General features: G+C 51.0%; 55 protein-coding genes, 1 other RNA gene and 1 pseudogene (2 of these 57 cut by a window edge). 25 read left to right on the top strand and 32 right to left on the bottom strand.

The annotated features are described in order from the left end of the window. The 6 genes from BSPA111_RS18750 to BSPA111_RS18725 all read left to right on the top strand — a co-directional run. Window positions 1–87: the 3' portion of a YqjD family protein gene (locus tag BSPA111_RS18750; RefSeq protein ID WP_064540411.1), read on the top strand. Its footprint begins 219 nt before the window's first position; 87 of the gene's 306 nt are visible here — the last part of the coding sequence; the start codon falls outside the window, past its left edge; the stop codon is at window positions 85–87. 2 nt (window positions 88–89) lie between these two features. Then, window positions 90–482: a phage holin family protein gene (locus BSPA111_RS18745; protein ID WP_183272651.1), complete on the top strand. Its 393-nt coding sequence runs from the start codon at window positions 90–92 to the stop codon at window positions 480–482. Continuing rightward, window positions 482–775 (top strand): YqjK-like family protein, encoded by a 294-nt coding sequence (locus BSPA111_RS18740; RefSeq protein WP_373925644.1) that lies wholly within the window; start codon window positions 482–484, stop codon window positions 773–775. Before BSPA111_RS18745 ends, BSPA111_RS18740 begins: the two co-directional genes overlap by 1 nt. A 334-nt stretch (window positions 776–1,109) precedes the next feature. Then, window positions 1,110–1,502, top strand: a complete 393-nt coding sequence (locus BSPA111_RS18735) for a DoxX family protein (protein WP_183272649.1) — start codon at window positions 1,110–1,112, stop codon at window positions 1,500–1,502. Window positions 1,503–1,582: 80 nt separating this feature from the next. Further along, on the top strand, window positions 1,583–2,575 hold the full coding sequence (locus BSPA111_RS18730; protein ID WP_183272648.1) for a glutathione S-transferase family protein: 993 nt from the start codon (window positions 1,583–1,585) through the stop codon (window positions 2,573–2,575). A 105-nt stretch (window positions 2,576–2,680) separates the two neighbouring features. Continuing rightward, window positions 2,681–3,064, top strand: a complete 384-nt coding sequence (locus tag BSPA111_RS18725) for a DUF805 domain-containing protein (RefSeq protein ID WP_183272647.1) — start codon at window positions 2,681–2,683, stop codon at window positions 3,062–3,064. 114 nt (window positions 3,065–3,178) lie between these two features. Here the strand turns inward: BSPA111_RS18725 and BSPA111_RS18720 are convergent, their stop codons facing one another. Beyond that, window positions 3,179–4,069, bottom strand: a complete 891-nt coding sequence (locus tag BSPA111_RS18720) for a LysR family transcriptional regulator (RefSeq protein ID WP_183272646.1) — start codon at window positions 4,067–4,069, stop codon at window positions 3,179–3,181. Between the two features lie 106 nt (window positions 4,070–4,175). Between BSPA111_RS18720 and BSPA111_RS18715 the strand changes: the two genes are divergently transcribed. Continuing rightward, window positions 4,176–4,877: a pirin family protein gene (locus BSPA111_RS18715; RefSeq protein ID WP_183272645.1), complete on the top strand. Its 702-nt coding sequence runs from the start codon at window positions 4,176–4,178 to the stop codon at window positions 4,875–4,877. A gap of 3 nt (window positions 4,878–4,880) precedes the next feature. Next, on the top strand, window positions 4,881–5,093 hold the full coding sequence (locus BSPA111_RS18710; protein ID WP_183272704.1) for a hypothetical protein: 213 nt from the start codon (window positions 4,881–4,883) through the stop codon (window positions 5,091–5,093). Between the two features lie 12 nt (window positions 5,094–5,105). Here the strand turns inward: BSPA111_RS18710 and BSPA111_RS18705 are convergent, their stop codons facing one another. The 8 genes from BSPA111_RS18705 to BSPA111_RS18670 form a co-directional block, all read right to left on the bottom strand. Beyond that, window positions 5,106–6,413 (bottom strand): serine dehydratase subunit alpha family protein, encoded by a 1,308-nt coding sequence (locus tag BSPA111_RS18705; RefSeq protein WP_183272644.1) that lies wholly within the window; start codon window positions 6,411–6,413, stop codon window positions 5,106–5,108. A gap of 45 nt (window positions 6,414–6,458) precedes the next feature. Next, window positions 6,459–7,781: an amino acid permease gene (locus BSPA111_RS18700; protein ID WP_183272643.1), complete on the bottom strand. Its 1,323-nt coding sequence runs from the start codon at window positions 7,779–7,781 to the stop codon at window positions 6,459–6,461. 510 nt (window positions 7,782–8,291) lie between these two features. After that, complete coding sequence (locus BSPA111_RS18695) at window positions 8,292–9,389, bottom strand: AAA family ATPase (protein WP_183272642.1); 1,098 nt, start codon at window positions 9,387–9,389, stop codon at window positions 8,292–8,294. A gap of 303 nt (window positions 9,390–9,692) precedes the next feature. Continuing rightward, an RNA gene (gene rnpB, locus BSPA111_RS18690) (RNase P RNA component class A) lies at window positions 9,693–10,071 on the bottom strand. Between the two features lie 41 nt (window positions 10,072–10,112). After that, window positions 10,113–11,258: a glycerate 2-kinase gene (garK, locus tag BSPA111_RS18685; protein WP_183272641.1), complete on the bottom strand. Its 1,146-nt coding sequence runs from the start codon at window positions 11,256–11,258 to the stop codon at window positions 10,113–10,115. A 58-nt stretch (window positions 11,259–11,316) separates the two neighbouring features. After that, window positions 11,317–12,207, bottom strand: a complete 891-nt coding sequence (gene garR / locus BSPA111_RS18680) for a 2-hydroxy-3-oxopropionate reductase (RefSeq protein ID WP_183272640.1) — start codon at window positions 12,205–12,207, stop codon at window positions 11,317–11,319. Window positions 12,208–12,241: 34 nt separating this feature from the next. Then, complete coding sequence (gene garL, locus BSPA111_RS18675; protein WP_183272639.1) at window positions 12,242–13,012, bottom strand: 2-dehydro-3-deoxyglucarate aldolase; 771 nt, start codon at window positions 13,010–13,012, stop codon at window positions 12,242–12,244. 26 nt (window positions 13,013–13,038) lie between these two features. Beyond that, window positions 13,039–14,370: an MFS transporter gene (locus tag BSPA111_RS18670; protein ID WP_183272638.1), complete on the bottom strand. Its 1,332-nt coding sequence runs from the start codon at window positions 14,368–14,370 to the stop codon at window positions 13,039–13,041. A gap of 533 nt (window positions 14,371–14,903) precedes the next feature. Here BSPA111_RS18670 and garD point away from each other — a divergent pair. Next, on the top strand, window positions 14,904–16,475 hold the full coding sequence (garD, locus tag BSPA111_RS18665; RefSeq protein ID WP_183272637.1) for a galactarate dehydratase: 1,572 nt from the start codon (window positions 14,904–14,906) through the stop codon (window positions 16,473–16,475). Between the two features lie 148 nt (window positions 16,476–16,623). Here the strand turns inward: garD and BSPA111_RS18660 are convergent, their stop codons facing one another. Next, complete coding sequence (locus tag BSPA111_RS18660; RefSeq protein WP_183272636.1) at window positions 16,624–17,553, bottom strand: LysR family transcriptional regulator; 930 nt, start codon at window positions 17,551–17,553, stop codon at window positions 16,624–16,626. A 259-nt stretch (window positions 17,554–17,812) separates the two neighbouring features. On the opposite strand from BSPA111_RS18660, the gene BSPA111_RS18655 reads away from it, so the two are divergent. Next, window positions 17,813–19,207 (top strand): MFS transporter, encoded by a 1,395-nt coding sequence (locus BSPA111_RS18655; RefSeq protein ID WP_183272635.1) that lies wholly within the window; start codon window positions 17,813–17,815, stop codon window positions 19,205–19,207. Between the two features lie 15 nt (window positions 19,208–19,222). On the opposite strand, the pseudogene BSPA111_RS18650 reads toward BSPA111_RS18655, so the two are convergent. Further along, window positions 19,223–20,147: pseudogene (locus tag BSPA111_RS18650) on the bottom strand (Fic family protein). Between the two features lie 29 nt (window positions 20,148–20,176). Continuing rightward, window positions 20,177–20,986: a DeoR family transcriptional regulator gene (locus BSPA111_RS18645; protein ID WP_183272634.1), complete on the bottom strand. Its 810-nt coding sequence runs from the start codon at window positions 20,984–20,986 to the stop codon at window positions 20,177–20,179. A gap of 240 nt (window positions 20,987–21,226) precedes the next feature. Between BSPA111_RS18645 and kbaZ the strand changes: the two genes are divergently transcribed. The 9 genes from kbaZ to BSPA111_RS18600 all read left to right on the top strand — a co-directional run bounded on the left by kbaZ (window position 21,227) and on the right by BSPA111_RS18600 (window position 30,606). Further along, the gene (gene kbaZ / locus BSPA111_RS18640; RefSeq protein WP_183272633.1) at window positions 21,227–22,519 is read left to right on the top strand and encodes a tagatose-bisphosphate aldolase subunit KbaZ; all 1,293 of its coding nucleotides are present in this window, start codon (window positions 21,227–21,229) and stop codon (window positions 22,517–22,519) included. 25 nt (window positions 22,520–22,544) lie between these two features. Continuing rightward, the gene (agaV, locus tag BSPA111_RS18635) at window positions 22,545–23,018 is read left to right on the top strand and encodes a PTS N-acetylgalactosamine transporter subunit IIB (RefSeq protein ID WP_183272632.1); all 474 of its coding nucleotides are present in this window, start codon (window positions 22,545–22,547) and stop codon (window positions 23,016–23,018) included. 10 nt (window positions 23,019–23,028) lie between these two features. Continuing rightward, window positions 23,029–23,811, top strand: a complete 783-nt coding sequence (gene agaW, locus BSPA111_RS18630) for a PTS N-acetylgalactosamine transporter subunit IIC (protein ID WP_183272631.1) — start codon at window positions 23,029–23,031, stop codon at window positions 23,809–23,811. Next, the gene (gene agaE, locus BSPA111_RS18625) at window positions 23,801–24,676 is read left to right on the top strand and encodes a PTS N-acetylgalactosamine transporter subunit IID (protein ID WP_183272630.1); all 876 of its coding nucleotides are present in this window, start codon (window positions 23,801–23,803) and stop codon (window positions 24,674–24,676) included. Before agaW ends, agaE begins: the two co-directional genes overlap by 11 nt. Before the next feature lie 29 nt (window positions 24,677–24,705). Next, entirely contained in the window at window positions 24,706–25,140 is a 435-nt protein-coding gene (gene agaF, locus BSPA111_RS18620) for a PTS galactosamine/N-acetylgalactosamine transporter subunit IIA (RefSeq protein ID WP_183272629.1), read from the top strand. Further along, window positions 25,137–26,270: an N-acetylglucosamine-6-phosphate deacetylase gene (nagA, locus tag BSPA111_RS18615; RefSeq protein ID WP_183272628.1), complete on the top strand. Its 1,134-nt coding sequence runs from the start codon at window positions 25,137–25,139 to the stop codon at window positions 26,268–26,270. The genes agaF and nagA overlap by 4 nt, the downstream gene beginning before the upstream one ends. A 302-nt stretch (window positions 26,271–26,572) precedes the next feature. Further along, window positions 26,573–27,727, top strand: a complete 1,155-nt coding sequence (locus BSPA111_RS18610) for an SIS domain-containing protein (RefSeq protein WP_183272627.1) — start codon at window positions 26,573–26,575, stop codon at window positions 27,725–27,727. Window positions 27,728–27,739: 12 nt separating this feature from the next. After that, on the top strand, window positions 27,740–28,618 hold the full coding sequence (gene kbaY / locus BSPA111_RS18605) for a tagatose-bisphosphate aldolase subunit KbaY (protein WP_183272626.1): 879 nt from the start codon (window positions 27,740–27,742) through the stop codon (window positions 28,616–28,618). 89 nt (window positions 28,619–28,707) lie between these two features. Beyond that, on the top strand, window positions 28,708–30,606 hold the full coding sequence (locus BSPA111_RS18600; protein ID WP_183272625.1) for an enterotoxin: 1,899 nt from the start codon (window positions 28,708–28,710) through the stop codon (window positions 30,604–30,606). 48 nt (window positions 30,607–30,654) lie between these two features. Here the strand turns inward: BSPA111_RS18600 and BSPA111_RS18595 are convergent, their stop codons facing one another. Together BSPA111_RS18595 and rsmI are read right to left on the bottom strand one after the other, a co-directional pair. Further along, window positions 30,655–31,299: a hypothetical protein gene (locus BSPA111_RS18595; protein ID WP_183272624.1), complete on the bottom strand. Its 645-nt coding sequence runs from the start codon at window positions 31,297–31,299 to the stop codon at window positions 30,655–30,657. A 112-nt stretch (window positions 31,300–31,411) separates the two neighbouring features. Continuing rightward, window positions 31,412–32,278: a 16S rRNA (cytidine(1402)-2'-O)-methyltransferase gene (rsmI, locus tag BSPA111_RS18590; protein ID WP_183272623.1), complete on the bottom strand. Its 867-nt coding sequence runs from the start codon at window positions 32,276–32,278 to the stop codon at window positions 31,412–31,414. A 62-nt stretch (window positions 32,279–32,340) separates the two neighbouring features. Here rsmI and BSPA111_RS18585 point away from each other — a divergent pair, with 62 nt between their 5' ends. The 4 genes from BSPA111_RS18585 to dolP are packed head-to-tail and all read left to right on the top strand — an operon-like array spanning window position 32,341 to window position 35,964. Further along, window positions 32,341–34,416: a penicillin-binding protein activator gene (locus tag BSPA111_RS18585; RefSeq protein ID WP_183272622.1), complete on the top strand. Its 2,076-nt coding sequence runs from the start codon at window positions 32,341–32,343 to the stop codon at window positions 34,414–34,416. Further along, complete coding sequence (locus tag BSPA111_RS18580) at window positions 34,374–34,769, top strand: YraN family protein (protein WP_183272621.1); 396 nt, start codon at window positions 34,374–34,376, stop codon at window positions 34,767–34,769. Before BSPA111_RS18585 ends, BSPA111_RS18580 begins: the two co-directional genes overlap by 43 nt. 19 nt (window positions 34,770–34,788) lie before the next feature. Beyond that, the gene (gene diaA / locus BSPA111_RS18575) at window positions 34,789–35,379 is read left to right on the top strand and encodes a DnaA initiator-associating protein DiaA (protein ID WP_183272620.1); all 591 of its coding nucleotides are present in this window, start codon (window positions 34,789–34,791) and stop codon (window positions 35,377–35,379) included. Window positions 35,380–35,388: 9 nt separating this feature from the next. After that, entirely contained in the window at window positions 35,389–35,964 is a 576-nt protein-coding gene (gene dolP, locus BSPA111_RS18570) for a division/outer membrane stress-associated lipid-binding lipoprotein (protein WP_183272619.1), read from the top strand. A gap of 191 nt (window positions 35,965–36,155) precedes the next feature. On the opposite strand, the gene BSPA111_RS18565 is transcribed toward dolP, so the two are convergent. From BSPA111_RS18565 to BSPA111_RS18520, 10 genes are all read right to left on the bottom strand, one after another. Then, window positions 36,156–38,066 (bottom strand): transcription antiterminator, encoded by a 1,911-nt coding sequence (locus tag BSPA111_RS18565; RefSeq protein ID WP_183272618.1) that lies wholly within the window; start codon window positions 38,064–38,066, stop codon window positions 36,156–36,158. 48 nt (window positions 38,067–38,114) lie between these two features. After that, window positions 38,115–39,233, bottom strand: coding sequence for a lactonase family protein (locus BSPA111_RS18560; protein WP_183272617.1), 1,119 nt, complete (start codon window positions 39,231–39,233; stop codon window positions 38,115–38,117). A gap of 81 nt (window positions 39,234–39,314) precedes the next feature. After that, the gene (locus tag BSPA111_RS18555; protein WP_183272616.1) at window positions 39,315–40,055 is read right to left on the bottom strand and encodes a KDGP aldolase family protein; all 741 of its coding nucleotides are present in this window, start codon (window positions 40,053–40,055) and stop codon (window positions 39,315–39,317) included. Next, window positions 40,052–41,170: a DgaE family pyridoxal phosphate-dependent ammonia lyase gene (locus tag BSPA111_RS18550; protein ID WP_183272615.1), complete on the bottom strand. Its 1,119-nt coding sequence runs from the start codon at window positions 41,168–41,170 to the stop codon at window positions 40,052–40,054. The genes BSPA111_RS18555 and BSPA111_RS18550 overlap by 4 nt, the downstream gene beginning before the upstream one ends. Next, window positions 41,154–42,287 carry an amidohydrolase/deacetylase family metallohydrolase gene (locus BSPA111_RS18545; RefSeq protein WP_183272614.1) on the bottom strand — a complete coding sequence of 378 codons (1,134 nt, stop codon included), beginning with the start codon at window positions 42,285–42,287 and terminating at the stop codon, window positions 41,154–41,156. Before BSPA111_RS18545 ends, BSPA111_RS18550 begins: the two co-directional genes overlap by 17 nt. A 13-nt stretch (window positions 42,288–42,300) precedes the next feature. Then, on the bottom strand, window positions 42,301–42,942 hold the full coding sequence (locus BSPA111_RS18540; RefSeq protein WP_183272613.1) for a DUF4310 family protein: 642 nt from the start codon (window positions 42,940–42,942) through the stop codon (window positions 42,301–42,303). 13 nt (window positions 42,943–42,955) lie between these two features. Further along, a complete protein-coding gene (locus tag BSPA111_RS18535) occupies window positions 42,956–43,732 on the bottom strand; it encodes a DUF4311 domain-containing protein (protein WP_183272612.1) in 777 nt (258 codons plus the stop codon). A gap of 156 nt (window positions 43,733–43,888) precedes the next feature. Further along, a complete protein-coding gene (locus tag BSPA111_RS18530; protein WP_183272611.1) occupies window positions 43,889–44,185 on the bottom strand; it encodes a DUF4312 family protein in 297 nt (98 codons plus the stop codon). Between the two features lie 2 nt (window positions 44,186–44,187). After that, on the bottom strand, window positions 44,188–44,550 hold the full coding sequence (locus BSPA111_RS18525; protein ID WP_183272610.1) for an SFCGS family glycine-rich protein: 363 nt from the start codon (window positions 44,548–44,550) through the stop codon (window positions 44,188–44,190). Between the two features lie 17 nt (window positions 44,551–44,567). Then, a complete protein-coding gene (locus tag BSPA111_RS18520; RefSeq protein WP_183272609.1) occupies window positions 44,568–44,885 on the bottom strand; it encodes a glycine dehydrogenase in 318 nt (105 codons plus the stop codon). Window positions 44,886–45,939: 1,054 nt separating this feature from the next. Between BSPA111_RS18520 and BSPA111_RS18515 the strand changes: the two genes are divergently transcribed. After that, complete coding sequence (locus BSPA111_RS18515) at window positions 45,940–49,260, top strand: autotransporter outer membrane beta-barrel domain-containing protein (protein ID WP_183272608.1); 3,321 nt, start codon at window positions 45,940–45,942, stop codon at window positions 49,258–49,260. A gap of 72 nt (window positions 49,261–49,332) precedes the next feature. On the opposite strand, the gene BSPA111_RS18510 is transcribed toward BSPA111_RS18515, so the two are convergent. From BSPA111_RS18510 to BSPA111_RS18500, 3 genes are read right to left on the bottom strand one after another with little or no spacing between them, the layout of a single operon-like run. Further along, window positions 49,333–50,640, bottom strand: a complete 1,308-nt coding sequence (locus tag BSPA111_RS18510) for a TRAP transporter large permease (protein WP_183272607.1) — start codon at window positions 50,638–50,640, stop codon at window positions 49,333–49,335. A 12-nt stretch (window positions 50,641–50,652) separates the two neighbouring features. Further along, window positions 50,653–51,195 carry a TRAP transporter small permease gene (locus tag BSPA111_RS18505; protein ID WP_183272606.1) on the bottom strand — a complete coding sequence of 181 codons (543 nt, stop codon included), beginning with the start codon at window positions 51,193–51,195 and terminating at the stop codon, window positions 50,653–50,655. 47 nt (window positions 51,196–51,242) lie between these two features. Beyond that, window positions 51,243–52,256: a TRAP transporter substrate-binding protein gene (locus BSPA111_RS18500; RefSeq protein WP_221200571.1), complete on the bottom strand. Its 1,014-nt coding sequence runs from the start codon at window positions 52,254–52,256 to the stop codon at window positions 51,243–51,245. A 273-nt stretch (window positions 52,257–52,529) separates the two neighbouring features. On the opposite strand from BSPA111_RS18500, the gene BSPA111_RS18495 reads away from it, so the two are divergent. Next, window positions 52,530–53,468, top strand: coding sequence for a LysR family transcriptional regulator (locus BSPA111_RS18495; protein ID WP_183272605.1), 939 nt, complete (start codon window positions 52,530–52,532; stop codon window positions 53,466–53,468). Here BSPA111_RS18495 and mdcH read toward each other — a convergent pair. From mdcH to BSPA111_RS18470, 5 genes are all read right to left on the bottom strand, one after another. Then, window positions 53,452–54,360, bottom strand: a complete 909-nt coding sequence (gene mdcH, locus BSPA111_RS18490) for a malonate decarboxylase subunit epsilon (protein ID WP_183272604.1) — start codon at window positions 54,358–54,360, stop codon at window positions 53,452–53,454. The two genes, BSPA111_RS18495 and mdcH, sit on opposite strands and share 17 nt — an antisense overlap. Window positions 54,361–54,362: 2 nt before the next feature. After that, complete coding sequence (locus BSPA111_RS18485) at window positions 54,363–54,977, bottom strand: malonate decarboxylase holo-ACP synthase (RefSeq protein ID WP_183272603.1); 615 nt, start codon at window positions 54,975–54,977, stop codon at window positions 54,363–54,365. A 3-nt stretch (window positions 54,978–54,980) separates the two neighbouring features. After that, complete coding sequence (locus BSPA111_RS18480; protein ID WP_183272602.1) at window positions 54,981–55,940, bottom strand: AEC family transporter; 960 nt, start codon at window positions 55,938–55,940, stop codon at window positions 54,981–54,983. Between the two features lie 133 nt (window positions 55,941–56,073). Further along, the gene (gene mdcE, locus BSPA111_RS18475; protein ID WP_183272601.1) at window positions 56,074–56,874 is read right to left on the bottom strand and encodes a biotin-independent malonate decarboxylase subunit gamma; all 801 of its coding nucleotides are present in this window, start codon (window positions 56,872–56,874) and stop codon (window positions 56,074–56,076) included. Continuing rightward, window positions 56,871–57,304: the 3' portion of a biotin-independent malonate decarboxylase subunit beta gene (locus BSPA111_RS18470; RefSeq protein WP_183272600.1), read on the bottom strand. 400 nt of this gene lie beyond the right edge of the window; 434 of the gene's 834 nt are visible here — the last part of the coding sequence; its start codon lies beyond the right edge, outside the window — the gene reads right to left on this strand; it ends in the stop codon at window positions 56,871–56,873. Before BSPA111_RS18470 ends, mdcE begins: the two co-directional genes overlap by 4 nt.

Genomic DNA, 57,304 nt, shown 5'->3' with positions numbered 1-57,304 from the left:
GATTATGTCCGTGAAAATCCATGGACCGGCGTGGGCATTGGTGCGGCGATTGGCGTCGTGCTCGGTGTTTTGCTGACTCGTCGTTAATTATGCCTGAATCCCATCAAACACAAGGGCCGGGTAAAAGCGTCCTCGGTATAGGCCAACGCCTCGTCACTATCATTGTTGGGATGGTGGAAACGCGCTTACGCCTTGCGGTGGTTGAGCTTGAAGAGGAGAAAGCTCATCTTGTTCAGCTGCTGCTAATGCTCGGGTTAACCATGCTGTTTGCAGCATTCGGGTTAATGAGCCTGGTGGTGCTGGTTTTCTGGGCCGTCGAACCGCAGTACCGTCTGAATGCCATGATCGCAACGACTGTCGTTTTACTGGCACTGGCGTTGATCGGCGGCATCTGGACGCTGCGTAAATCTCGCCAGTCCACGCTGCTTCGTCATACACGACGCGAGCTGGAAAATGACCGTGCATTGCTGGAAGATGACTAATCATGAGCAAACGTGAACTTGATAAGCGCAAAGCACTTCTACTCAGCCAGATTCAGCAACAACGGCTGGATTTAAGCGCGGGAAGGCGTAACTGGCTTGAGGCGACCGATGCTTATGACCGCGGCTGGAACACGTTATTAAGCTTGCGTAGTTATGCTTTAATCGCCAGCAGCGTTATGGCTATCTGGACGGTGCGCCACCCAAGTTTTCTGATGCGTTGGGCCAGACGCGGATTTGGTGCCTGGAGCGCATGGCGCCTGATCCGCAATACAATTCAGCAGCAATACCACTAAATCTTCGCGCCGCCTTTTTAGGCGGCATTATTTTTTGTATACAAGCCAATACCCTATGGATTTCGAGCTGCATCGCGGCGGCAAGAGAGCGCATCCCGATGAGCTTACATAAGTAAGTGATTCGGGTAAGTTCTCGCAGCCAACAAAGAGGCAGTTTGAAAGACATGGGTATTCAGTATTATTGAAGAACATCGACAATAATCCTTGCTAACAATCCTTTAACGTCACGTCTATTATCCTCCACATCAACCGCAATCAACGGTAACTACCGGAAATTGCAAAGACAAACATCGCTGGGCTGATAGCACCCACAAGAGATTCGCTGGAGAGTAAAATGAAAAAATTAGATGATGCAGGTGTACTGTTAGCTCGTGTCCTGATGCCGATTCTGTTCATCGTTGCAGGCTGGGGCAAAATTAATGGTTACGCTGGCACTCAACAATATATGGAAGCGATGGGTGTCCCAGGTTTCTTGCTGCCACTGACTATTCTGCTTGAGTTCGGCGGCGGTCTGGCAATTCTGTTCGGCTTCTTCACTCGTACCACAGCGATTATTACTGCGGTGTTTACCATTCTGACTGCGTTCCTGTTCCACGGTAACTTTGCTGAAGGCATGAACTCCACCATGTTTATGAAAAACTTCACCATCGCCGGTGGTTACCTGTTACTGGCAATCTTCGGGCCGGGCGCATACAGCATCGACCGTCTGCTGAAGAAAAACTGGTAAGGCTCTATACTGAATTGAATAAAAGCGAAGGTTAATCCCTTCGCTTTTTTGTTTTTAAGGTCGATGAAGAGGAAAGAAACATGGGACAGCTCATTGATGGCGTCTGGCACGATGTCTGGTACGACACCAAATCAACCGGTGGCAGCTTCAAACGTTCTGAATCAGCGTTTCGCAACTGGTTGACTGCCGATGGTGAACCCGGCCCGAACGGTAAAGGTGGCTTCGCCGCGGAGAAAGATCGTTACCATCTCTATGTTTCCCTCGCCTGTCCGTGGGCGCATCGCACCTTAATCATGCGAGCCTTAAAAGGCCTCGAGTCTTTTATCACGGTTTCGGTGGTAAACCCGCTGATGTTGCAGGATGGCTGGACGTTCGATGACGATTTCCCGAACGCGACCGGCGATGGCTTATACCAACACGAATATCTCTATCAGCTCTATCTGCAAGCCGACCCAAACTACACTGGCCGCGTCACCGTTCCGGTTTTATGGGATAAGAAAACCCAGACTATCGTCAGTAACGAATCTGCGGAAATCATTCGTATGCTCAATACCGCGTTCGATGCAAAAGGGGCTCGCGCTGGAGATTATTATCCCCCGCCGTTACGCAATAAGATTGATGAGCTGAATACCTGGATTTACGACACGATTAATAACGGCGTGTATAAGGCCGGTTTCGCCACCTCGCAAGAAGCTTATGATGAAGCGGTGACGAAAGTGTTTGAATCGCTGGCTCGCGTTGAGCAAATCCTGGGTCAGCACCGCTACTTAACCGGCGATCAATTTACTGAAGCTGATATTCGCCTGTGGACAACCCTGGTACGTTTCGACCCGGTCTATGTCACTCACTTTAAATGCGATAAACACCGCATTAGTGATTACCTGAATGTGTACGGGTTCTTGCGGGATATCTACCAAATGCCAGGCATTGCAGCAACCGTCGATTTCGCCCATATACGCAATCACTATTACCGTAGCCATAAAACCATTAACCCGACGGGTATTATCTCGATTGGACCTGCCCAAGATTTAAAGGAGCCACACGGTCGCGATGAGCGATTTAACAAAGGTTGATAAAATTCATTCACACTATGATTTACGTAAAATCCTTTCATGGCTATTCTTGAAATAGATCACTTAGAGATCAAGTGATTGATGACTACTCAAGGCGGGCTACAAATGGATTGGTATTTCAAAGTATTAAGAAATTACGTTGGCTTTAGTGGGCGTGCACGCCGCAAAGAATACTGGATGTTCATCCTTGTAAACCTTGTTCTGACAGGGGTATTAAGCATTCTGGATAAGATGCTAGGCCTACGAATCGCGGGGGATGAGGGTGCGCTCACCACCATTTACGGTGTGCTCATCATCTTGCCTTACTGGGCTGTGCAGTTCCGGCGCTTGCACGATACCGATCGTTCAGCCTGGTGGCTTTTACTGCTGTTAATTCCCGTAGTCGGTTGGCTGATTATTCTGGTGTTTAACTGCCAGAACGGCACGCCGGGTGAAAACAAGTTTGGGCGTGATCCAAAAGAAATGGATGCACGACTGGTCAGCGAGTAACAGTGGGGGGCGTGATTCGCCTCCCCAGATATTTATACCCTAAATAATTCAAGTTGCATCGCAGCGGCAAGAGAACGCCGCCAGCAAAGAGACAGCTTGAAGTATGAGGGGTATTTATTTCAATAATTTAGGTATCTCACGCAGGCACCAGGCTTTCGCCTCGCCCATGCTATCGCGTCGCCACGCCATAATAATGTCAATTTCGTTGGTGTACTCAGGGCTCACGACGCGTAAACGCCCTTCGGCAATATCCTGCTCAACAAAGGGGTAAGGCATTGTTGCCACACCAAGCCCTGCCAACAGTGCCTGACGCTTATCTTCCATACTACTCACCGTCAGACGCGGCTGTTTCTCCAGTAATCGCACCGTCAACACAGGGCGTTCACGTGCAGTATCCGCCACTGCAATTCCACGATACTTAACGCGAGTCACTTCCGAAAGCGGTTCCGGTTCGTTATGAATCGGGTGGTCAGGTGCCGCAACATAAACGCTCATCACTTTGTAGAGTTTGCGCGAGTTGATTTCCGAAGATGAACGGAAGTGCAGATCGGGGGCAATGACAATATCAGCTTGCCCCTGCTCCAGACGCTCCCAGGAACCCGCCAATACTTCGGTAATAATCGACAACTGGGTATCTGCTTTATCCGCAAGTTTCTCCACCAGGGGATACAATTTAGTCGCCGGCACCAGTGCTTCAGTCACGATAGTCAGATGTGTTTCCCAACCCCGAGCCAGCGCTTCGGCATCGGTAGTCAGTTTGTCAGCCGCTTCGAGCAAAACACGCCCACGTTCCAGCAACATACGCCCGACATTAGTAAATTTAGTGCGATGGCCAGAACGGTCAAACAACACAACATCCAATTCTTCTTCAAGCTTCTGCATGGTGTAACTCAGTGCCGACGGCACACGCCCCAGCTCATCAGCAGCAGCGGCGAAACTCCCACGCCTGTCAATTGCGTCCATTACCCGCAATGCTTCCAGCGTCAATGCTCTCTCTTTAGCCATGGGGTTCTCATTCAGGAAATTTGAACATACCCAGCAGATTAACTGGCTAACAATGCAGCGTCCAGAGTTTTACCATGGGCCTAGTGTAAAAAGAGGTCAAGAAATTATGATTACGCCAAGAACTGCCAAACAATGCGGAAAAGCGGACTATGGATGGCTCCAGGCCCGCTATACATTTTCATTCGGTCACTATTTCGACCCGAAATTGCTGGGCTATGCTTCGTTGCGCGTACTCAACCAAGAAGTACTGGCGCCTGGTGCGTCATTCCAGCCGCGTACCTATCCAAAGGTCGATATTCTTAATTTGATTCTGGAAGGCGAAGCGGAATACCGCGACAGCGAAGGTAACCACGTTCAGGCTAAATCGGGTGAAGCCCTGCTGCTTTCCACCCAACCGGGGCTTAGCTATAGCGAGCATAATCTCAGTAAAGAAAATTCACTGACACGCATGCAGCTGTGGCTCGATGCGTGCCCGGAACGTGAAAATGCGCTGGTGCAAAAAATCACGTTGGCAAACCAACCGCAGCAATTGCTGGCCTCGCCTGATGGTAGCCAGGAGAGCCTGCAATTACGTCAGCAAGTGTGGATTCACCAGATTGAACTCGAGAAAGGCCAGCAGTTAAGTTTCCAGTTACATGGCCCACGTGCGTATTTGCAGTCAATTCATGGCACGGTTCATGCGGTTACTTCTACCGAAGAAAAAGAAGGGCTTACCTGTGGTGACGGCGCTTTTATTCGTGATGAGGCTAACATTACGCTGGTTGCAGATACACCATTGCGCGCATTGCTGATAGATTTACCGGTCTGACCAGTGCCAACGTTAGACCAACAGGAGTTATCAGTGAGCAAAAAACTGGCTACCCGGAAGAGTACAAAAAAAGCAACGCCATCGCCTGTGGCAGCGGTTGCCATTGTAACGGCAACCGCTAAATCAGAGCTCAGCTACGACGAAATGTTGAACGAGCTGGAAGCCATTGTTATCGACGCGGATGCACGGTTAGCGGAAGAAGAAGCCACTTTGTAGCATCCCGTTTTATCAGCCGACTTTACTCGCCATGATCGAAATAATCTGACGATCTGTGTGCTGCATTGACTGGCTTGCCAGTGCACACAGATTGCGGATCGACTGCTCCACATCATTCGCGACAATCCCTTCATTACCCGTGACGGAGCTATTGTCCAGCGCCATCAGAACCGATTTCCAGGCCGAAGCCGCGCTGGTCGAAACTTTCATTGCACAACTATTTGATGCGCCATCGCAAATCATCCCGCTGACATCACCAATCATGTTGCTTATCGCCATTGAGATACTCTGATAACTTCCATTAATTAACCAGGTTATCCCTGCCGCTGCACCCATCGCTGCCGTGGTTGCCGCGCACAATGCAGACAACGACGGTAGCTGATGGTGAATGTAGATGGCTGTGAGATGGGAAAGCATCAGTGCTCGTGCCAACTGCTCGCTATCGCAACCCAGGTGCTCAGCCACCACGACAACAGGCATCGTCGCCGTAATACCCTGATTACCCGAACCTGAATTGCTCATTGCAGGAAGGCATGCGCCCCCCATTCGCGCATCAGACGCTGCCGCAGTACGGATCATAATGTCAGTTAACAGATCCTTAGCCATTAGGCCTCGATCTTGCTGGCGCTGGAGTGTCGAACCAATATGCAAACCATATTGCGCCCGCAGTCCTTCGCGCGACAGTTCACCGTTGAGCAACGCCGCATCAAGGATAAAACCGATATCTTCAAAGGGAACGGCCTGAGCAAATTCAACAAGTTGCGCCAGGGTAAATCGCTCCATATGGCATGCTTGTGCATTCTCCGCAGGATGCGCTGCTTCTTTCGCATCGAACAACACCACTCCATCCTTTTCGATACGAGTCACCCTCGTGTGCGCACCAGAAATAACCACGCTGGCTGACGCTTCTTCGGTGTAAACAGTGACACTGGTATAGAGAATTTCTTCACAAGGTTCCTGAATCGTCACCTTCACTTTGCCACTTGCCAGCAGCAATTTTCCGGCGGCAATTGCCTCTACCGGCGCGCCTTTGAGAACTTCTAAACCGGCATGCGGATCGCCGCCCAACGCCCCCACCGCTGCGGCAATGGGCAAGCCCACCATTCCCGTTCCCGGCACGGTGACGCCCATACCATTTTTCATCAGATTCGGTGAAACTCTGGCCTCAATTCGTGTCACTCTCCCAGCCAAATGTGAGGCTGCCAGTGCGCTTGCCAACGCCAGTGAAACAGGTTCAGTACACCCTACCGCTGGCTTCACATTTTGTTTTACCGCGCGGATTAACTCAGCCCACGCGGGATTCATTTCTGAATTTGCCATTTTTTTAGCCTTAATTCCTGGAACTACAATTCAAAGACCTGCTTATCAGGAGAAAGCAAGGAATGGAGAAATACACAGCAGCAATCCGGTAATAATGATAATCACCAGCGAAGTTCCTTTGTATTTATGCAATGCGGGAACTTTATAAACCAGCCACGCCGGGATTAAACAACCGACCATACCGAATATTGGGCTGCAAATAGATGTAAAGCTTAAGACGGGTGCATTAAGGACAATTGCACTCCATGCCAACAAAATGGCGAACACCATAATTCCGCGCTGCACCCATTTCTGGTTTATTTTTTCTTCTGGCATTCTGCGACGTAAAATATTAATCACGATACCTTGAGTCGCTTCACGGAAACCAAGATATACACCAAAGAACGCCGTCATTACAGCAAAGATATTTAGCATTACGCTGACGACTGTGACCCACGCACCCGAGGCTCCATCAATGAACTGGGCAGCAATGGCGAGGGCAGATATATTCTGCTCATAGGCTTTTACCGCTTCGTCATGTCCCATCGCCAGTGTGAAGGACACGGCATAAAAGAACACCGTTACGAAAAGGATACCGAACGCGATATTCATGGCGCGCAGTGCTTTAAAACGCGCAACTTCCCGTGATTTTTCCTTCGAGCGATATGAAATAACCATCGGGCTCAGTGTTTGAATAAACAGAATAGAGGTCAAGGTAAATGGCAGAGTAATAATAGCGTTCTTAATCAACAACCCTGCTGGCGGAAGCGCCCCGGTGTTATACAGGTGCCACATACCGATCATTGATACCCCAAGTGCCGCGACCACCAACAGTTTTGCCAGCACCATGAAACTTGAGACTTTAAATAAAAGCTGTTCGCCTCGTGAAGAGATGGCGACCAGGATACAAATCAGTGCCAACCCATAGAATGGATTATCTGATAACAGCCCTTCGGTCACGCCAAAGGTATGCAAATAAGAGGCGCTGTCATTCGTGATGGCAGTGGAGTAAACAAACATCCAGATGACCAGCATAATAAAATACAGCGCACCTAATAATATGCCCCAGTTTTTACCCAAATAACCGCTAATCACACTTGGATAATCTTTACACTCAGGCGATTCGGCAAGGGTATTAATAAACAGGCGTTGGAACAGATACATTGCTGGATATCCAACGACAGAAGAGAGCAGGAACACCCACAATCCCATTAATCCAACCTGAACGGGTAAAAAAACTATTCCGGCACCAATCGCCATTCCGATACTCATAATTACCCAGCCGACATCGGTACTATCGAACTTAGTCGCTGCTTGCCATTCACTTTCTGTCATTCCAGCTCTACCGGATGCTGGAATATTAACCGCAGTAATGCTTCCCGTTTCCATAAAAGTGCTCGCTTATACGTGTAGGTTTTAATTGTGATGATTAAATACAGAGTGATTACCAGACATTCTCATTACTGAAATTATTGTTCTGGAGGTGTTATTAGTATTCGAAAAGGATAGCGCGAGCGGTGGAGAAAAAATTTGCTACTCTACGAAGCCATGTCAGGCAAAAGAGTAAATTTTTCTCCATTCAGAGAAATATCTGCACTTTTCACAAATCATTTCGATGATTTAGTAGAAAAGAGTTATTGGAAAGCAATATCTGAAAAGTTAATTCATTGTTTTTAATGACTTTACTGATAACCACTTTCTTTTAATGGGATTACCTGGTCGCAGATAATGTGAGCTGGAGCAACAACTTAGGTTAATGCGATGTGACAATTCGGCGCTCAGATCTTGATACACTTCACGTCATAGCAGCACATCAGCATTAACCACTGATTATTGTGTCATTAATGTTAAGGATTGGAGTTTTCATCTGACAAATTGCCATATCGTTACAGCAAATTATCAGGAAAGTCGGTTAACGCGCGTTTCTCCATTTTCAATCGACAATTGATACAACGTAAACGGTGTATGCCTCTCAATAAGCGTCGCCAGTTCTGGCGAATGGCTGGTTAACCAAATTTGCGTGTAGCGGCTCGCTTCGGCAATCAGACGTGCCAGTGCAGGCAACATTTGCGGATGCAGACTGTTTTCCGGTTCATTGAGGGCAATAAAACGTGGCGGCCTTGGGCTAAGTAGCGCGACAGTCAGGCACAGAAAACGTAACGTTCCGTCAGAAAACTCAGCCGACTCGAGTGGGCGATTAATCCCCTGGCGGTGCATCATCATCTGGAAACGTCCGTTACTGTTATCACAGAAGAACGTGCATTCCGGGAAAGCGTCATCCAGCACCGCAAACAATAATTCACTATCGCCAATTTCAACGATGGTCTGGAAAGCGGCGGCTAAATTCAAACCATCACCGGCCAGCACTGGCGAGCGATATCCCACCTGCGGTAAACGCAGCCCGGCCCCCTTCGAAATATCGAACTCATGGTAGAAACGCCAATTACACAGTGTTTCGCGTGCACGGGATACTTCAGGATAGAGGTGCGGTTCACCTAGCTGACCGAACAACGATTCGTTTTCGTAAAGCGTGGCGGCATGCGTCACCTTCTCCCCCGTCACATCGTTGAGAAAAACAGCCTGATTGCGCCGATGCATGATGGAAGACGAAGGGCGACGGCGAAAACCGCTCAGCCAGATTTGTTCTTCTTTAACGATGGGATCGAGGTCGAACATGGTTGGATACGGCAGTTTATCGGGGAAACCGACCTGTAATTCATACTCAAAATCGTCGGTATCTACTGCAAGCGTCATGCGGCGCGGTGCGCTGGCATACCCTTTGGCACGATCGCCCGCCCACATCACTTTCTGGATCCCGCCTTCATCCGATAGCCAATGGGATAGCTGCCCCATCGCCGCCCCATGGATCAAATGGATAGCTTTATAGATGTTGGATTTACCGCAACCGTTCGGCCCGACAACCACGTTCAACCTTTCGAGGTCGATGGAAAGTTTGCGCACTGAGCGGTAGTTGTCGATATACAGGGATTTGATCATGCAGGGGTAGTCCGATGATGGGAAGGGAGTTCTATTATGGCAATTGTTCGCCCTCACCCCAACCCTCTCCCCCAGGAGAGGGAGAAAACACGTGAGTTTCCCAGCTCGATCTATCCCCTCATCAACAGGGAGAAAAACACGCCTGCTTTCCAACTCGATCTATCCCCTCATCAACAGGGAGAAAAACACGCCAGCTTTCCAACTCGATCTCTCCCCTCATCAACAGGGAGAGGGTTGGGGTGAGGGCGAGCTTAAAATGCAAAACGCCCTGCTCAGTTCTCACTGTGCAGGGCGTCTATGAATGGTTGAAGCTGACCGATAAGCCGGGTTCTGTCGTGGACAGTCATTCATCTAGGCCAGCAATCGCTCACTGGCTCAAGCAGCCTACCCGGGTTCAGTACGGGCCGTACCTTGTGAACCCCTATTTGGCCTTGCTCCGGGTGGAGTTTACCGTGCCACGAACTGTTACCAGTCGCGCGGTGCGCTCTTACCGCACCCTTTCACCCTTACCTGATCCCACTTGCGTGGGCCATCGGCGGTTTGCTCTCTGTTGCACTGGTCGTGGGTTACCCCCCCAGGCGTTACCTGGCACCCTGCCCTATGGAGCCCGGACTTTCCTCCCCTCCGCCTGTCTCCTTCCGAAGAAGGACGACGACGAAGCGGCGACTGTCTGGTCAGCTTCGGCGCGAAGTATAGAGGGTTTATGTTCCTCTGTCACCTCCGCTAATGAGGGATGTTCATCCCCACCGCCAACGTTGCTGCAATATTGCGCGAGGCACGGTAGATATTATCAAACGCATTTTTCAACGCTTCTTCCAGCGTGCCAATACTATTAAGTACGCTAAACACCGCGTCGATGCCATATTGATGGACAATGGCCACATCGCTGGTCAGCGCTCCCGCAATACCGATAACCGGCTTGCGGTATTTTTTTGCCACTGCCGCTACGCCCACAGGGACTTTGCCGCGGATGCTCTGGCTGTCCATGCGCCCTTCGCCAGTAACCACCAGCGAGCAATCATGGATATGTTCTTCAAGATGCAAAGCTTCCGTCACAATCTCGACGCCGCTGCGCAATTCGGCACCAAGGAACGCCATTAGTGCCGCCCCCATACCGCCTGCCGCACCTGCGCCTTCTGCGTTTTTCACATCGATGTGCAAATCTTTTTTTATCACATTGGCGAAATGAGCAAGATTAGCGTCGAGCTCAACAATCATCGCTTCATCAGCCCCTTTTTGCGGCCCGAAAATGCGTGATGCGCCGTTGTCGCCAATCAATGGGTTAGTCACATCACAGGCAACATTAATCACGCAATCTGCCAGGCGGCTGTCCAGATTAGCCACATCTATGCTGTTCAGGCTCATTAAACTGCCACCGCCATGGCTGATTTCTTTGCCCATTGCGTCGCGCAGTTTTGCGCCCAACGCCTGCACCATACCCGCACCGCCGTCGTTGGTTGCACTACCGCCGATGCCAATAATAATGTTGCGCGCACCGTTATCCAGCGCACGTAATATCAGCTCACCTGTACCGCGCGACGTCGTAATCAGCGGATTACGATTTTCAATGGATACCAGCGCAAGGCCACTGGCTTCAGCCATCTCGATAAATGCAGTTTTACCATCGCCTGACATTCCCCAGCATGCCGTCACCGGCTCGCCCAACGGTCCTGTCACCGTGGTGGTGATTTTCTTACCCTGCGTGGCACTGATCATGGCATCGACCGTACCTTCCCCGCCATCGGCAACCGGGACCGATACATATTCCGCATCAGGAAATATTTCGCGGAAACCTTTTTCAATAGCCTGCGCCACATCAACCGCTGAGAGGCTTTCTTTATAAGAGTCGGGTGCGATTACGATTTTCATAATGAGTCCATGCCAAAAAGTGCCGAGAAAATCGGGCATCCTGGGATGCCCCTCTCTTTTATTTACTGACTTCTACTTTCGCCAGTTTTTCGTAGTAGCACGCAATTGCACTATGGTCATCGTTACCATGACCGTCCGCACGCAGCGCTTGCATCATTTCCATGACCGCAGCCGTCAGCGGCAGTTGCGCCCCCACACCGTGGGACGTATCCAGTGCATTCGCCAAATCTTTAATATGCAGATCGATTCGGAAACCCGGTTTGAAGTTACGGTCCAGCACCATCGGTGCTTTGGCTTCCAGAACGGTGCTGCCCGCAAGGCCGCCACGAATGGCCTGGAAGACCAATTCAGGATTTACGCCCGCTTTGGTTGCCAGCACCAGAGCTTCAGACATCGCCGCAATGTTCAGCGCCACAATCACCTGGTTTGCCAATTTAGTGACGTTGCCCGCACCGATATCACCGGTATGCACCACGGAACCGGCCATCGCTTTCAGCAGGTCGTAATACTTATCGAAAATGGCTTTATCACCGCCGACCATCACAGACAGCGTGCCTTCAATCGCTTTTGGCTCGCCACCGCTGACGGGTGCGTCCAGCATGTCGATGCCTTTTGCTTTCAGCGCTTCGCTGATTTCACGGCTTGCTAACGGCGCGATGGAGCTCATGTCGATAACCACAGTGCCAGGTTTGGCCCCTTCAATAATGCCGTTTTCGCCAAGCGCGACTTCTTTAACGTGCGGGGAGTTAGGCAGCATGGTGATAATCACATCACACTGCTCAGCAATATCTTTTGGAGTCGCCGCAGTTTCTGCACCTGCCGCAATCACTTCAGCAATCGCTTCAGCATTACGGTCAGCAACCACCAGGGAGTAACCGGCTTTGATGAGGTTTTTACTCATTGGTTTGCCCATGATGCCCAGGCCAATAAACCCAATTTTCAGTGTCATATCGTCAATCTCTCTCGTTATTTACAGGTGGAAGTTATTTTTTAAACTGGTCGCACAATTTTTGCGTGGCGGAACGGAACACGCCCAAATCACTGCCCACGGCAACAAACGTTGCGCCCATTTCCAGGTAACGGCGGGCGTCAGCTTCAACAGGAGCCAGGATGCCAGACGGTTTGCCGTGTGCTTTGGCACGGGCAAAAATGTGCTGAATCGCGTGCTGAACCTCTGGGTGATTTGCATTGCCGAGGTGGCCAAACGCCGCAGCCAGATCGCTTGGGCCGACAAAGATGCCATCCACGCCGTCGGTAGCGGCAATGGCATCCACATTGTCGACGCCCTGCTGGCTCTCAATTTGAACCAGGATGGTGATGTTCTTATTGGACTGGGCAAAGTAATCCGGCACGGTGCCAAACATGTTGGCGCGATGAGAAACCGATACCCCACGAATGCCTTCCGGCGGATAACGAGTCGACGCCACGGCTTGTACTGCTTCTTCAACATTTTCCACAAACGGGATCAGGAAGTTATAGAAGCCGATATCCAGCAGGCGCTTGATAATCACCGGCTCGTTCGTTGGAACGCGTACCACCGGCGCGCTGTGGCTGCCTTTCAGCGCCATCAGTTGCGGAATAAACGTGGTGATATCGTTTGGCGCATGTTCGCCATCCAGCACAATCCAGTCGAACCCGGCCAGACCCAGCACTTCAGTGCTGATGGGGTTGGCTAACGCCGACCAGCAACCGATTTGTGTCTGGTGTGCTGCCAGTGCCGCTTTGAATTTATTTGGGAAAACGTTGTTATTCATGAGTTTTACCTTAGTTTTTCAATTGCTTACTTCTGCAATTCCATACGTTTAATGTCACCCACAACGAACAGATAACAAACCATTGCCATCAGCGCCGAGCAGCCCACAAAAATCAGCGCCGCATTGAAGGAGTGAAGCTCAGACACCAGGTAGCCAATCACCAGTGGAGTCACGATAGAAGCCACGTTGCCGAACACGTTGAAAACCGCACCGCACAGGCCAACCATCTCTTTTGGTGCGGTATCAGCAATCACCGGCCAACCCAGAGCACCAAAACCTTTGCCGAAGAAGGCGAATGCCATCAGGACAATGACCAGAGCCGTGCTGTCGGTGTAGTTACAAAGAATAATGGTTGAAGCCAGCAGCATTCCGAGAACAATCGGTATCTTACGAGCAACGGTCAGCGAGTAACCGCGTTTGATTAACGAATCAGAGAATACGCCGCCCAACACGCCGCCGGCGAAGCCACACAGTGCCGGGATTGAAGCAACCATCCCTACCTTCAGAATCGACATCCCTTTGTCTTGCACCAGGTAAATCGGGAACCACGTCAGGAAGAACCAGGTAATGGTGTTGATGAAGTACTGGCCAAAAAACACGCCCAACATCATGCGGTTAGTGAGTAATTGTTTGATGTAGTGCAGTTTTGGGCCCTGAACGGCAACACCGGGTTTTTTGTGGTCCATATCGACCACCGCGCCACCTTTAGTGATGTAATCCAGCTCTTCTTTTGACATCCGCGGGTGGTCAGTCGGGTTATGGATGAACTTCACCCACAGGAAGGTCAGCACAAAGCCAATCCCGCCCATTACCGTAAACACATGCTCCCAGCCCCATGCAAAGGTCAGCCAACCAAGCAACGGTGAGAAAAGTGCCAGCGAGAAATATTGTGCAGAGTTAAAAATCGCAGACGCTGTACCACGTTCTTTCGTCGGGAACCAGGCGGCAACAATACGGGCGTTTGCCGGGAAAGAAGGCGCTTCAGAGAAGCCAAGCATAAAGCGCATGATGAACATGGAAATGCCCGCGTAAGCCAGCGGCACCATGTCGACAAAGCCCTGCATGAAAGTGAACAGCGACCAGAAGAACAAGCTGTATGTGTAGACTTTTTTCGAGCCGTAGCGGTCAAGTAACCAGCCGCCAGGGATTTGCATCAGTAGATAAGCCCAGCCAAATGCTGAGAAAATATAGCCCATTGAGATTGCACTGAGCTGCAATTCTTTTGCAACTTCAGTCCCTGCAATGGAGAGAGTGGCGCGATCCGCATAGTTAATCGTCGTCACAATAAAAATAATTAATAATATTAAGTATCGAGTGTTCTTACCCTTTTTTGACTCAACTGCTGTATCTAAAATCATTTCTACATCCTCTGTTGAGGGTACTTAAATTCAAGGATTTTTTATTTATTAAAAGCGGTATTTCACAAATATGTTTTTGGGATAACACCGCCAATTGAAATTAACCTGGTGTTTGTTATTCGCCATTCATCGCAACACAGTATAGCCAGCACAGAACGAATGGACATTGGGCTAATGCACAATTAACAACACTTAAAACATTAAATAATTAAACTTATGCACATGTTTGTGGGGCGTATTGCACAAATTCATCGATTACCCTTGTTCGTGAGTAAGGCCTCACAATATAAAGTGATCACCGTCACGTTTTTATTCCTCACAGCCTGACATTCTTTATTTAGCTTGTGATTAAATCACGATCATACCCAAAATAATTCGAGTTGCTTAAAGGCGGCAAGGCCGTGAATCCCCAGGAGCTTACTTGAGTAAGTGACTGGGGTGAGCGGGTGCAGCCAACGCATAAGCAACTTGAAGTATGAAGGGTATAGATAATGAATTTATTAAATTCAGTTAATGCCTGGAGAATAGTGACAATGTCAAATATAGAAATTAAACAACAACCACCAGGATCGTTTTATATAAAGGTTCATGACACGGATAATGTCGCTATTATTGTTAATGACAATGGTTTAAAAGCTGGAACCCGTTTTCCGGATGGACTCGAGCTGATTGAACATATTCCACAAGGGCATAAAGCCGCGCTGGTTGATATTCCGGCGCAGGGTGAAATTATTCGCTACGGTGAAGTCATTGGCTACGCGGTGCGTGATATTCCACGCGGCAGCTGGATTGACGAGTCTTTAGTGGAATTGCCAAAAGCGCCACCGCTCCACACTCTGCCATTGGCCACTAAAGTGCCGGAGCCGATGCCACCGCTTGAAGGCTACACGTTTGAAGGTTACCGCAACGCAGACGGCAGCGTCGGCACCAAGAACCTGCTTGGCATCACCACCAGCGTACATTGCGTTGCAGGCGTGGTGGATTATGTCATCAAAATTATTGAACGTGATTTGCTGCCGCGCTACCCGAACGTCGACGGCGTGGTTGGCCTGAACCACCTCTACGGTTGCGGCGTGGCCATCAACGCTCCTGCGGCGGTCATTCCTATTCGCACTATCCATAACATCTCTCTGAACCCAAACTTCGGCGGTGAGATTATGGTGATTGGCCTGGGTTGTGAGAAGTTACAGCCTGAACGCCTGCTGGAAGGCACCGATGACGTTCAATCCATTAACGTCGGCGACGCCAGTATTGTGCGCCTGCAAGACGAACACCACGTCGGCTTTAAATCAATGGTCGACGATATTCTGACCGTTGCAGAACGCCATTTGGTAAAACTGAACCAGCGCCAGCGTGAAACCTGCCCGGCATCTGAACTGGTTGTCGGTATGCAATGTGGCGGCAGCGATGCGTTCTCCGGCGTCACGGCAAACCCAGCGGTAGGTTACGCCTCTGACTTGCTGGTGCGCTGTGGCGCAACGGTAATGTTCTCTGAAGTCACCGAAGTGCGCGATGCCATCCACCTGTTAACGCCGCGTGCCATCAACGAAGAAGTGGGCAAACGCCTGCTCGAAGAGATGGCATGGTACGACAACTACCTTGATATGGGGAAAACTGACCGCAGCGCCAACCCATCCCCTGGCAACAAAAAAGGCGGGCTGGCGAACGTAGTGGAAAAAGCGCTCGGCTCCATTGCCAAATCAGGTCAAAGCGCGATTGTTGAAGTGCTTTCCCCAGGGCAGCGCCCAACCAAACGCGGCCTGATTTTCGCCGCCACGCCAGCCAGCGATTTCGTTTGCGGCACACAACAGGTGGCATCAGGGATTACAGTGCAAGTGTTCACGACCGGTCGCGGGACACCATATGGCTTGCTGGCCGTTCCAGTCATTAAAATGGCCACCCGTACCGCGTTGGCAAACCGTTGGTATGATTTAATGGATATCAACGCAGGCACCATCGCGACAGGCGAAGCGACGATTGAGGACGTGGGTTGGGAGTTGTTCAAATTTATTCTTGATGTCGCAAGTGGACGCAAGAAAACCTTCTCAGATCAGTGGGGTTTACACAATGCTCTGGCGGTGTTTAACCCGGCTCCTGTGACCTGATTACCCTTCATACTTCGAGTTGCAGGTGCGTTGGCTGCATCCGTGCGCCCCAGTCACATAGTTAGCTATGCTCCTGGGGACTTACGGCCTGGCCGCCTTCCTGCACCTCGAATTATTTTGGGTACAGCCAAGGCAATATTCTTTAGCTTTACCCCGCCAATTTCTGGTGGCAAACACTCAACACCAGTTGCCTTAACCAGCAATGCGCCGGGTCTGCCTCCGAGCGCGGGTGCCACATCAACGACACCGTAATTTCATGGGTTTTCACCGGTAGCTCAAACACATAAAGCCGGGCCTCCCCTGAATTACCATTTAACCCCGGCTGATTGAGCAAGAATGTCGCCGGCACCAGCGCCACCAGATCGGATGCCTGAGCCACCGCTATCGCCGCAGGAAACCCTGGCACCATCGCCGCAATTTTGCGTTTCAGGTTAAGTTCACCTAACAACACATCTACCGGGCCGGTTCCCCGTTCATGGCGCGACACCACAACATGCCCACACGCGGCGTACTTCGCGGCAGTCATTTCACCGTCCAACTCAAGCGAATGGCCTTTTCTGACCACGCCGACAAACTTGTCCCGATAAAGCGCCGTTAAACGGATTTCCGGTCCCATTTCCCCGAGCACACCGATTTCAAGATCAATCACACCTTCACGTAAAAACTTCGCGGTTTTCTCAGGTTTTGGCATAAAACGCAGTTGTACTAAAGGCGCGACAGCGGCTACGGCAGCAATCAGTGCAGCGCCGAAAATCTCGATAAACCCGGCGTTAGTCCGCAGGGTAAAGTTGCGTTCAAGCGTGGCGAGATTAAGCGCAGCCGTTGAGGGCCGAAGTATCGCACGGGCTTCAAAGACTGCGTTTTGCGTACGTTCACGGATTTCTTCAGCATAAGGCGTCAGCACCATATTGCGCCCAGCCCGCACCAGCAACGGGTCGCCGGTCGTTTCGCGAAGGCGGCTAAGCGTGCGGCTCATTGCCGAAGCGCTTAACCCCAGGCGACGCGCAGCGCCCACCACGCTTCCTTCAGCAAGAAGCACATCAAGGGCAATGAGCAAATTCAAATCAGGTTCATTCATAACGTATACCCTTCATACTTCAAGCCGCAGGTGCGTTGACTACGTCCGTGCGCCCCAGTCACATAGTTATCCTATGCTCCTGGGGACTTACGGCCTTGTCGCCTTCCTGCAACTTGAATTATTTTGGGTATAGTAACGCGATCATTAAAAATAAGAGAAGGCGTTTGGTACAGCTTATTAGTGTAAGCAGTGCGTCTTCCGCCACGTATCTGACACCGCTATATTTCTGGCATCTATCCGCGATAAAGAGTTCTGAAAGATGGCGTTATTTTCCAGTCAACCTGGCGATGAAGGTTTACCCGGCCTCGAGCGTGGCTTAGCCATGGCCGCCGTTATGACGATGGCAGCCATGGTCGTGTTCGACGGCTCGATGATCACCATCGCGCTGCCACAAATCGCACGATCGCTTAACGTATCGCCAGGCGCTTCTGTCTGGGTGGCGAACGGTTACCTGCTATCGGCAGCAATGACACTTGCGATCTTTGCCGCGCTTTCCAGCCGCCTGGGATTCCGCACCATTTTCACCTTCGGCCTCAGCGTGTTTACGCTGGCTTCCGTGGGCTGTGCGCTGTCATCGTCACTGGAAATGTTAATCGCCATGCGCGTATTACAGGGCATTGGCGGAGCAGCCACATTGAGTATTGGCCCGGCAATCTTGCGCTCGGTTTTCCCTAACCGCCTGCTGGGGAGAATACTCGGCCTTAACGCATTGCTAATTGGTGCAAGTACCGCTATTGCACCGATTCTTGGGGGCGCGATACTCTCGGCAATGAGCTGGAAATGGCTGTTTGCGATTAATATTCCGCTGGGCATGATGGCTTTATTACTTACGCTGCGTGTTGTGCCCAACAACCCCGCTTTAAAACGTGAACCGTTCGATTATGCAGGAGCCTTATTATCGGCAATGGCATTAGGCGCGTTGATTATGGCCGCAGACGCCTTTACTCATCCCGGCAACGGCGACCTGAAAGTGGCGATGGCTTACGCTGCAACGGCTATTCTCACAGGCTTTGCGTTCATCAGGGTTCAGCGACGCGCAATAAAACCTCTGCTGCCGCTCAACATCTTTGCTTCTTCACGGTTTTCGCTGGCAGCGCTCACCTCGCTGGCCTCTTTTGTCAGCCAGGGCATTACTTTCATCGCATTACCCTTCCTGTTCCAGAGCGTTTACGGCTACAGCGCACTGGTTTCAGCCCTGCTTTTCACCCCGTGGCCGATAGGTATTATTCTGGCCGCGCCCCATGCCGGGCGTTTGGCCGACCGCTATTCAGCCGCGATAATCTCGACAATCGGACTGGGGATTTTCGCTATTGGGTTGACGCTTCTGGCGCTGCTTCCTGAACATGCTCAAGCCTGGGATATTTGTCTGCGCAGTGTGGTTTGCGGTATCGGTTTTGGCTGCTTTCAAAGTCCGAATAACAGAGAGATGCTGGCCAATGCGTCACGTGAAAACAGCGGATATGCCTCTGGAGTGCTGGCAATCGTGCGCACTTTTGGGCAATGCCTGGGCGCGGCATTGGTCGGGATTTTCATGTCGCTTTATGTGCAAAGCAGCGCCGTAGATATCAGCTTGTGGATGGCGGTCATCGCCACGGTTTTAGCCATCGCTCTGAGCCTGAGTCGCTTGCGGGGTTATAAATTAACGACGGAATAAAGTTTTAGGGTGGTGTTACACCACCCGCCAGAAACCTTTCTTTGTTGCCCCAACCCGCTGGAGTTTTCCTTTTTCCTGGAGAGATTTGAGATTTCTTTCGATGGTTCTGGTTGTCAGGGAGAGTTTTTGTGCAAGCTCAGCTATCGTGAGTTGAGGTCCTGCGCGAAGCAAAGCCAGGATCTTAATTTCACTCTGCGTAAAGTCTGTGAGTTTTTCTTCCGACATTTCTTCCGACATTTCTTCCGACATATTGTCGTCAGAGAAATGAATGCCTTCCGCCAGAGCCTGTGCCAGCTTCTCAAGCATAAAGTCGATAAAAGGCGTGCAATCACTAAGTCGATCACATTCGCCTAAAACCTGGTAATAACGTTGCTGCTGATTATGAATAATTGTCTCAACGGGCAACCAGGCTAATTCTGAGCGCCATTCACTCAGAATTAGCGTTTGCCATAACCGCCCCATTCGCCCATTGCCGTCAGCAAAGCAAATCCTCAATCAGACGCGGAACCTGGCTGGCTGGGGGAGCCATATGAATCAACTTCCGTTCCCGGTATACGCCAACATCAGCGCTGCGCAAAACACCCGGCGCATCAACCAGCCCGGTCATTAACAGACGATGCGCCGCCAGCAAATCTTTCCGTTGGTTGCTGCGCCATGAAGACATTGATTCATATGCAAGAATTGCGTTACGAACCTCCTGAATATCTTTAGCTGGAGCCAGCACCCGTTTGCCATCCATGATGGCGGAAACCTGCCCGGTCGACAGGCTATTATGTTCAATGGCTAACGATGCCTGAATAGTGCGAATACGATTTTCTTTGCGCAACATCGGGGACGCTTGCTCCGCATGGGCGGCCCAGCGGCCCAGTAATTCACCGACCTCGATAACTCGATTGATAATTCCAGGTGTAATGGAAAAAGGGGGTTGGTAGCCAGCCATTAACTTCTCTCCTGCCGCGCGGTGGTCTTTTACTCATCCACCAGCACGACTTCAATTCCGCCTTTACGCAGCCCATTCAGACTCTCTTCAGGAATACCCGCATCGGTGATGACCATATGAATGCGTTGGGTATCAATGATTTTATGCAGGCTGGAGCGGTTAAATTTTGTGGAGTCCGTTACCACAATAATCCGCTCCACCACTTCACACATCCGGCGGTTAAGGCGCGCTTCATCTTCATTATGGGTGCTGACACCTCGCTCCAGATCGATGGCATCGACCCCAAGGAACAGCATGTCGAAGTGGTAGTTTTGCAGGGATTGGTCAGCCTGATCGCCATAGAACGACAGCGACTGACGGCGCAAATGCCCGCCGGTCATCAGCAATTCGACACCTTCCGCTTCAAGCAACGCGTTCGCCACGTTCATGCCGTTGGTCATGGCAATCACGTCTTTATGATGGCGCAGGTGGCGCGCAATTTCATAAGTGGTAGTGCCTGAGTCCAGAATCACACGATGACCAGGCTTAATCAGGTCAGCTGCCGCACGCGCAATGCTGCGTTTCAACGAGGTATTCAGCGAGCTTTTATCCTCGACAGTCGGTTCAACCATCGCCGTACCTGAATCACAAACTAATGCCCCGCCGTAAGCACGTACCGCTATGCCCTGCTTTTCCAGAAAAGCCAGATCGTTACGGATTGTCACCGTCGAAACACCAAAAAATGATGAGAGATCATTAACCTGTACGCTTCCTTGTTGGCGAAGACGTTGGATGATTTGCTCACGCCTTTCACTTGTCCCCGTTACACGCTTGTCCGTTGCTGCGTCGGTATTGCTCATAATAGATCCTTTCATAAAACCTTTCGTTTCATTTCGCTTTGCCTATTAACACCTTTCTTTTCGCGGAAAGCAAGCCTTTACATCGCGTGCTGCATTCCCTGTCATCATGTCAAATAGCCTTTCATTATGTTTCTTTTGCGAAACAGATCTCAATTCTATTATCTTTCGTTTTGTTTTTATCGCACGATACACCACTATTAAATGAAACAAATCGAAAGACAAATCGATACGGAGAGGAAAGTGAAACATTTAACCGAGTTTGTGGCCGACCATAAACAGGATTCACGATGTGGCATTTTTGCCGTTTGTTCTGCTCACCCATTGGTTCTCGAAGCGGCAATGCGCCATGCCCGGGAAGCGAATTCACTCTTATTAATAGAAGCGACATCCAACCAGGTTGACCAGTTCGGCGGCTACACCGGAATGACACCAGAAGATTTCCGCGGTTTTGCCGAACAGATGGCCGACAAACATCACTTCCCGCGCGAGCAGTTAATTCTGGGCGGCGATCACCTGGGCCCAAACCGTTGGCAGGCCCTGCCAGCAGAAGAAGCCATGTGCAATGCCGAAGAGCTGATTCGTTGTTATGTCGCCGCTGGCTTTAAAAAAATCCACCTCGATTGCAGCATGTCCTGTGCTGATGACCCAATTCCTTTAACCGATGCCATCGTCGCGATACGTGCAGCAAGGCTTGCAAAAATTGCCGAGCAAACCTGCATTGAGAAAAGTGGCACTTCCGATTTGGTCTATGTCATAGGCACCGAAGTACCGGTTCCGGGTGGCGCTCACGAAACCCTGGCAGAGTTAGCCGTTACCACGCCACACGCGGCAAAAGCCACCCTTGAAGCCCATCGCCATGCGTTTGAACGCCAGGGGTTGAGCGACCTGTGGCCGCGCATAATCGGTCTGGTTGTTCAGCCGGGTGTTGAGTTTGATCACACCCAGGTTATTGATTACCAACCGGAGAAATCCCAGACACTCAGCCAGATGATTGAAGACTTCGACACCATGGTGTTCGAAGCGCACTCCACGGATTACCAGACACCACAGGCATTACAACAGTTGGTTCAGAACCACTTCGCTATTTTGAAAGTTGGCCCCGCGCTGACCTTTGCTTTGCGCGAAACTCTATTTTCACTGGCCGCTATCGAGCGTGAATTACGTCCGGCACATAAATGCTCAGGACTGCGGGAAGTGCTTGAGAGTGTGATGCTTGAGCACCCTGAAAACTGGAAACACCATTACCACGGCAGCGACAGCAACCGTCGCCTTGCTCGCGGATACAGCTACTCCGACCGCGTTCGCTACTACTGGCCAGATCATGATATTGACGAGGCGTATTCAAAACTTGTTAGTAATTTGTCTGATGAATCTATTCCTTTGCCGTTAATCAGTCAGTATCTACCACTTCAATACGCTAAGGTCCGTGAAGGAAAACTCGCGGCAACGCCGCATGAGCTGATTATTGACCATATTCAGGATGTGTTGCGCCAGTACCATGCCGCCTGTCTGGGCACTCAACCATCCCATTAACACAATGATAATAAGAGGAAAAAACATGCCAAACATTGTATTAAGCCGCATTGATGAACGACTGATCCACGGCCAGGTAGGCGTTCAGTGGGTCGGTTTTGCCGGAGCAAACCTCGTCCTCGTTGCCAACGACGAAGTTGCAGAAGATCCGGTACAGCAAAATCTGATGGAGATGGTTCTGGCGGAAGGGATCTCCGTGCGTTTCTGGTCGCTGCAAAAAGTTATCGACAATATTCACCGCGCAGCTGACCGCCAGAAAATCCTGCTGGTTTGCAAAAATCCGGATGATTTTCTGACACTGGTGAAAGGTGACGTGCCTGTCACGCGGATTAACGTCGGCAACATGCACTACGCAGAAGGCAAACAACAAATCGCGAAAACCGTTTCTGTAGATGACCAGGATATTGCCGCTTTTAATGGCCTACAAAAGGCCGGAGTGGAATGTTTTGTTCAGGGTGTGCCGACGGAATCCGCGCAGGATCTCTATAAACTCCTCTGAGGGAATTTCTATGGAAATTAGCTTATTACAGGCATTAGCGTTGGGTATTCTGGCCTTTATAGCAGGTCTGGATATGTTCAACGGCCTGACGCATATGCACCGTCCGGTGGTACTTGGGCCACTGGTTGGCTTGATTCTTGGCGACCTTCATACCGGGATTTTGTGTGGCGGGACGCTGGAGTTGGTCTGGATGGGTCTTGCGCCACTTGCCGGTGCGCAGCCACCTAACGTGATTATCGGTACCATTGTCGGCACCACCTTCGCCATTACCACGGGCGTTAAACCGGAAGTGGCTGTTGGCGTCGCGGTGCCATTCGCTGTTGCCGTACAGATGGGGATTACCTTCCTGTTCTCCATCATGTCTGGCGTGATGGCTCGCTGCGACCGAATGGCAGCTAACGCCGACACCGATGGTATTGAGCGCGTGAACTACCTGGCATTACTGGCGCTCGGCACCTTCTATTTTCTGTGCGCATTCCTGCCCATCTACTTTGGTGCAGAACATGCGAAAACCGCTATCGACATGCTGCCTGCTCGTCTGATTGACGGCCTGGGTGTCGCGGGTGGAATCATGCCAGCCATCGGTTTTGCCGTGCTGCTGAAAATCATGATGAAGAATGTCTACATCCCATATTTCATTCTCGGCTTTGTGGCTGCAGCCTGGCTGAAACTGCCAGTGCTGGCTATTGCCGCCGCAGCACTGGCGATGGCGTTAATTGATTTCTTACGCAAAGACCCGGCACCACAGCAACCTACACACGTGAAGCAAGAGGAATTTGAAGATGGTATCTAACGATCAGACTCTGCCAGGCGTTAACGTAACAGACACCGCCGCGGTCGAAAAAAACGACAATATCTATGAAGATCAACGTATCGGTGCGGAACTGACGAAGCAGGATATTAACCGGGTAGCATGGCGCTCCATGCTATTACAGGCATCATTTAACTATGAGCGTATGCAGGCCTCCGGCTGGCTCTACGGTTTACTGCCCGCGCTGAAAAAGATCCACACCAACAAGAACGATCTGGCTCGCGCCATGAAAGGCCACATGGGATTCTTCAACACCCACCCTTTCCTCGTGACCTTTGTCATCGGCATTATTCTGGCGATGGAGCGCTCAAAGCAGGATGTGAACAGTATCCAGAGCACTAAAATTGCTGTGGGTGCGCCGTTGGGCGGAATTGGTGACGCCATGTTCTGGCTGACCTTGCTGCCAATATGCGGCGGTATCGGGGCGAGCCTTGCGCTTCAGGGTTCAATCCTCGGCGCGGTTATCTTTATCGTGTTGTTTAACGTCGTGCACCTTGGTTTGCGCTTCGGCCTTGCGCATTACGCTTACCGCATGGGTGTGGCGGCCATCCCACTGATCAAAGCCAACACTCGCAAAGTGGGTCATGCCGCGTCTATTGTGGGGATGACGGTTATTGGTGCGCTGGTTGCCACTTACGTTCGCCTTTCCACCACGTTGGAAATTACGGCGGGTGATGCGGTAGTGAAACTGCAAACCGACGTTATCGACAAGTTAATGCCTGCATTTTTGCCCCTGGTTTATACACTGTGCATGTACGCGTTAGTACGGCGTGGATGGAGCCCGCTGCGCCTTATCGGTATCACGGTAGTGCTGGGTGTTGTCGGGAAGTTTGCTCACTTCCTGTAAGTGACATCCTGTAAGCGAGAGAAAACAATATGTTAAGTATTATTCTTAGCGGTCACGGTGGCTTTGCCACCGGACTGGAAAAAGCGATGAAACAGATTCTTGGTGAACAAGAGCAACTTATCGCCATAGATTTCCCTGAAACGTCTTCAACCGCACTGCTTACCGCGCAGTTCGAAGAAGCCATCAGCGTATTAGATGAAAGCGAAGGGCTGGTGTTTTTAACCGATTTACTTGGCGGAACCCCGTTCCGCGTGGCTTCAACCCTGGCGCTGGAGAAACCAGGCCGTGAAGTGATCACCGGCATCAACCTGCAATTACTGCTGGAAATGGTGCTGGAACGCGACGGGCTGAGCAGTAAAGAGTTCCGTCTTCAGGCACTGGAATGCGGCCATCGTGGGCTAACCAGCCTGGTGGATGAAATGGGACGCTACCGCGAAGCTGAGGCGGTCGAGGAAGGAATATGACCACGCTGCTGCGGGCCAGGCGCGTTCTCACCGAACAAGGCTGGCTAGACAATCATCAGTTACTCATTGATAACGAAACGATTGTCGCCATCGAACCGATTCCTGCTGGAATGATGGCGCGTGATGCGGAACTGCTGTGCCCGGCGTACATAGACATTCATGTGCACGGCGGCGACGGGGTTGATGTGATGGATGACGACCCCGGCGTCCTCGACCGTCTGGCGATGCACAAAGCGCGTGAAGGTGTCGGCGGCTGGTTGCCCACCACCGTCACCGCGCCGCTTGAAGATATTGAACGTGCATTGCGGCGTATCTCGCAACGCTATTATCGCGGCGGGCCTGGTGCGAGCGTGCTGGGCAGTTATCTCGAAGGGCCATACTTCACACCACAGAATAAGGGGGCTCATCCACCCGAGTTATTCCGCGAACTGAATATTCCGGAACTGGATCGGTTGATAGATGTATCGCAAAACACGTTGCGCGTCGTGGCACTGGCGCCTGAAAAGCCCGAAGCGCTTGAGATGATAAAACATCTGAAAAGCCGTAACGTTCGCGTGATGCTCGGCCATAGCGCCGCCAGCCATGAACAAACACTTCAGGCATTCGATGCCGGGGCTGACGGCCTGGTGCATTGCTTTAACGGTATGACGGGTTTGCACCACCGTAATCCGGGTATGGTCGGTGCGGGTTTAACTGACAAACGCGCCTGGCTTGAGCTAATTGCCGACGGGCATCACGTTCATCCAGCGGTCATGAATATTGCTTGCAGCTGCGCTAAGTCCCGAATTTTGCTGATAACCGATGCCATGAGTGCAGCGGGAATGCCTGACGGTGATTATTCGATTTGTGGGCACCCGGTCACCATGAGCAATGGGATCGTGCGAACCGAAAGCGGCGGTCTTGCAGGAAGCACCCTTGCGCTTGATGCCGCTGTGCGCAATCTGGTGAATCACGTCGGCGTGCATGCAGAAGATGCCATCCATATGGCTTCATTGCATCCGGCAAAAATGCTCGGTTTAGACAAAGAGTTAGGTTCGTTAGCCCCAGGTAAACGTGCCAGTTTGATAGCGCTTAATCCACTGCTAGAGCTTCAAAACATCTGGATTAATGGCCAACATCTCCCTTTGTAGTTCTTTCGTTGCTCCTCGCTTTGATCTGTCGCCTGCCGGCGGCAGATCTTTCTTTTCCTTTCGATTAGCTTCACGTCAATTATCTATTTATTCATAATTATATTTAAAATCAATTGATTGAATGAAAACGATCATTTCCTGGATCACATTTTTCGTTTTATTGTTTTTCTTACGTTGACCTTTCGTTTTCTTTTCTATAGATTTTATTTAAGCATGAAGTTGAGTAAATGAAACAAAACGAAAGATTGTCCTGTACTGCTTTGTGCTACTTCCGATGATCTTGCACTGCTAAGGACTGAGTTATGAGCGAAACCCAATCTGCCTGTCTTTCCGGCACATCAACCTGGACCGAAAAAGAGATCCGCCAACAGCCGGAAAGCTGGAGCCGATCGTTAAAAAATATCGGTAATCAACGTAGCAACATCGATGCATTCCTTGAGCCTTTGCTGCAAAACACCTCTCTAAAAATTATCCTGACGGGTGCAGGAACCTCCGCTTTTATTGGCGATATTGTTACGCCGTGGCTGTCACGCCACACCGGGAAAAACTTTGTTGCGGTGCCAACCACCGACCTGGTCACCAACCCGCTGGATTACTTATCCCCGCAGGAGCCGACGTTACTGGTCTCTTTTGCACGCTCTGGCAACAGTCCTGAAAGCGTGGCGGCAGTCGATTTAGTCAATCAGGTGATGGAGCACTGCTACCACCTGATCATTACGTGTAACGAAGCCGGTAGCCTGTATCAGAATGCGGCCACCAGTCACAATTCCCTGGCGCTATTAATGCCGCCGGAAACGCACGATCGCGGCTTCGCCATGACCAGCAGTATCACCACCATGATGGCTAGCTGCCTTGCGGTGTTTGCCCCTGATGTCATCAACAGCACCTCCTTCCAGGATGTGGCGACTCGCTGCGAGCAAATTATTGCCTCACAGGGTGAGTTCAACGAAAACGTGTTTGGCGACCTTGCGTTTAAGCGTGTTGTCTATCTCGGCAGCGGTGGATTGCAGGGTGTGGCTCGTGAGTCTGCACTAAAAGTACTGGAGCTCACCGCCGGAAAACTGGCCGCGTTTTATGACTCTCCAACCGGATTCCGCCACGGCCCTAAATCACTGGTCAATAACGAAACGTTAGTCGTGGTGATGGTTTCAAGCCATCCGTATACCCGCCAATACGATCTCGATTTACTGGCTGAACTGCGTCGCGACCAACAGGCGATGCGCGTCGTGGCAATCTGCGCGTCACCTTGCCCGGAAGTCGAGACAGGGCCGCATATCTGGCTGCCACCTTCCCGTGAGTTTATCGACGTTGAGCAGGCTTTCTGCTTCCTGATGTATGCACAGATTTTCGCGCTAACCGAATCAATCAAAGCAGGCATCACCCCTGATACGCCTTCTGCCAGCGGCACGGTAAACCGTGTTGTGAAAGGTGTGATTATTCATCCGTGGAAAGGCTGAGAGGATCCCAACATGAGTATTATTTCCACTAAATATCTTCTTCAGGATGCGCAGGCCAGAGGCTATGCCGTTCCTGCATTTAATATTCACAACGCGGAAACTATCCAGGCGATTCTGGAAGTCTGCAAAGAGATGCAGTCACCCGTTATCCTGGCAGGCACGCCAGGCACCTTTAAACATATCGCTTTTGAAGAGATCTACGCTTTGTGCGAGGCCTACTCTGAAAGCTACGACATGCCGCTTGCGCTGCATCTGGATCACCATGAATCACTGGCGGATATCAGCCGTAAAGTGAACGCCGGTGTACGTAGCGCCATGATCGACGGCAGCCACTTCCCGCTTGCCGAAAACGTGCGGCTGGTGAAATCCGTAGTCGATTTTTGTCATCGTCATGATTGCAGCGTCGAGGCCGAATTAGGGCGTCTCGGTGGTGTGGAAGACGATATGGATGTGGACGAAGAAAGTGCTTTCCTCACCGATCCGCAAGAAGCGCGTCGCTTTGTTGAACTCACCGGCATCGACAGCCTTGCCGTTGCTATTGGCACCGCGCATGGGCTTTACACTAAACGCCCGAAAATTGATTTCCAACGCCTGGGTGAAATCCGCGAAGTTGTGGATATCCCTCTGGTTCTGCACGGTGCAAGCGATGTGCCTGACGAATATGTCAGACGCGCCATCGAACTGGGCGTATGCAAAGTGAATGTCGCAACCGAGCTAAAAATTGCGTTTGCGGCCGCTGTTAAAAAATGGTTTGGCGATAACCCTGAAGGCAACGATCCCCGCTATTACATGCGTGTCGGGATGGATGCCATGAAAGAAGTGGTACGCAGTAAAGTCACCGTTTGCGGGTCTGCCAATAAATTAATTCCTGAAGCTGAAACCTCGCTATAAATCTTATTTTTTAAAGCGTTACCTGGAAAACCGGGTAACGCAATCAGTTTGATACTTGCCACGAAACCCTCGAATCACAAGGACAAACGATGAAGAAAATCATAAAGAGCTCGGTATTATTACTTCTGATTAGCAATGGCGCTTTTGCTTCTGAATATCTGCTAAATAACAACAATATCTCTATCTCATTTGATGACACTAATTCTGCCGTCGTGATAAAGGACAAGCTCTCACAAAGTAAACTCGCCCCCAAAGAGTTGTTCTTTCTGACACTACCTAATGAAGATGTTATTCACGCCGCCGACTTTAAAATTAAAAATGTCAGCCAAAAAGATGACGCTATTCATATCGATTACGACCATAAAGATTTCGCGGTTACGGTGGTATTGAATGTCCTTAAAGGCAAGTACGCCAGCATCGACTACACGATAAAGGCGAAAGATAGAGCGCAGGATGTTGCGAAAATCACCTTCTTCCCAACGAAAGGACAATCGCAAGCCCCTTACGTTGATGGCGCAATTAATAGCTCACCGATTATTGCCGACAGTTTCTTTATTCTGCCGGAAAAACCTATCGTTAATACTTACGCGTATGAAACAACAACGAATCTGAACGTTGCGCTAAAAACCCCAATTAAAACCGACGCGCCGGTTACCTTTACAACTTATTTCGGTACCTTTGAAGCGACGAATCAGTTGCGCCGTAACTTCAACCAATTTATTAATGCGATGCGCCCGCGCCCATATCAGCCGTATCTGCATTACAACAGCTGGATGGATATTGGGTTCTTCACCACATATACCGAAAAAGATGTGCTCAATCGGATGGATAGCTACGCCGATGAGCTCATTAAAAAACGCGGCGTTAAACTTGATGGCTTCCTGCTGGATGACGGCTGGGATGACCGCACGGGCAAATGGCTATTTGGCCCGGCGTTCAGCAATGGCTTTGGTGTCGTGAAAGAAAAAGCCGACAGCCTGCATACTTCGGTGGGTTTATGGTTATCGCCATGGGGCGGCTATAACAAACCGCGCGATATTCGCGTTTCTCATGCCAAAGAAAATGGCTTTGAAACCGTTGACGGGAAACTGGCCCTCTCCGGCCCAAATTACTTCCGCAATTTTAACGAGCAGATCATTAAGTTAATCAAGAATGAACATATTACCTCGTTCAAACTTGATGGTATGGGGAATGCCAATAACTGGATTCAGGGCAGCCAGTTTGCGTCCGACTTTGATGCATCGATCGAGCTTATCAAGAACATGCGTGAGGCAAATAAAGATCTGTTTATTAACCTCACCACCGGTACTGACGCCAGCCCTTCCTGGCTATTTTACGCCGATTCCATCTGGCGCCAGGGCGATGATATTAATGTCTATGGTAAAGGCTTACCGGTTCAACAATGGATGACCTACCGCGATGCCGAAACTTATCGTTCTATCGTGCGTAAAGGTCCGCTGTTCCCGATAAACTCGCTGATGTACCACGGAATTGTTAGCGCCGAGCATGCCTATTTCGGGCTTGAGAAAGTACAAACCGACAGTGACTTTGCCGACCAGGTCTGGAGCTATTTTGCCACCGGGACTCAACTGCAAGAGCTGTACATCACGCCATCCATGTTGAATAGCGCCAAGTGGGACACGCTGGCAGATGCCGCGAAATGGTCACGCGCAAATAGCGCTGTGCTGGTTGATACTCACTGGATTGGCGGTGACCCAACTTTGCTTGAAGCGTATGGCTGGGCATCGTGGAGCAAAGATAAAGCTATCTTTGGTTTGCGTAACCCGTCTGACAAAGAACAAAGCTACTATCTGGATTTGACGAAGAGCTTTGAAATCCCTGATGGCGAAGCCACGCATTTCACACTGAAATCGGTCTACGGCAAGAATAGTACGCTGCCAGATGACTACAGCAAGCCGGTGATTGTCACCCTGAAGCCGCTGGAAACGCTGGTGATTGAGGCGACGCCGGTTACTGGCGAGAAATAATATTTTCATCATTGGTAGTTAAAACAAAAAACCCGCGAAAGCGGGTTTTTAATTTGAGGCAAGTTTGTCGATTTTTTTCTTATCTTCAGCTATCAACACTACGCCAAAACGAGCCGTATCAGGATGTTCACTCCAGATTTTTTCTTCTGGAATGCTCGAGCCATCGTAGATAACTTTCGTGCCATCATAGGGATAGAATCTGCCGGAATCGGTGTCCAGAACAAACACAGACAGTTCCTTTGATTCACGTGCAATCTTTTGCCACAAAGCCTTGCCGCCTTGATACTGCGTATTATCACTCATCAGAATGACCCCGCAGTTAATCACTAGCGCTTCATACAGCCGGGTGGCAAAACCCGCCTCCTGATAGCGCCTCTCCACACAGACCCCCTCAACCTGAAGCAGATCCGTTTCTTCCCAAAAACGCTCAACCGAAATGACATTATCGCCAATACTTTTTTGATTGGCTAACTCAAGCATTGCCACCGCGATATGACGCGCGACACCATCAATCTCTTCAATATCAGCTTTAACTATAGCGGCGCGCGGCGTCTGTTTATCAAAGATAACCAGAAACTTCTTCCCCGCCAGCGTGATTTCATCAACCACCTGAAAAGAGCGCTCAATCGCCGCAGGGCTATAAGATAATGGCATTACGATCATATTCGAGTCCCCACGCATTAACACCGGCATAATTTGCTCATCCTAAGCTAAAAACAGTTTGAGCAAATTAACATCACTTATTTTTAGTTTTCAAACAATACCGATACCCGTAACAACACAATGCGAGGCTTCTCGTAAAACGTTATTTCTCGCTGTTTTCTAACGCATATTTATACAGCGCATTCTTTTTCACACCATGAATTTCGGCGGCCAGTGCAGCGGCTTTCTTCAGCGGTAGTTCTGTTTGTAGCAAAGCAAGAGTACGCAGCGCATCGGCCGGCAGCGCATCATCGGTTGGCGCTTTAAAGCCTTCGACAATCAGGACCATTTCACCTTTGCGGCGGTTTTCGTCTTCTTTCACCCATGCCGCCAACTCACCAATCGGGGCGCCGTGAATCGATTCCCAGGTCTTCGTTAGCTCGCGAGCCAGCACCACATAGCGTGATTCACCAAGCACAGCGCAGATATCGTCTAAACTATCGAGCAGGCGATGCGTGGACTCATAGAAGATCAGCGTGCGAGGTTCTTGCTCAATGGCCTTAAGCGCATCGCGGCGGCCTTTCGATTTAGCAGGCAAGAAACCTTCGTAGCAGAAGCGATCGGAAGGTAAACCGGCAGCACTTAATGCCGCAATAGCAGCACAAGGGCCGGGCAGCGGCACGACGCGGATACCCGCTTCGCGGCATGTGCGCACCAGATGGTAACCAGGATCGTTAATTAATGGCGTTCCTGCATCAGAAACTAACGCAATGCTTTGCCCTTCCTGAAGCTTAGCCAGCAAGGTTTCTGATTTTTGTTGCTCGTTATGATCGTGCAATGCGAACAATCGCGCATTAATGGCGAAATGTTGCAGCAGTAATCCTGTATGGCGAGTATCTTCAGCGGCAATCAGGTCAACGCTTTGCAACACGGATAACGCCCGCTGTGTGATATCGCCGAGGTTACCGATGGGTGTCGGAACGATGTAGAGCGTGCTGGCAGAAATAGCCGCCGTTTCGAGTTGTTTCATTGTTTCATCCGTATTGCCGATTTAATATTGAACACTGAGATAAAAATTACACTGGATACAGAATGGTACCGTCTAAATTTATTCGTTCTAAAGCCGGGCGTTGTCTGCCTGTTGTGCTGGCCGCGCTATTTTTTGCCGGCTGTACTACTAAAGCACCAGACCAGTCGAATGCGCATATGCAGGGCGAAGCCACTGCTAATTCGGCGTATTACCTGCAACAAATGCAGCAAAGCACTGATGATAGCAAGACCACCTGGCAATTACTCGCCATTCATGCGCTGTTAAAAGAAGGCAAAACCCAGCAAGCCGTTGATCTCTACAATCAGCTACCGAAAGAGATGGACGAGACGCAACGCCGCGAACAGGCACTGCTGGCAGCCGAAGTGAAAGTCGTTCAGAAAGATTATGCCGATGCCAACGCGCGTCTGAGCAAAATCAATGTTGCTGCGCTTAACAAAAATCAGCAGGCGCGCTATTACCAGGCGGTTATCGACGCAAGCCAGAATCACCCGTCGATTGAACTGCTGCGCGCATACATCGCGCAAGAGCCAATGTTGACCGGCCCTGCGCATCAAAAAAATATTGATGGTACCTGGCAGGCGTTATCGCTGATGACGGCCGAGCAGATGAAGTCTCTGGTTATCAATGCCGACGAAAACACACTGCAAGGTTGGCTGGATCTGCAACGCGTCTGGAACGACAACCGTAACGATCCTGAAATGCTCAAAGCCGGTATTAAAGACTGGCAAACGCGCTATCCGCAGAATCCGGGTGCGAAAACACTGCCGACGCAGTTAAGCAATATGCAGAATTACAAACCCGCGTCGACTAACAAAATTGCCCTGCTGCTGCCATTAAGCGGCCAGGCCGCGGTTTTTGGTCGCACCATTCAGCAGGGTTTTGAAGCAGCGAAAAACATGGGTTCCGCACCGGTTTCACAAACGACGGCACCAGCGCAGCCAGCGGATGCCAATGCGCAACCTGGTGATACCACACAAGCAGCTCTGCCACAGCCAGTCGATCCCAACATGGTGGCAAGCCCGTCAGCCGCCTCGGTTGATGATTTAACCCAACAGCCTACGGAGACTCCTGTACAACCTGCTCCAGCGGCGCAACCTGCGCCACAAGTGCAGGCAGCGGCAGCAGCCCCGGCGAATCCATCCGCTGAAATCAAAGTCTACGATACCACCACGCAGCCACTGGCGCAGATACTGGCTCAAGCCCAGCAAGATGGTGCAACGATAGTCGTCGGCCCATTGCTTAAAAACAATGTTGACCAGTTAGCCACCACGACTTCGCCACTGAATATCCTGGCGTTGAACCAGCCGGAAAACGTACAGAACCGTGCCAATATCTGCTACTTCGCACTGTCGCCAGAAGATGAAGCCCGTGATGCAGCAGGCCATATCTGGCAACAGGGCCACCGTGCACCGCTGTTACTGGTGCCGCGTAGCACACTGGGCGATCGCGTGACCAAAGCCTTTGCCGATGAATGGCTGAAGCTGGGTGGCAGCACGGTGCTGCAACAAAAATTCGGTTCCATTGCCGAACTCAAACAAGGGATTAACAGCGGTTCAGGTATCGCGTTAAGCGGAACTCCGGTAACGCCAGCCTCCGCTCAACCAGCGGGTGTGACCATCGGCGGGCTGACTATCCCACCACCACCGACTGATGCACAAATTACCGCAGGTACGTCCGGTGGCGTAGACGCCGCTTATATTGTGGCAACGCCGGATGAAGTCGCTCTGATCAAACCGATGATCGCCATGCGTACCGGTAGCCGTAGCGCAGCACAGCTGTATGCCAGCTCGCGCAGCTCTCAGGGCGTGAACGGTCCAGATTTCCGTCTGGAAATGGACGGTTTGCAGTTCAGTGAAATCCCGATGCTTGCGGGCAACAATCCATCGTTGATGCAACAAGCGTTGGGGAGTGTGCATAACGACTACTCGCTGGCGCGTCTGTATGCGATGGGTGTGGATGCATGGTCACTGGCAAATCACTTCTCTCAAATCCGCCAGGTTCCTGGTTATCAGGTGAATGGCAACACCGGTACGCTGTCTGCAAATCCAGATTGCGTCATTAACAGGAAGTTAAATTGGCTGCAATTCAGTCGGGGTCAAATCGTTCCAGCCTCCTGACCCGTCAACAAGCTGGCGCGCACCACGAGTTGAGCGCGCGCCGCTTTCTTGAACGTAAAGGACTGCGCTTTATTGCTGCCAATGTTCATGCACGCGGTGGCGAAATCGACCTCATCATGCAACACGGTGCCGTTATCGTCTTTGTAGAAGTACGATACCGGCGCTCCGACCTCTTTGGTGGTGCTGCTGCCAGCGTCACGCGCCGCAAGCAACAAAAATTGTTACATGTCGCTCAGTATTGGCTAGCACGCACATCAGGAAGTTTTGATACTGTGGATTGCCGTTTCGATGTGTTAGCCTTCACCGGCAATGAAATAGAGTGGTTAACCAACGCGTTCACCGCAGATGTTTAAAGTAACCAGGTAAATAAACGTGCTCGAAAGAATCAAAGTCTGCTTCACGGAAAGTATTCAAACTCAGATTGCCGCCGCTGAAGCGTTGCCAGATGCTATCTCCCGTGCAGCAATGACACTGGTTCAGTCACTGCTCAATGGCAATAAAATTCTGTGCTGCGGCAACGGCACTTCTGCGGCTAACGCCCAGCATTTTGCTGCCAGCATGATCAACCGCTTTGAAACTGAGCGCCCGAGTTTACCTGCCATTGCACTTAATGCCGATAATGTGGTCTTAACCGCGATCGCAAACGATCGTTTACACGAAGAAGTGTACGCTAAACAAGTACGTGCGCTCGGCCATACCGGTGATGTTTTGCTCGCGATTTCGACCCGTGGTAACAGTCGTGATATTGTCAAAGCGGTAGAAGCTGCCGTGACACGTGACATGACTATCGTTGCATTAACTGGCTATGACGGCGGGGAATTGGCCGGCTTATTAGGGCCGCAGGATGTTGAAATCCGCATCCCTTCTCACCGCAGCGCACGCATTCAGGAAATGCATATGCTGACGGTAAACTGCCTGTGCGATCTGATTGATAATACGTTATTCCCACACCAGGACGTTTAAGGAGTACAAATGAAGGCATTAAAGCCACTTGCAGTCCTTTTTACTGCGTTACTTCTACAAGGTTGTGTTGCTGCCGCAGTAGTGGGTACCGCCGCTGTCGCCACTAAAACCGCGACAGATCCTCGCTCAGTCGGTACTCAGGTTGACGATGGTACTCTGGAATTGCGCGTAAGCAGCGCATTGTCTAAAGACGCACAAATCAAGAAAGACGCACGTATCAACGTCTCGGCTTATCAGGGAAAAGTCCTGCTTGTCGGCCAGGCACCAAATACTGAACTCGCTTCACGAGCCAAACAAATTGCGTTGGGCGTTGATGGCACCACCGAGGTGTACAACGAAATCCGTATCATGGCACCGATTGGCTTAGGTACGGCGTCGTCAGATACCTGGATTACCACCAAAGTACGCTCGCAATTGCTGGCAAGCGACCAGGTAAAATCGACCAGTGTGAAAGTCACTACCGAGAATAGCGAAGTCTTCTTACTGGGTCTGGTGACAGAACGGGAAGCTAAAGCAGCGGCAGATATTGCCAGCCGGGTCAGTGACGTAAAACATGTGACGACTGCGTTTACTATTCTGAAATAATTTTTCCCCTCACCCTAACCCTCTTCCCCAGGAGAGGGGACTTAGTCTCCTTCTCCTTCAGATGGCGTTCTTTTCTCCTTCCTCTTCAGGGAAAGGGGATCATCTGACTTCTTCTTCTTCCTCAGGGAAAGGGGATCATCTGACTTCTCCTTCTCCCTCAGGGAGAAGGTCGGGATGAGGGGGGACTCCCATCAAAACCGACTCAAGCAATCCATCGCCACGGCTTTAAACTCGTCAAAATCTTTACTGTCTCGCAGCCTCGGCATTGCCCTTTCGCGCAGGAAAGTGACAAACAAATCGTAAATCGCCATCGCCTCTTCATACTCGCTTTTGCTGATTGCCAGCAAGAAGATGACATGCGCCGTGTCATCGCCCCAATTGATACCCTGAGGTGCAAGCACGGTATAAACCACGGTTTTATTTGCCATCAGTCCCAATGAGTGCGGAAGCGCAATGCCTTCGCCCAGCACGGTGCTGACAATCGCCTCACGCTCCACCACCGACGGATAAAAGTCCTCACCGACAAACCCTTCTTGCTCAAGCTGTTGGCATAGCGTGCTGAACAACTCCTGCTGCGACATGGGCTCGTCAATGACGCGGAAATGGCTGGCATCAAAGAATTTTTCCAGCATATAGGGACGAGTACGATCCACCAGCACCAGTTTGCCTAACTGTTCGAGTTGATACTCGGTCGGGAACGGTGCCACCACCACGGTAGGCTTCGCTTTGTCTGTGACTCTGGCGGTGGAGATAACAAAATCTTCCTCAACGCTGTCGAGCTGTTCGTAGTCGCGCAGCGAAATAATACGTCTGACCTCTATCTGCGGATATTTACGCAGCAACATCGCCTGAATCATGCGCACCGTGGAATTCCCGGTATCGCAAACCAACAGCACACGCGGGTTACGTTGATAACCAATGTTGTAGTGGCGTTCCAGCCCGACACCGATATGCAGCACCAGGAAACCAATTTCGTTTTCACTGATGACAAAAGGCGTGTATTTGCCCCAACTCGACACCGCGGCAAGCGTCATGTCATACGCCATCGGATAGTGCTGCTTGATATTGTCCAGCAGAGGATTGGGGATGTTAATCTGATAACGCACGCGGGTTATCATGGTTTTAATATGCGTCAGTAAATCAGCATGTAACTGCTTATCTGTCAGCAGGTTGTAGTTATAGTTGTTGTTGATGAAACTCAGAATATAGTTCACCAGCGCTTCGTCATCGTCGGCGCTAATGGCACTCGGTGCCACTTCTTGTACCTGGCGTGAAGCGATGTGCACTTGCAACCATTGTTCTTCCGCTTCCGAAAGCGGTTTGCCAGCCAGCGTCTGTAACAGCCCAGTGATTTGCCGTGCGGCTTCACGTACGGCTTCGTCGACATTGTCGGCGCTGAAATCTGGCAGCGGGTAGCCTTCGCTGATACGTCGAACCGCGACAGCACAGTACAAGCGTATAAACTGTTCCCCTTCGTCAGTCAGGCGGATACGGCAGCGTGTGAAGCAACTATGCAGTTCAGCCGCCAGTTGCTCCGGCACGCCTGCATTAAGTGTTTCTTCGGTCAGCAGTGGGTTGTCACTGTCTTCCTGCGTCAGTTGCCAGAGCAGTTCGGTCAGGCAAGCGCGCACCGACATTTCGCTGCCAAACAACTTCATGCCGTGGCGCGGGCGCGTTTCAATGGTCAGATTGTAGCGAGCGAGCCACTCGCGCACTTCTGCCATGTCACTTTGCAACGTCGCGCGGCTAACAAACCACTCTTCTGCCAGATCTTCGAGTTTTAAAGAGAATGCGGAGGTGAGAAAGCGCACCACCAGATAATGCACCCGCTCAGGCGAGCTACGTGGGATACGCAATTGGCGCGAAGGCTGCTGTTGAAGCGCCTGGTAGAGCGCCTTATCGGTGATGTTGAGCTGGTAGCCTGCACCGCGATTCAGAACAAATTGCGCGCCGTGATCAGCCATTAATGCATTTAAAGCCGTGATATCCGTACGCACCGTGCGCGTAGAAACAGCTAAACGCCGCGCCAGTTCATCCTGGGGCAGCGTCTCGTTTTGTAGCATCTCAAACAACTGAGCCAGACGTTGGTTGGGGAATCTCACTGCCGTTTCCTTTCGTTAGTCGGGAGGGATTAGCACCCGTTACAGCCACTACTTTATCGGTTGCAGAACCATCTGTGACGGGTTTCCTACCGCACAGTAATCCTCAACAAAAGTCAGTTTTCCACCTGCCGGCGCCACACTAAAGCGAGTGATGTTGTCACTGCGCTGATTCATGACGTACAGATACGCTCCCGTAGGGTCGAGGGTTAACATCCTCGGATAATCACCGCGCGTCCAGACATTGTCTTGATGAACCAGCTTGCCGTTCTCTGCAACAGTAAAGTGCCCGATACTGTTATGCAGACGATTAGCGACATACAGCTGCTTTCCATCCAGGCTTAGCACCAGACCCGATGCGAAGTTAGTGCCTTTGAAGCCTTCGGGCAGAGTAGAAATACTTTCACCTTCCGTCAATGTCCCTTTGCTTGCATCCAGCTGATAGTGAGTCAGCGTAGAAGCCTCTTCATTGATTAACCATAAGCCATCACCTTTTGGCGTAAACACAAAATGGCGTGGCCCGGCACCTTTTGAGGAGGCGGCAATAAACGGAGGATCGTTAGGCGTCAGCTTCCCGCTTTCATCATCAAAGTCATATTGATAAATCCTGTCGAGGCCAAGATCGGTAGTAAAGACAAATTTCCCGCTGGGATCGGTACTGATCATATGGGCGTGTGGGCCACTATGCCCGCTTACGGCAAAACTGCCTTCTACGGCAGCTTCAGGTTTTTTCGCCCCCGCAGGGCCAGAATCTTGCTGGATATCAGTGGCGTCACCGAGACTACCATCCGCTTGCACCGGCAATATTGCAACGGAGCCACTGGTGTAATTAGCCACCAGCAGATAACGCTCGTCAGGCGTCAGAGACAGATAAACCGGCCCCGCACCACCTGATGAAACCTGGTTAAGCTTTTTCAGGCTCCCGTCGTCACCCACACGTAAAGCGGCAACAACGCCCTTTTCCACTTCACTGGCCGCATACAGCGTTTTGCCATCGCGAGCGATCGTCAGTTGCGCGGCATTTGGCCATTCGCAGACTAATGTTTTGTGGCTCAGCGCACCGGTTTTCGCATCAACCTGAAAGCGATAAATCCCTTCGCCATTGGGAGAGTAGGTTCCAACCCAGGCAAATTGAGGGTCTGCCATCCCTGGATTGTGTATTACAGACATTGGAGGTTCCTTTGAATAGTGGCTTAAAAGGTGGATGCCGTTGAGCGCATCCACCTTACGATCATTAAGCCGCTTTTGGGATTAGCCCACCAACTTCTTCGTCATTTCCAGTAGCGTACGCACATCTTCCGGACGGGTGTTACCGCTGGCTTTATCAATAATCGAGCTGTAAATATGCGGAATGATTTTGCTCACGCCCGCGTCCAGAGCAATCTTGAGGATCTCTTCGTAGTTGTCGAGATCGATGCCACCGGTCGGTTCGAGCCAGAAATCGTGTTTCGCACAAGCACGTGCAACCGCTTCAAACTCTTCACGGCACTCAAGCCCGCCCATCGGGAAGTATTTGATGGAGCTGCCACCCATATCTTTCAACATGCTAATCGCCGTTTCGACAGGTACAACCCCATCCGGTGCGCCAGAACTCAGCGGGCCTGTAGAGATTTTTACCCAGCCTACTCTTCCGGTTGGCGAAACCAGGCCGTTGACCACGCTTTCGCTTTGCCCAAGCAGTGTTCGCGATGTCGCCACGCCGGTAAACACCTGATTGACATGTTGCGGCTGCACCTGGCGGGAGATTTCACTGACCATGGCTGACTGGTTCGGGTCACCCGCACCCAGGCCCACAGAAAGGGCATTTTCAATCAACGCCGCATACTCGCGCATATCGGCTACGGCACTGGCAACGTCCGGGTAGTTTTTGGAAAGCACACCGACCAGCACATGACCTTCTGCCGCCTGATAAATCTCTTTCGCGTTCTCTTTCGAGCCCGCCAGCACGTTCAGGCAGACACGGTCACGATAAAAGTTCGGGGTCAATTTCATGCCTGTTTCTCCTTGCTGACCAATGCTTTAATGCAGTGATAGATAATCTCTAGCTGTTGTGGGCTCACGCTGCGCACATCGGCTTCAATAATCCCTTCGTTAGCCTTGTAGCCACGGAAGAAAATCGCGTATTCACCTTGTTTGAGCGCACTCACTAATTCCACCGTGCTGGTACCAATCACCGCTTCGTCGAACTTGATTTCAGTGCGGGCGATGTCGCGGCCAGCGGCATCCCACACCACGCGGGCGCTGATCCCATCAAGGGTATTGAGGTTATCGATAAACGGCGTCATTTTTTCCGACATTTGAGCACCCGTTTCTTTTGCTGCCGTCAAATAGTGCTCGATGGCGCACGTCAGACCAAGAATGCCTTCTTTGCCGACTTTCATGGCACGGCCAATGCCGTTGGTTTGCAACTTCACCCACTCGACATACTGCTCTTTGCCAATCACCAGGCCGCTGGTTGGCCCTTCAATCGCTTTACCACCGCTGTAAATCACCAGATCCGCACCGGCACGGTAGTAACATTGCAAATCTTCTTCCGCCGCCGCATCAACAATTAATGGCAGGTTATGTTTGCGCGCCACGACGGCTGCCTGCTCAACGCTGAGCATACTTTTCTGAACCGAGTGGTGCGATTTGATATACAAAATGGCGGCAGTGCGTGGGGAAATAGCCGCAGCCAGTTGATCGGCAGAGCATTCGTTGGCGTAACCGGCTTCAACCGGTTTACCGCCGCCGAGATAAACCATGGTGCTGACTGGCGCGCCGAAGTTCACGTTGTGGCCTTTTGGCAGCACAATTTCGTTGTTTTCAAGCGGTGTACCATGCAGATTTTCAATCAGCCAGGCGTTATCTTTGACTAACACCGCCGCCACAGATTGAGCGATACCCGCTGAGGCGCAAGACACCACGGTCGCCGCTTCAACATCGAGCAATTTTGCGATGTATTCCCCAGTTTTGTTCACCAGGTCTTTCATTTCAAAGTAATGATTCATGCCGGTGGCAACGGCTTCAACCACTTCAGCACGCGGAGTAGAAACGCCCAGCGCTGTCATGCGGCCAGATGCGTTAATGACTTGTTTTAAATTGTATTTTTCATAGATGGAAGGCATGTTCTTCTTTTCCTTGTTCGGTAGCAAACCACTTCCCGGCACGAACCGCAGCGAGTGCAACCAGTAACTGTTCGCCCTGGAGAGTCTGACTTTCTGAGTCGGTAAATACCGTCGGCTGGCGGCGTAAGGCAAAAATAGTTAAGTCGCCATCCAGACCCACAGACAAACGCCCTTTGTTTGCAAGGCGCAGGTCTTCGGCGGCATGAGCGGTAACACAATCAATAACTTGCGGAACAGACATGCCAATAGAAAGGAATTTAGACATCACCATCCCGAGGCTATGCACCGGGCCGTTAATGCGGTTGCGACAATAAATATCGGAGCTGATGGTGTGCGGCAAAATGCCTTTGCTGATAGCGATTTTCGCCACCTCAAAGCTAAAGCTTGCCGTGCCGTGACCCACATCGAGGCGCACACCCCGCGCAATCGCTTTAGAAATCGAAGCCCGCAGTTCACCCGCAGGTGTCAGGATGCGGTTGGGCTTGCCGTTATAGCAGTGGGTAATAATGTCTCCACTCGTCAGTAAATCGGCAATTTCATCGAGATCAGGCGGGTTATTACCAATGTGAACCATCAACGGCAAATCGCCATTTTCACGCTGGATTTCTTTCGCTCGCTCCAGCGGTTTAATGCCGTTGGCACCGACGACGCTACTGCTCATGCGCGCTTTGATACCGACGATAAAACCCGGGTGCCGTTGCACGGCATCGCGCACGGCAACTTTGTCGATATTCGCCATATCCGACAGTTCGTTTTGCGCAATAAGCCCCACGCGGGAGATGTTCAGCAATGCATAAACGTCCGTCGCGGCTTTGCGCGTCAGCGCGTAAAACTCGTCAATATCGTCAGCACCGGTACTTCCGGCGTCAATAACTGTCGTCACCCCTGTATGAATGCCGATGCTATCGGGTTCATCATGATAAATAGGGGATTTTTGGTAGCAGTGAACGTGAGAATCAATCCAGCCCGCGCTGACGTAGAACTCGCCGTTCAGTTGCCGCTCTTCATGTGCATCGCCGATAACCTCGCCCAGTGCGGCAATTTTGCCGCCCTTGAGCGCGATGTCGATAACCGTATCGTCCACCAGGCGAGCCTGGCGCAGGATCAAGTCGAACATGGTTTTCTCCTGTCTATAAAGCGATCGGGAAGAATGCCCCAAGGATCATCGCACCCAGAATTGCGCCACCCGTAATCGGTTTGTTCCACAGGTAAAACAGCAGCGAACCAATCAGGGAGCCAATACCAATCGGGATAGAAGCGGTCATCGCGCTCAGGATGATCAACGGCCCAAGGAAGCGACCGGAAGCGTTACCCGCGCCCATCATCACGTCAGCGCCGTACGTCGAATCGCTCTGGTTGATAGTGAATTTACGCGCCAGAATGATCAGGTAGCCAATGGCCAGGCCAATCACCAACCCCGTCGCCAGCGATGCTGCGAAGTTCGCTACCGGGAAAATAATACCTGCACCCAGCAGTAACGCCGGAACACCCAGCCCGACACCGGTTTGAATCGCACCGCCGATATCCAGGATCCCGACCAGTGAACCTTCGATGATACGGGCGAACAGGAAGCTTGCGCCGAACGCTGCCACCGCGCCGTAAACACCGGTGTCGATGCCCGCTTTCAGCATGGCCACGAAGGCCACTTCGTTAAATGCGCCGATGCCGTACAGGTAGTACATGTGCGTTCCGGCGAACACGCCGGATGAAAGCAGGCCAACGAAGATCGGGAACGACCAGTCGGCATACCAAAAACCTTTATTTTGTTCCATGTCGAGGCTCCTGTTATTTGCCGCTGAGCGAGCTGTGGATCAGATCGAGCCAGTTCGGCACGGTCAGATGGAAGGATTCAATCATCTTCATATCGAAGCCACGGAAGAATCCGCTCAGCACAAACAGCGCCACAATCGCAGCCATCATCACTTTGGTGACGTGGTTCCAACCGCTCTCTTCCACGCCTTTACCAATCAGGATACCCAGTACCAGGCCCGGAACGGCGTTGCCCATAATCAATTGCGCGCAGCCACCGAAAATCGTGGCCCAGAAGCCTGATTTCTTACCTGCATCAATCGCCGCCAGCCAGAAAATAACCGGCATCACGGTGTTAACCAGCAAGTTAGCCGCAGGAACAAGGACTTTTACCGCCGTGACCTGTAATGCTGCTGGAACGGCAGAAGCGGTGGAGTTAAGGAAAGCGACCACAATCATGCCGATGAGGCCGCACGCGATTGCCATTTTTTTCGGGTCATGCAGGGTTTCAGCGACGTTGCGGTTTTTCACCATCAACGCGGCAGCACCCCAGTTTGGGATAATGCGATGGTCAACGTCCTGAGTAAAAGCACCCGCCGCAACTGAAGATGCCCAGGCGTTGAAGAAGAAGCCTAATCCGAATGAGAAGTGTGAAGCGGGATCTCCTTCGCAGGAGTTAAGTTCACCTAATGTACGAAAAGCACCCATACCTTGAGTGGTTGGCGCGTGAAACATACGTGCAGCCCCGGCGCCAACACCTACGCCGACGAGCCCCCCGATTATGAGTGATTTTATTAGTATTATTAAGAACATCAGTCTGTCCTTCTTCCTTCTTACATTGATATGTATGCCCTAAATCATTTGAGTTGCAGGAAGGCGACAAGCTCGTTTATCCCCGGGAGCTTACTTAAGTAAGTGACTGGGGTAAGCGAGTGCAGACAACGCACCTGCGGCTCGAAGGATGACGGGCTAGGATGTAATAAAGTCCACTTTGTCCATATTGATGGCGGTAACATTGACGCTAACATCCAACTCCACGCTGAACATTTGCTTTTCGCGCTTGAGAAAGAAGAACAAAAATGCCTCTTTCTTTACCTGGACTCGCGCCTGAATGACCTGCACATCCTGTGGCTCAATACGCAGTAAAATATGGGGAGACGATTTCATAACCGAGCCCTGAACATGATTCAGGGCGTCAGCAAAGGCTTTGGCTTTAGTATCGCCACGCCCTTTCACTCTCACCGTTTCTGAGAAGTGTTCTTTCATACTCACTTACCGTGCTTCTTGGCCCAGGCCAGAACCAGGCGCTCGCCCAACTCTTCTTTATCCATAAAGCCGAAGCCCAGTACATTGTTGCCTTCATTGATTGCGGTAACGCCTTCTTCCACTGAACGCATGCCGTACTTGGCTTTGTAGCCGTGTTTGGTCTGCGCGGTAATGGCACCCGCACCACCGCTACCGCAGAATGAAATACCAAAGGTGGCATTTTCTGCTTTCATCACGTCGCCCAGTTTCATATCAGCGGCAACACCAGGAATAACCACTGCCCGGCCACCCGCTTTTTCAATCCCTGCAGCCACTTTCTGGCCTTTACCCAGGCGGTCGCCAATTACTACGGTAATTTGTTCCATTGTTATCTCCTGATTATTCAAAGATTGTCTTTCGCGACTTCAAAATGCACTGACAACAACCACGCTTCTTCAACCGGTAAATTGCCAAACTGTCCCACCACTGCTTTCGCCATATCCAGCGAGTCAGCAGAGATTTCCTCAAACAGACTCTCTTCAACTTCTGGCAACGGTTCGCCGGTCAGTGACCGATGCGCCATGGCACGAACATGGGAAGTCAGCATCTGTTCTTGCACCGCATTGGGCGTGATGTTTCTGTTGTTGAGCAGCGTATAGATAAACGCCAGCACCCGTTCTGTAAGCTGTGTAACCTCGGTACTCCCGGCTTCATTAACCATTACCGCTCCGCTATTCACACTACGTACCTCTTCGCTATTAGGCTTTTAAGGTATCGGGAGGTGTTAAAGCTTTGTAGCGAGTTGTTTTCCACTTCGAAGTGGAAATCGTGGCTTCAATAGTGATATGTCTCACAAAAAGTGGCCGATTCATGATAAATCGCCAGTTTAATGTGATAACACTCACGGATTAATGAGGAAATACTCATCAGTCACAGTGATATTTTTTGAGCAAAATTGTGATGTGAGGGCTGTTTTTGAGAAAATATTGGAAAGACTTATAACAGGTGGATGGTGAGAAAAGGGATCAGCGCGGTTCGCAATGCGACATTGCTGTAAAGGGTTAAATGAGAATCAATTCTTGAATATCAGGCAAGCAAAGGATGATTAAATAACCAGTCCGACTTTAACTGCCCAAATAAACGACAATAATAATCGTTTTGTCTATTTCATCGACTAATTATTTTAGTTAATTAATCATACCACACTAAAACTAATGTTTTTCAAAACGGTTATTAACTGGAAAAATCAGAACACTTTAATTAAATAATTATCAGGAAACACGACTCCAATTGTGTAAATAATTGATTCCACTTATTGTCGCGTAATTAATTAAGATGCATTCAATACTTGTAAGAAAAACGGTTTCATAATTCGTCATAAAACCTCTTATAAACACACGCACCACAAAGCAATAAAAACATTTAAAATCAATTAATTAAATCAAAAACACCATTAAATAATTTTGTGGCTTTTTATAGCGTTTCTTTTGAAGACATAGATGCTAATAGATAAAAATTCACTCTGTTTTTATATGTGCAATTTAATGATTACACTTAGTGGTCATTAATAATAATCACCCCATCTCACCCACTTTGCCAGAAATGATATATTAGCGGGCAACGAGTTGTATGGAAAATAGGCAGACTGCATCATTGGATGCTTGCTCCTGTTCGTCTTCATATAACCAGATAATGAATTTGCCGTTACCAATATCATGGGAATGGATCCCCAGATAATTAGTACGATAATAATAGGCTCCGAGATAATAAAACGTATGAAATATATTTATAAAGCGGTATCCCGCGAAGGACTAGGTTTATTTATTGTCGCCTCGCTGTGTACCACTGCACGTGCCGAAACGATCAATGACTCGCACAGGGTTGCAGACCTGCCTTCAGACCCCACAGCCTTATATATCGGTAACGGCGGAACCGGCTCTCTCACCATTAAACAAAACGAGTCAGTCGTTTCAGGACAAGATCCCGCCTTTGATACGGGTTCAGTCCTGGGTTATGGCCGTGGTGATAAAGGGACGCTGACTATTGATGGTGGCACCTGGTACGACAGCGTCACCACCTCAAACGACCCGTCTGGCCGTGGCACCACGGCAGTGGGCGGCGGGGGCGATGGCACGCTGGATATTAAGAACGGCGGCGAAGCGTACGCCATGTTTATTAATATCGGGCAAAACAACGGTAGCAATGGCGTCGTTAACGTCGACGGTGCCGATTCACACTTATTTGTTAATGCGGATCAAAGCTCGGGAATCACCGTCGGAACTAACGGCACCGGGGCGCTTAACATCAGCAACGCAGGCAAAGTGACTTCTACATCAGCCTCTTATGTTGGCGATAGCCACGGGGCCAGCGGTACAGTAAACGTCAGTGGCAACGATTCAAACTGGACGATTACTGATGGTCCATTACATGTGGGTCGCCACGGCTCAGGCGTTATGAACATTACCTCAGGCGGCACAGTCAACAGCGCCGGCGGCGGAATTGCAACTGAAGACGGGTCTGTCGGCCACGCTCTTGTCAGTGGGACGGGCTCAACATGGGATATTGGGTCAAACCGCACCCTCACCATCGGCTATACCTCTAAAGATTCCAACATCGCTTCAAGTACGGGAACCCTGACGGTTGCCGATGGGGGCCGTGTGGTGGCAGGAAAAGCCATTAATGTCGCGGGTGACGCCAGTACGATTTATATCGGCGCGAAAGACGGGGAGCCTGCAGCTGCACCGGGAATTCTGGAAACGGCCAAAGTTAACTTACTGAACGACACGACTGCCCTGGTCTTTAACCACTCTGACACGTCGGGAAATTACCTTTTCTCCCCCATCGTGACGGGCCAGGGTTCAGTGACAAACTTAAATGGCACCACCGTGCTGACTGGCGCAAACATCTACACCGGTGGAACGACCATCAGCGGTGGCACCTTGCAACTTGGCGATGGTAGTACTGCGGGCTCACTCGTGGGCGATATTACCAATAACAGCGCGTTTGTTATCAACAACCCAGCGGAAACCACTCTCGGTGGCGTTATTTCCGGTACGGGCACGCTCACTCAGCAAGGCGCGGGCACCACAGCTTTACAATCCGCTAATAGCTACACTGGCGAAACGGTGGTCAACGCAGGCACATTGCGTACCGACATCGTTGACAGTATTGCCAGCAGTAAAGCGGTGAACATCAATGGCGGTGTATTTGACCTGAACGGGAATAACCAGTGGGTGAACCGACTGGGTGGGACCGGTGGTGAAGTCCAACTTAACGGTGCAACGCTGACCGCTAATAATGCAACGGCCGCAGATGATTCCAGCTATGACGGCGATATTATCGATGGCACAGCCAAAGGTAGCCTGACCAAGGCTGGCGACGGTTCTCTGACGCTGACCGGCAAAACAGCCTGGACGGGCGACACCCATATCGACGGCGGTGAGTTAGTGCTGGATGGCACAAACGGCGGCGCACAACTGGTCAGTAATATCATTGGCAAAGACAACACGACGTTGTCTCTGCAAAACGGTGCAAACCTGACTGGCTGGATTGACCCAACGGATGTGAACATCGATAAAACCAGTTCCTGGAACATGACGGCGGATTCCCTGACCGGTGACGTTAACCTCGCCGGGACCATCCGTTATGCAGCGCCGTCCACATTGCCAATGACCAGCGGTCACACGCTGACCGTTAATAACTGGAATGGCCAGGACGGGACATTGCAGATGAACACGGTTCTGGGTGATGACACTTCGGTAACCGATAAGCTCGTGGTCAACGGCAATACCAGCGGCAACACCTTCATGCAGATCAACAATGCCGGTGGTGGCGGAGCCAGCACCGTTGAAGGGATCCGCGTTGTGGAAGTGAACGGTCAGTCAGACGGTACTTTCACTAAATCAGGGCGTATTGTTGCTGGCGCTTATGATTACAGCCTGGTGAAAAAAGGGTCCGACTGGTTCCTGACAAGCCTGGATACAACGGAGCCACCAACGCCACCTGACATCATTGTACCGCCAGAGCCTCCGGTAGGTCCTGTCGACCCGGAAGATCCGGAAACTCCACCAACGCCAGAACCTAACCCTGAACCGGATAATCAAGGCAAACCGACCGTTCGCCCTGAATCTGCCAGTTATACCGCCAACCTCGCGGCAGCCAATACCATGTTTGTTACCCGACTGCATGACCGTCTGGGTGAAACACAGTATACCGACGCGCTTACCGGCAAGAAGAAAGTCACCAGCCTGTGGTTACGTCAGGTGGGTGGGCATAACCGCTGGAAAGATAGCAGCGGACAGATCAGCACCCAAAGCAATCGCTATGTCGTGCAACTGGGTGGCGATCTCGCACAGTGGAGCAACGACGGTCTGCAACGCTGGCATCTGGGGGCAATGGCCGGTTACGGTAACAACCGCAGTAATAGCCACTCCAATATCACCGGATATCACTCTGAAGGTTCGGTGGATGGTTACAGCGCGGGTCTTTACGCCACATGGTATGAAAATGACGAAACACATCAGGGCACTTACCTGGACAGCTGGGCACAATACGGCTGGTTTAACAACCATGTGAAAGGTCAGAACATCCAGGGCGAGTCCTATAAATCAAGCGGTGTAACCGCCTCGTTGGAACTAGGCTACACCCACAAACTGGGTGAGTTTATTGGTAGCCAGGGTTCTACGAATGAATGGTTTATCCAGCCTCAGGCACAGGCAATCTGGATGGGTGTCAAGGCAGACGACCAACGTGAAAGCAACGGAACCCGTGTCAGCGGTGGAGGTGACGGTAATATCCAGACTCGTCTGGGTGTGCGTACCTACCTGAAAGGACACAGCAAAATTGATGACGGTAAAAACCGCATCTTCCAGCCTTTCGTAGAAGCTAACTGGATCCACAACACCAATGACTTTGGCACACGGATGGACGGTGCCAGTGTTTATCAAAGCGGTGCGCGCAATATCGGGGAAATCAAAACTGGTGTTGAGGGCCAGTTGAATCCACATCTGAATCTGTGGGGCAACGTGGGTGTTCAGGTGGGCGATAAAGGTTACAGCGATTCGTCCGCTATGGTTGGGGTGAAGTACAGCTTCTGACCGAAGTAAGCGGCATCCAAATGCTGTAAGCAACCTGAAAAAACGAGCGAGGGATACCTCGCTCGTTTTTCTTTATTTCACCAGACCCATACTCTGTGGCAACGCCATGGAGATAGCCGGTAAATACGTCACCAGCATCAGAACCACCGCAATCACCGCGAAGAATGGCAACAGCGGTTTGATCACCCGCTCAATCTTAATATCCCCCACTTTACAGCCGGTAAATAAGATTGGCCCCACCGGCGGCGTAATCGTGCCGAGTGACAAGTTAAACACCATCATGATGCCAAACTGCACCGGGTCCATACCGAACTGCATGCAGATTGGCAGGAAGATTGGGGTGAAAATTAACACCGCAGGCGTTGGGTCCATAAAGGTCCCTACCAGCAGCAATACCACATTCATTATGAGCAGAATGACTATAAAGCTATCGGTTGCAGAAAGTAAACCGGAGGCAATCAGTGCCGGGATTTTAGTAAATGCCATCACCCACGACATAATAGACGACGCAGCCAGCATGAAAATAACGATAGCGGTCATTTTCGCCGTCGCGAGGAATATCTGCGGCAAATCTTCTACTTTAATATTGCGATAAATAATGCCCAGCACCAGGGAATAAACCACCGCAATGGCTGAGGCTTCCGTTGCGGTAAATACGCCACCGAGAATACCGCCGATAACCACGACAATCATCATCAGGCTTGGTACGGCATCAAACAGAATACGAAGCGTCTGGCCTTTATTCGCCGAGCGATCCGCAACATAACCACGGCGTTTAGCAATAAAGCCCGCCACCAACATCACGCCTAAACCCCACAGGATACCTGGGATATAACCGGCCATAAACAGCGCGGAAATAGAAACACTGCCCGCCACCGTTGCATAAACAATCAGTGAGTTGCTCGGTGGAATAAGCATTCCCGTTGGCGCAGAGGCAATGTTAACCGCGGCACTAAACGCAGGATCGTACTGCTCTTTTTTCTGAATGGGCGACATGATGCCGCCGACGGCTGCCGCAGATGCCACGCCTGATCCACTGATGGAACCAAATAGCATGTTGGCGACCACGTTGGTCTGCGCTAATGGGCCCGGCAGGAAATTACTGATCATTTTTGCGCAGTTAATTAAACGAATGGCTATCCCGCCATTGTTCATTAAATTACCGGCCAGAATAAAGAAGGGGATGGCTAATAATGCAAAGGAGTCCAGGCCAACAAACACACGCTGCGCGGATGTGAGAATGGCACCATCGAAAGGTAAAATAAGACACATCGCAGCAAAGGATGAAATCCCAATACTGATACTAATTGGCGTTCCCGCCATCAGCAAAATAAACACGCCGCAAAACATTACCAGAGCAACAATAATGGCTATATCCATGTCGACACCTAATCAATCTTGTTTTGAAGAAAACTTTCTGAACAGCCCATATTGGTTATACAGGCAGTAGAACAGCGTCATTGCACCGCTTAACGGGATCGCAATGTAGATAATGCCGATAGGAATTTGTAACGCGGAATCAAGCTGTGCCATCTGGCGGCTCATACCGATGTAACCACCGATTGTCAGAACCAAAAATGCAAAGACAGAAGTGGCAAGCTCACCCAAGATTTCCATTGAAATACGTAAGTTACGTGGCATTTTATCGCGCATAAACGTAATCGCCATATGCTCACGCAGACCAAAAACATAGGCCCCACCAATCAGTACCAGCCAGATAAACAAATAGCGCGCCAGCACTTCGCTGACCGCACTTGGGCTATTCAATAAGTAACGGGAAGCAACCTGCCAGGTCACCAGCAAAGTCATTAAACCTACAATCAGAATACACAGAGAGGACGCCACTTTATCAACGGCCAGTTTGACTCGCGTGACCTGCGAATAAAAACCCGATTTGGGCACGGCAATTGAAGGAGCAGATTGAGCAGCTTTCATTTTTATCTCCACGGGGGGCATTCCTGCCCCCTAACTTCTAAGCCTGATTACTTGGCCAACTCACGGATTTTTTCGTATAACGCTTTTTGTTCAGGGGTGGTCAACATCGCAGCCTGCAAGGGTTTGCAACGCTCCTGGAATGGCTTGATATCCACTTCGGTAAAGGTTGCACCATTGTCTTTCGCGGTCTGACGAGCGCCATCAAGCGCTTTATCCCAAAGCTCGAATTGAGTCTGAGTACTCTCTTTGGCTAATTTGCGGAACAATTCGCGGTCGCTTTCGTCCATTTTGGCAAGGAAGGTTTCGTTTGCGACTAACAGGTCAGCCACCATCACGTGACGGGTATTAGAGAAATAGGGAGCCACTTCGTATTGCTTGAGGTCAGCGTAGGTAATTTCGTTGTTTTCAGCGCCATCCAGAACACCTTGCTGAATAGCGGAATAAACTTCACCCTGGCCCATTGGTACGCCCGTCCCCCCCATGCAACTGAGCATTTTGATCATCGTGTCAGACTGCATGACACGGATTTTTTTACCGTTCATGTCTGCCGGGCTGGTGACTGCAGCACCTTTGGTGTAAACGCTACGCGCGCCTGCGGTATATGCGGTTATCACTTCAAAACCCGTACCTTTCGTGGACGCAAACAGGCTATCCAGCACACCAGAAGTGAACACTTTGCGCTGGTGCTCAGGGTTGTCGTAGACATACGGCATCGCCAGAACCGAGAAGTTCTTATTGAAGTTTTCGACCAGTGGGTTCGCTACTACCGCCATTTGAATCGCACCAGATTGAACCAGTTCCAGTGAAGCGCGTTGATCGCCTAACAGTTCGTTAGGGTGGATTTCGAGTTTGTATCGGCCATTCGTTGCCGCTTCCAGTTTATCGCTGAAGGAGATTAACGCTTTGTATTGTGGGTTATTTTCAGATTGGTTAAATGCGGTTTTCAACATAACAGTGCCTGATGGAGCAGCGTCCTCGCCACATCCACTCAGCAAAATCGTTGCGGCAACAGCGGTAGCAACGAGCGAAATTTTTGGCATAACATCTTTCAAATGCAGCATCCCTAATACTCCCTATTATCCATAGTTTCATTGCGGAACTAGTTCAATTCGGAGGTATTTACTCACTGAATGATTGGATATTGAAACTATATTTCACTAAAAAAGAAATTTTGATTCATTTTGTAATTAAGATCGCAAAATCACGCCCCATTTAGCGCAAAAAACAGGCGATTTTTGTATTGAAAAACAACAAGGCGGGGATGAGTCAGTGAAGAAAGTGTGGTTTTAGGATACTTTATAGAAAATATGTAGAGCCAGGCATTCGGGCAATCAATGAAAATAGACGCAGAAATTACCTTCCGTAAGCTTGAAATATTCATGTCTTTTATGGAAAAGGGAAACATCGCCCGTACTGCTGAGGCGCTTGGGATCAGCGGTGTCAGCGTCCATCGCGCATTGCATACCCTTGAAGAAGGTGTTCGCTGCCCATTATTTATCCATAAAGGTCGCAATCTGGTGCCGCTGCCCGCGGCATTAACGCTGCTTGAACACAGCAAAGAAGTGGTAGAACTGATGGCACGGGGTATTACAGAAACCCGCCAGGCTGCAGGGGTTGGGCAAGGCCGACTGCGTATCGGCACGCTCTACTCATTGACGCTCGAAACCGTCCCACGCCTGATAATGGGGATGAAACTGCGTCGCCCGGAACTGGAAATGGATCTCACCATGGGTTCCAACCAAACGCTGCTCAATATGCTTGAAGACGGCGTGCTGGATGCCATTCTTATCTCTATCTCCGAAAGTGAAATCGACCGTAACCGCCTGGAAGTGCTGCCGCTTTTTCACGACGATATCTTCCTCGCCGCCTCCTCCTCATTCCCGCTTGATAACAGCACGCTGGCAGATTTGCGTGATTATTCTGATGAGAAGTTTGTTTCGTTAGCCGAAGGGTTTGCGACTTACAAAGGTTTTCAGGAGGCCTTTCATATCGCCGGTTTTGAGCCAGAAATTGTCACGCGAGTGAACGATATTTTCTCCATGCTCAGTCTGGTACAGGCGGGAGTGGGATTGTCGCTAATGCCGGGGCGCATGAAGAAAGTGTATGAAAATTCCGTGCAACTACTGAAGCTCGCCGAACCGTATCAAATGCAACAGTCCATCGCGATAGTGTTTGCCCGTAGCCGCGAACTCGACCCGAACTTATTGGCACTCGCCGCCGAAGGGCGCATGTACGCCCGTTCGTTTAGCGATACGCCTAACGAGCCGCTTTAACGCGCTCGGCCAGGCGCTTAATCAGCGTGATGCTATTTTGTTCGGCGCATAGCATGTCGCCTTCGCGGAATGCCTGACGCGTCAGGCCCGTCAATACGCTACCTGGCGGCATTTCGATTGCCAGACGCACATCGCGTTCATTGGCGGCAATCATCGCATCACGCCAGCGAACCGTACGCGACATATTCAGCGCCAAATCTTCGGCAATGTGCTCCGGCTGCCAGGCCACGCGCGCGGTGCTGCCGCTAAGATACGTGCAGTTAGGGCGCGTTAGCGTGACTTCGCTAAATGCCTGTTGCAGTTTTAAAGCCGGTTCGCGCAGTAACTCGCAGTGCGACGGCACGCTGACCGCCAGCTGTTTTACCTTTTGCGCTCCAGTTGCCAACGCCTGTTGCGCGACGTTTGCCATCGCTTCGTCACGCCCGGCGATCACGATTTGCTGCTCGGCGTTGATATTGGCGATGTACGTTCCGCTGCCTTTCACCAGCGCTTCCACCTGACTTAACTGCAAGCCGGTAATCGCTGTTAAACCATAGCCTTGCGGGTAAGCCTGTTCCATTAAATCGCCACGCAGTGCGACTAAGCGCAGCGCGTCTTCAAAGCTTAAAGCCCCCGCGACAACCGCTGCGGGAAATGCGCCGATGGACAAACCGCAGACCATATCCGGCACAACATCATGACGCTCAAGTTCAATTGCTGCCGCAACGCCTGCAATCAACAAACAAAGCTGAACCGCGCGGGTGTGTTTCAGCGCGTCTGGCGTATCGAGCGAATCCGTTTCATCGCCCAAAACGGCACGAACACGTGACAAAATACCGCCATTCTGCGGTAACTGTTGCAACATGCCAGCACGTTGGGTTCCCTGCCCGGGGAAAGTGAACAGAATTTTCATGTTTAGCCCTTAAACGCCCATGGATCAGTGACAAGTTGTGGCCCGCTGTTGGTTTTCAGCAAAACACGCCCATCACGCAGCCATTCATTGAGCGCAAAAGCGCCGTACGGCATTTCAATTTGCGTATCAGCGCGACATAACAACTGCCCGGCGACCTGCTGCCATTCCAGCAATGCCTCGCGTTCAACGCGCTCCGGGCAACGAATAATCAGGTCGAGATCGCTATCAGCATGCAGCACCGGAACTTCGGTCGACAGCGCGTAACCCACGCTGCCCGTAATGCCCCAAATCCAGGGCCACTCACGCAGTGCGAGCTGAATTGCGCCCTGAACCGGTGGCATAGAAACAAACGGAGAGTTGATTAACAGATCGCGGGAAGCCAAGGATTCAGGGGAAATTACGCGTTTGATTTTCGCGGCTTTCACCCATCCTGCCGCCCGCTGGTCACGGCGCATTCCACGAACACCCACTGGAATGCGCCCTTCATGGTTGACATCACGTCGCACCACTACCGGTAGCACGAGCCGCCACTGGCTTGCCACCCACTCCTCACTCACACCTTCAAGTGCTGCGCTTTCGGTAAGCCAGAGTAAGTCGTGTGGGCGCGGTGCGTTCATGATTTACATTCCTGAAGTCAAAGAGATAAACAGCGGTAACGACAGGATAGAGAGCACAGAGCTCAACAGCAAGACGGCTTCTGCATCCGGTGATTGCACGCCGAAACGGTTGCCGAATACTACGCCGAAGAAACCAGCAGACAGCGCGATCATCAGAATCGCGGTGATCGCAATCGGACCACTCAGACCCAGCGCCAGCACGATGCCCCAGGCAATGAACGGCTGAATCAGCAGTTTGGTAACGGTTGCCACGCACACCACAGTGTTAATTTTCAGCTTACGGGCAGAAAGGATAACACCGGTCAGGAACAGCGCGGCTGCGGTGGCAGACAAACCCAACGGCTTGATAGACGACAGCAGCAAGTCAGGCATTTTGATGCCAATAGCCGACAGCACCACACCCAGCAGCGGACCCCAGACGATAGGTTTTTTCAGCGAACGCCACATCAGAACCGGCAGCATCGCAAGCGTAGAGCCTGCCGCTTCGCCAGCCGCACGGGCTTTTTCACGTTCGAGAATCATCAGGCAGAACGGAGTCATCAGTACGGAACCGCAAGCGATAGATACCGCAACAGACAATGACGTGGCTGGGCCTTCACCCAATACGCTTCCCAGAATAGGCAAACCAAGAGCCGCATAGTTTGGCAGCGCTACGGTTAACGTCAGTACCGCCGCATCCTGCGGAGATTTTTTGAAGACTTTAGTCGCCATAAAGTAGATAGCGGCGTAGGTGATCCACATCGCCAGAACCAGCACCACACTCATTGGCGACTGTTTGACGATACCGGCCCACGGAGTCTGAACCGTCGCGCTAAACAACGCAGCAGGAAGTGCAAAATCCATTACAAAGATATTGAGCAGGGAAACATTTTTGTTATCGACCATCTTTGCTTTGCCGGCGAAAAAGCCGAGTAGCATGATGACAAAAATGGGTGCAAGAGCATGAACAATCACGTAAGTCATAACTTCACCTGTAGTTAAAAAAAGAAATCTGGCACGAGCGCGATAGTTTTTATTTTCAGACGGCTATTTTTTATTGGGCACAACGATCGTGCCCATCGGGTCGTCTGGCAGGTCTGTCTTTTTAAAACGATGTTTACCAGATTGCCCGCATACGCTCGCGAACCAGAGCCGAGCTGCGGCGGTTTTCCGCATTCAACCGGCTTTTCAGAGTGTTATCGGTACGAGCTTCACGTACTGCGGTGACCAGCGCGGCATTCACTTTTTCCATGTCTTCGCTTTGCGGCGCTTGCGGGTTCGCAATATCGAGCAGTGCGGATAACAGGCCCAGAGTTTCGTAGTTGCTGATGTCGTAAGCCATCGGTGGGATGGTCGCGGCCAGTTTTTCCAGCGCTTCGACAGTACGCAGCGTGATACGCGCTGCAGACTCTTTGCCCATCGCGTGGATCATCACGCCAGAATCGTTGAACGCGATCAAGCGGTTAGCCTGGTAGCCATGCGCCAGGAAGGCTCCGGACATCGCTTTGCCGACAATCAGGCCGATAACCGGATGGCCAGCCAGACGCGCATTGGCGTAAGCCGCCGCTGCCCCCGCCAAAGCCTGGTGGATACCAAACGCTTCTTCACGACGGCCATAAGCCTGGCTCGGTACATCGATCACCGCCACAATGGCGCGTTTTTCTGTCTTTTCAGCATCTTCGGCGATGGTTTCGCTGATGACTTTCGCCAGTGTCCAGCCTTCAAGCAGGCCAACTTCCCCACCCGCTGCGCGTGGATAATGGTTGTTTTCATCCGGCACAACCGCGATAAAGCGTGCGGCTTTGCCGTCAACAACACCGTCGGCAACTTGTACCGAAGCACACAATCCGGCCATGCGCGGGGCGCTGGCTGTCAGTTTGTCCAACCAAATGGCGGCGCGATTCAGTTTCTGGCTCATGCGCGTTTCTCCCCAAAAAGCTGTTTAATCTGTTCGGCATCGGCTTGTTTGCGTGTGTCGAAATTGTTCAGGCGTTCCAGAAACTCTGCGTAGTTATCAGTACGATGTTGAGCAGGAACCCCTTTGCCGATAGCCGCGTTAACCGCTTGTTTGATCGCGTTTACGCCATCACCCACCAGCGCTTCAACAAAACCACTCTGGTAGCGCACTTCGCCACCGGTCATGCTCCAGATAAACGGACGGTTACGGGAGTCGTATTCATCAATCCCCGCTTCCTGTTCGATAACCTGCGGACCGTTCAGGCCCAGGCGAGCTTCACGCGTCACGATTAAGTAACTGCAAAGTGCCGCCGCGATGGACATCCCGCCGAAGCACCCCACGGTTCCCGCCACCACACCGATAACCGGCGTGTAACGGCGAAGATCAACGA

The sequence above is a fragment of the Buttiauxella sp. A111 genome (genome assembly GCF_014189855.1).
Taxonomy (GTDB): Bacteria; Pseudomonadota; Gammaproteobacteria; order Enterobacterales; family Enterobacteriaceae; genus Buttiauxella; species Buttiauxella selenatireducens.
This window is presented reverse-complemented; position numbering and strand designations above follow the sequence as displayed.

Bases quoted from the DNA above. Each gene is read 5' to 3' on its own strand.
- BSPA111_RS18745 (WP_183272651.1), top strand. From the start codon at position 90: ATGCCTGAATCCCATCAAACACAAGGGCCGGGTAAAAGCGTCCTCGGT.
- BSPA111_RS18735 (WP_183272649.1), top strand. From the start codon at position 1,110: ATGAAAAAATTAGATGATGCAGGTGTACTGTTAGCTCGTGTCCTGATG.
- BSPA111_RS18730 (WP_183272648.1), top strand. From the start codon at position 1,583: ATGGGACAGCTCATTGATGGCGTCTGGCACGATGTCTGGTACGACACC.
- BSPA111_RS18725 (WP_183272647.1), top strand. From the start codon at position 2,681: ATGGATTGGTATTTCAAAGTATTAAGAAATTACGTTGGCTTTAGTGGG.
- BSPA111_RS18720 (WP_183272646.1), bottom strand. From the start codon at position 4,069: ATGGCTAAAGAGAGAGCATTGACGCTGGAAGCATTGCGGGTAATGGAC.
- BSPA111_RS18715 (WP_183272645.1), top strand. From the start codon at position 4,176: ATGATTACGCCAAGAACTGCCAAACAATGCGGAAAAGCGGACTATGGA.
- BSPA111_RS18705 (WP_183272644.1), bottom strand. From the start codon at position 6,413: ATGGCAAATTCAGAAATGAATCCCGCGTGGGCTGAGTTAATCCGCGCG.
- BSPA111_RS18700 (WP_183272643.1), bottom strand. From the start codon at position 7,781: ATGGAAACGGGAAGCATTACTGCGGTTAATATTCCAGCATCCGGTAGA.
- BSPA111_RS18695 (WP_183272642.1), bottom strand. From the start codon at position 9,389: ATGATCAAATCCCTGTATATCGACAACTACCGCTCAGTGCGCAAACTT.
- garK (WP_183272641.1), bottom strand. From the start codon at position 11,258: ATGAAAATCGTAATCGCACCCGACTCTTATAAAGAAAGCCTCTCAGCG.
- garR (WP_183272640.1), bottom strand. From the start codon at position 12,207: ATGACACTGAAAATTGGGTTTATTGGCCTGGGCATCATGGGCAAACCA.
- garL (WP_183272639.1), bottom strand. From the start codon at position 13,012: ATGAATAACAACGTTTTCCCAAATAAATTCAAAGCGGCACTGGCAGCA.
- BSPA111_RS18670 (WP_183272638.1), bottom strand. From the start codon at position 14,370: ATGATTTTAGATACAGCAGTTGAGTCAAAAAAGGGTAAGAACACTCGA.
- garD (WP_183272637.1), top strand. From the start codon at position 14,904: ATGTCAAATATAGAAATTAAACAACAACCACCAGGATCGTTTTATATA.
- BSPA111_RS18660 (WP_183272636.1), bottom strand. From the start codon at position 17,553: ATGAATGAACCTGATTTGAATTTGCTCATTGCCCTTGATGTGCTTCTT.
- BSPA111_RS18655 (WP_183272635.1), top strand. From the start codon at position 17,813: ATGGCGTTATTTTCCAGTCAACCTGGCGATGAAGGTTTACCCGGCCTC.
- BSPA111_RS18645 (WP_183272634.1), bottom strand. From the start codon at position 20,986: ATGAGCAATACCGACGCAGCAACGGACAAGCGTGTAACGGGGACAAGT.
- agaV (WP_183272632.1), top strand. From the start codon at position 22,545: ATGCCAAACATTGTATTAAGCCGCATTGATGAACGACTGATCCACGGC.
- agaW (WP_183272631.1), top strand. From the start codon at position 23,029: ATGGAAATTAGCTTATTACAGGCATTAGCGTTGGGTATTCTGGCCTTT.
- agaE (WP_183272630.1), top strand. From the start codon at position 23,801: ATGGTATCTAACGATCAGACTCTGCCAGGCGTTAACGTAACAGACACC.
- agaF (WP_183272629.1), top strand. From the start codon at position 24,706: ATGTTAAGTATTATTCTTAGCGGTCACGGTGGCTTTGCCACCGGACTG.
- nagA (WP_183272628.1), top strand. From the start codon at position 25,137: ATGACCACGCTGCTGCGGGCCAGGCGCGTTCTCACCGAACAAGGCTGG.
- BSPA111_RS18610 (WP_183272627.1), top strand. From the start codon at position 26,573: ATGAGCGAAACCCAATCTGCCTGTCTTTCCGGCACATCAACCTGGACC.
- kbaY (WP_183272626.1), top strand. From the start codon at position 27,740: ATGAGTATTATTTCCACTAAATATCTTCTTCAGGATGCGCAGGCCAGA.
- BSPA111_RS18600 (WP_183272625.1), top strand. From the start codon at position 28,708: ATGAAGAAAATCATAAAGAGCTCGGTATTATTACTTCTGATTAGCAAT.
- BSPA111_RS18595 (WP_183272624.1), bottom strand. From the start codon at position 31,299: ATGCCGGTGTTAATGCGTGGGGACTCGAATATGATCGTAATGCCATTA.
- rsmI (WP_183272623.1), bottom strand. From the start codon at position 32,278: ATGAAACAACTCGAAACGGCGGCTATTTCTGCCAGCACGCTCTACATC.
- BSPA111_RS18585 (WP_183272622.1), top strand. From the start codon at position 32,341: ATGGTACCGTCTAAATTTATTCGTTCTAAAGCCGGGCGTTGTCTGCCT.
- dolP (WP_183272619.1), top strand. From the start codon at position 35,389: ATGAAGGCATTAAAGCCACTTGCAGTCCTTTTTACTGCGTTACTTCTA.
- BSPA111_RS18560 (WP_183272617.1), bottom strand. From the start codon at position 39,233: ATGTCTGTAATACACAATCCAGGGATGGCAGACCCTCAATTTGCCTGG.
- BSPA111_RS18555 (WP_183272616.1), bottom strand. From the start codon at position 40,055: ATGAAATTGACCCCGAACTTTTATCGTGACCGTGTCTGCCTGAACGTG.
- BSPA111_RS18550 (WP_183272615.1), bottom strand. From the start codon at position 41,170: ATGCCTTCCATCTATGAAAAATACAATTTAAAACAAGTCATTAACGCA.
- BSPA111_RS18545 (WP_183272614.1), bottom strand. From the start codon at position 42,287: ATGTTCGACTTGATCCTGCGCCAGGCTCGCCTGGTGGACGATACGGTT.
- BSPA111_RS18540 (WP_183272613.1), bottom strand. From the start codon at position 42,942: ATGGAACAAAATAAAGGTTTTTGGTATGCCGACTGGTCGTTCCCGATC.
- BSPA111_RS18535 (WP_183272612.1), bottom strand. From the start codon at position 43,732: ATGTTCTTAATAATACTAATAAAATCACTCATAATCGGGGGGCTCGTC.
- BSPA111_RS18530 (WP_183272611.1), bottom strand. From the start codon at position 44,185: ATGAAAGAACACTTCTCAGAAACGGTGAGAGTGAAAGGGCGTGGCGAT.
- BSPA111_RS18525 (WP_183272610.1), bottom strand. From the start codon at position 44,550: ATGGAACAAATTACCGTAGTAATTGGCGACCGCCTGGGTAAAGGCCAG.
- BSPA111_RS18520 (WP_183272609.1), bottom strand. From the start codon at position 44,885: ATGGTTAATGAAGCCGGGAGTACCGAGGTTACACAGCTTACAGAACGG.
- BSPA111_RS18515 (WP_183272608.1), top strand. From the start codon at position 45,940: ATGAAATATATTTATAAAGCGGTATCCCGCGAAGGACTAGGTTTATTT.
- BSPA111_RS18510 (WP_183272607.1), bottom strand. From the start codon at position 50,640: ATGGATATAGCCATTATTGTTGCTCTGGTAATGTTTTGCGGCGTGTTT.
- BSPA111_RS18505 (WP_183272606.1), bottom strand. From the start codon at position 51,195: ATGAAAGCTGCTCAATCTGCTCCTTCAATTGCCGTGCCCAAATCGGGT.
- BSPA111_RS18500 (WP_221200571.1), bottom strand. From the start codon at position 52,256: ATGCTGCATTTGAAAGATGTTATGCCAAAAATTTCGCTCGTTGCTACC.
- BSPA111_RS18495 (WP_183272605.1), top strand. From the start codon at position 52,530: ATGAAAATAGACGCAGAAATTACCTTCCGTAAGCTTGAAATATTCATG.
- mdcH (WP_183272604.1), bottom strand. From the start codon at position 54,360: ATGAAAATTCTGTTCACTTTCCCCGGGCAGGGAACCCAACGTGCTGGC.
- BSPA111_RS18485 (WP_183272603.1), bottom strand. From the start codon at position 54,977: ATGAACGCACCGCGCCCACACGACTTACTCTGGCTTACCGAAAGCGCA.
- BSPA111_RS18480 (WP_183272602.1), bottom strand. From the start codon at position 55,940: ATGACTTACGTGATTGTTCATGCTCTTGCACCCATTTTTGTCATCATG.
- mdcE (WP_183272601.1), bottom strand. From the start codon at position 56,874: ATGAGCCAGAAACTGAATCGCGCCGCCATTTGGTTGGACAAACTGACA.